This is a genomic window from Pseudomonas sp., from assembly GCF_049301935.1.
Lineage (GTDB): Bacteria > Pseudomonadota > Gammaproteobacteria > Pseudomonadales > Pseudomonadaceae > Aquipseudomonas.
In genome coordinates this window covers 1-44,627 of the sequence record NZ_JBAQLP010000014.1, presented here as the reverse complement: position 1 = coordinate 44,627, position 44,627 = coordinate 1, and the positions used below count along the sequence as shown (strand labels likewise).

The following is a 44,627-nucleotide window of genomic DNA, read 5'->3' as shown; positions in this document are numbered from 1 at the left end:
TCGGTGATCGGCTTGGCCATAAAGGTGGCGGCCACGTCGTGCTTGAGCGCCGCTTCGCGCATGGTGCGCTTGAACACGGTGATCTGGTCGGCCAGGTGCAGGGCCTCGCCATGCCGGAAGTTGATTTCCATCTGCGCCGGGCCGTCTTCGTGGATCAGCGTGTCGAGGTCCAGACCCTGGATTTCGCACCAGTCATAGACGTCTTCGAATAGCGGGTCGAATTCGTTGGCGGCATCGATGGAGAACGACTGACGGCCCACTTCCGGACGCCCGGAGCGGCCCATCGGCGCGACCAGGGGGAAATCCGGGTCACTGTTGCGCTTGGTCAGGTAGAACTCCATTTCCGGCGCGACTATCGGCTTCCAGCCCTTGTCGGCGTACAGCTTGAGTACATTCTTGAGGATGTTGCGCGGTGACAGCTCGATCGGGTTGCCCTGCTTGTCGAAGGTGTCGTGGATCACCATGGCGGTCGGCTCGATGGCCCAGGGCACCATAAAGGCGGCGTTTTCATCCGGGCGGCAGAACATGTCGATGTCTGCCTCGTCGAGCAGGTCGTAATAAATCTCGTCCTCGACATAGTCGCCGGTCACGGTCTGCAGCAGCACACTCTCGGGGAGGCGCATGCCCTTCTCGTCGAGGAACTTGTTGGTCGGCGAAATCTTGCCACGGGCAATGCCGGTAAGATCGCTGATCAGGCATTCAACTTCGGTGATTTTGCGTTCTTTCAGCCAGCTCGAAAGCTGGTCTAGTTTGGTGCTCATAGAGACCTCAGGGTTGGTGAGAGCCGACCTATATATAGTCGGCTCAGCGTTGCCCCGCCGTCTTCCTGCAAGCCTCACCAAAGGCCTGGAAGATGGCGAGATAATTCGGGTTGGATCGTACCTGCCATTCAGGGTGCCATTGCACCCCCAAGGCAAAGCTTTTCGCACCTTCGACGGAGAAAGCCTCGATCAACCCGTCAGGCGCCAGTGCTTCTACGCGAAGGCCCGGCGCCAGACGCTGCACGCCCTGGCCATGAATCGAATTGATAAGAAACTCGCTCGGCAAGCCGATGCCGGCAAGCAGCCCGCCCGGCTGCACATGCAGCGCGTGACGCAGGCCATATTGCTGCTCCACCGGCAGCCCCTCGGGCTCGCGGTGGTCCATATAGCCGTCGACCTCCTGCACCTTCTGGTGCAGGGTGCCGCCGAAGGCCACGTTCATTTCCTGAAAGCCCCGGCAAATGCCGAGCACCGGGATACCGGCGGCAATTGCTGCTTTAATCAAGGGAAGGGTTGTACGGTCACGCGCCGGGTCATGGGCGGTGCCGGGTTCGCTGGCGTCGCCCGCATAGTGATGCGGTTCAACGTTGGATGGCGAGCCGGTAAACACCAGGCCATCGAGCTGTTGCAGCAGATAAACCTGATCAAGCTGCTCGCCGAGAGCGGGAATGATCACTGGCATACCGCCCACCACCTGAACGATGGCCTGCAAGTATTTATCGCCTGCGGTGTGGTAGATGTTGTGCCCGATCTGCTTGGTACAGGCACTAACGCCGATAATCGGCTGGCGCGACATGAGACACCCGTTTTATTGCTGTTATGGGTTTCGAGCGAGCTTAGCGTTGTTCATTTTTTTTCACAATAGTCATGTAAAAAATTGAACACACCCGACTGAGCACCCCGGCAGGCAAGGCTTTCAGCAGGGCTGAACTGCCCTGCAGTGCCCTAAAACTGGCCATCGAGCCCCTTTTTAGGGCAAAATGCGCCTCTCTTGACAGCATCTGGTGTTTAAGATTGACTCACACCCGTGCAGTTGCATGATTGATATTTTTAACAAAAAAGGTGTTGCATCATGTCGGTACCCCCGCGTGCCGTTCAGCTTAATGAAGCGAACGCGTTCCTTAAGAAACATCCTGAGGTCCTGTTCGTCGACCTTCTGATCGCAGATATGAATGGTGTGGTGCGCGGCAAGCGTATCGAGCGTGCGAGCCTGCATAAGGTTTACGAACGCGGCATTAATCTCCCGGCTTCTCTATTCGCCCTGGATATCAACGGCTCGACGGTGGAAAGCACTGGCCTGGGTCTGGATATCGGTGACGCCGACCGGGTCTGCTTTCCCATCCCCAACACCCTGAGCAATGAGCCATGGCAGAAGCGCCCCACCGCGCAACTGTTAATGACCATGCATGAAATGGAAGGCCAGCCGTTCTTTGCCGACCCACGGGAAGTGTTGCGCCAGGTGGTGGCGAAGTTCGACGAACTGGGCCTTACCATTTGCGCCGCCTTCGAAATCGAGTTTTACCTGATCGACCAGGCCAACGTGAACGGCCGTCCGCAGCCGCCGTTGTCGCCACTGTCGGGCAAGCGCCCACAGTCGACTCAGGTGTACCTGATCGATGACCTCGACGAATACGCCGAGTGTCTGCAGGACATCCTCGAAGGCGCCAAGGAGCAGGGCATCCCGGCCGACGCCATCGTCAAGGAAAGCGCCCCGGCGCAGTTCGAGGTCAACCTGCACCACGTCGCCGACCCGATCAAGGCCTGCGACCATGCGCTGCTGCTTAAGCGCCTGATCAAGAACATCGCCTACGACCATGAGATGGACACCACCTTTATGGCCAAGCCCTACCCCAACCAGGCGGGTAACGGGCTGCACGTGCATATCTCGATTCTCGACAAGCAGGGCAACAACATCTTCGCCTGCGACGACCCGGTACAGAACGATGCCCTGCGCCATGCCATCGGCGGCGTGCTGGAAACCATGTCGGCCTCGATGGCCTTCCTCTGCCCGAACGTCAACTCCTACCGCCGCTTCGGCGCGCAGTACTACGTGCCGAACTCGCCGTGCTGGGGCATCGACAACCGCACCGTAGCGCTGCGCGTGCCGAATGACACGGCCGATGCGGTGCGCATCGAACACCGCGTCGCCGGCGCCGATGCCAACCCCTACCTGCTGATGTCAGCCGTGCTGGCCGGCGTGCACCACGGCCTGACCAACAAGATCGAGCCGAACGCACCGGTGGAAGGCAACTCCTACGAGCAGAACGAGCAAAGCCTGCCGAACAACCTGCGCGATGCCCTGCGCGAGCTGGACGACAGTGAAGTGCTGGCGCGTTATATCGACCCGAAATACATCGATATCTTCGTCGCCTGTAAGGAAAGCGAGTTGGCCGAGTTTGAAAACTCGATCTCCGACCTCGAATACAACTGGTACTTGCACACGGTTTGATGCAACACCCAACGCCGGCCCTTGCGCCGGCGTTGTTTTATCTGCCAGCCAGGGTTTAACCACACCGCTTATTCGCGCGTTATTTGCTGCGACGGGACAAGGCTGTGCCGAATTCAGCAGCGACAGCGCAAAACCAACCAATGCAGGGAGATTGCCCATGCCTCGTTTGCTTGCATCACTGCTGTTCGCCCTGACGCCTTTGCTGGCCAATGCCGAAGAGGTGATTCGGGTCTACAACTGGAACGACTATATCGCCCCGCAGGTGCTCAAGGATTTCGAGGCCGAGACCGGCATTCGCGTCGAGTACCGCACCTTTAGCACCGCCGAAGAGCTGGCTGCGGTGTTGGCCAGCGGTGAGGTCATCGATGTGGCCGTGCCGTCGCACGACGCGCTGCCGGCGATGATCAAGAATGGCACCCTGCAACCGCTGGATTTCAATCGGCTGCCGCACCGCAAGCACCTGGATAAACAGCTGCTCAGCACCCTGGTCGCTCTCGATCAGGGCAACCGCCATGCCGTGCCCTATCCGTGGGGCGCCGTCGGCCTGGCGATCAACGTGCCACAAGCCGAAGCCGCCTTTGGCGGGCCGCTGCCCAATAGCTGGAGCCTGCTGTTCGATGCCGAGCAAAGCGCGCGCCTGGCCACCTGCGGCATCAGCGTGCTGGACGCCCCCGATGAGACCCTGACCCTGCTGCTCAACTACCAGGGCCGCAGCCTGGCACGCAGCGCGCCGAGTCGCATCGAACGCGCCAGCGGGGTGCTGGATGGCTTGCGCCCGAATCTGCGCTATATCGACAGCGAGCGCTATATCGGCGACCTCAACCAGGGCAAGCTGTGCGTGGCCATGGCCTGGGTCGGCGATGCCCTGGCAGCGGCGGATGGCGGCCAGCCGGTGCGTTTTTTAGTGCCGGATGAAGGCTCGATCCTGTTTATCGACAACCTGGTAATCCCCAGCAGCGCCAAGCGCCCCGACCTGGCGCACCGCTTTATCGATTACCTGCTGCAGCCCAAGGTCGCCGCGCTGATCACCGCCGAAACCCTCTACCCCAGCGGCAACGCCGATTCCCGCGAGTTTCTCGACGAAGCCCTGCGCAATCAGCCCGACCTCTACCCGGACCGCGACACCAAACGCCGCCTGCACCCGCTGGAAACCCTGCCGGACAAGCACAGCGCTGCCCGCGATGCCGTATGGACGCGCTTTCGTGATGGCAGTTGAGTGATACGAGAGCAGCCCGGATCTAATCCGGGCTAGGAGCTGTAGGAGCCAGCTGGCTGGCTCCTACAAAAAGTGCACTGCGGCGCTTACTTGACCAGCTGACGCCAGGCCTTTAGCGAACCAATGGCAATCAGCTGCGCCTTGCGCGCATCCAACACCTCGGGATCGATAGCCTGGTGAGCCAGTTCAGCCAGCTTATTCAGCTCGCCATACAGGCGGTCTACCTCAGGCACCTCCAGCACCCCACGCGCCAGGTGCAGCCAGACCAGCAGGCGTTCGATACGCGGCAGCTGCTCGGCCAGATCTTCCGGTTGTTGCACATAGCGGCGCAGCTGCAGGGCGGCGCCTTCTTCGGCAATCAGGGTCGGCAGCCAGTTGCCCAGCGGCGCGGCGCCCTGACGGTTGCCGCGGTTGTTGCGCGCCACCGTCCAGCTGCGGGCCAACAACCAGCGTGACAGGTTCAACGAGAACAGCCCCCAGCGATTGCCCTGCAGTTCGGCAGCGAACAGCGCCGGGGCGTTCTTGCGCAGGCTGTCATCGTCCTGGCCAGCCAGGATGCGCGGGCGCCATTCCAGCAGCAAGGCATCCAGCAGTTCGCGCAGGGCATGGCTGCTGGCCCGCGGCGCGGCCTGGCCGAGGCTGCCGAGCAGCGCCCGCAGGCCGATCAGTTGCTCCAGCCAGTCGACCAGCAAACGCCAGTGGCCATTGAAACGGTACTGCTCGGCCAGGCGCTGGCTGCTGCCCAGCAGGTGCCAGGCCAGTGCCGCAACGCTGTCGTCCAGGCTGGTGTCCGCGCTCAACACTGGGGCAGGCAGGTTGAGGCTGTAGCTGCCGGCGTCGAACAGGCGATAACCGCGCTCGGCCTTGCTGATATCGCAGGGCATCAGCGGCAGATCGGCGGCCAGCTCGGCCGCCAGTTCCAGCAGCGCCTCAGGCTCACCCTGACGCAGTTCCAGTTCCAGCTCGCAGATTTCCTCTTCGCCTTCGCCGGCGATCACCTTACCCAGGTCCAGCGCGGCCTCGATTACCACGCGGGCCTTGCCACGACCCCAGGCGATTTCCGCCTTCTCGCGGATAAAATCGGTGGTGAAGATCGGCACCAGCTGCTGCTTGTCCAGCTCGGCCAGAGCCGCCGGCCAGCAGCTGTCATCGAGTTTTTTCAGGTCCAGCTTGGCCTTGGCCAGGTTCCAGTCCCACTCATTGCGCTCGGACAAACCGGCCACGCTGTGCCCGCGGGTTTTCAGGGTCTGGATAAACTGCTCGCCGTCACGCCGCACGCGCAGGGCCACCTTGGCCGCCGCCAGGTCACGCGCGGGGGTATCGAAGTACTGATTGAACAGTTCGCGCTGCTCCCAACCACTCTTGTTGCGCTTTTTCAGCAGCGGGTGATCACGCAGGGCGGCCAGGGTTGCACGGCTAACCCGCAGTTTGATTTCGGTTTCTTTGTTCATGATGGTGGGGATCAACGCCTACTCTAAAATTATGACAGTCCGATTACCTGCGCTGGCGAGCCTGCGGAGTGACCCGTATACTTGCCGCCTTCTTAACGCCGGGGTTCACCCTATGCCAGTCAATCCATTTGCCAGCCTGTTTGGCCGTTCACCGATTGGGCCGATGCAAAAACACTTTGCCAAAGCCCATGAGTGCGCAGCCAATCTGCTGCCCTTCTTCGAAGCCGTGATGGTCGAGGATTGGGCCAAGGTGGAACAGGTACAACAGGAAATGGCCAGCCTCGAACATGAGGCCGACAAGCTCAAGAAAAGCGTGCGTTTGCACCTGCCCAAGAGCCTGTTCTTGCCCGTACCGCGCTCGGATCTGCTTGAGCTGCTGAGTGTACAGGACAAAGTCGCCAACCGCGCCAAGGACATCGCCGGCCTCATGCTGGGTCGCGAAATGGCCATTCCGCAGGCCTTGCAGCCGCTGATGCGGGCCTTCGTGCAACGTACTGTGGACGCCAGCGCCCAGGCGCTGAAAGCCATGAACGAGCTCGACGAGCTGCTGGAAACCGGCTTTGGTGGCCGCGAAGCGGCGCTGGTCGAATCCATGGTCATGGAGCTGGAACAAATCGAACGCGACACCGACAAGATGCAAATCGAAGTCCGCCGCGCGCTGTTCAAACTGGAAAAGGACCTTCCTCCTGTCGATGTGATGTTCCTCTACAAGATCATCGAATGGATCGGCGACGTAGCCGACCGTGCCGAACGTGTCGGCAACCGACTGGAACAACTGCTGGCGCGCTAAGCGCCAGTGTCCTTTCTGGAATCTACGGATTAATTATTTATGTCTCTGATTGCGGACTACGGCCTCGTATTGCTGTTGCTTGCCTGTCTCTTCGGCTTTTTCATGGCCTGGGGTGTGGGCGCCAATGACGTGGCTAACGCCATGGGCACCTCGGTGGGCTCCAAAGCCCTGACCATCAAACAGGCGATCTGTATCGCCATGGTCTTCGAATTCTGCGGCGCCTACCTGGCCGGCGGCGAAGTCACCGAAACCATCAAGAACGGCATAGTCGACGCTACAGCGATTACTCCGGACCTGATGGTGCTAGGCATGATGTCGGCGCTGCTGGCGGCCGGCACCTGGCTGCTGATCGCCACCAGCCGCGGCTGGCCGGTATCCACCACCCACTCCATCGTTGGCGCGGTAATCGGTTTCGCCGCAGTCGGCGTGTCGATGGAGGCCGTGCAGTGGGCGGCCGTCGGCCCGATCGTCGCCAGCTGGGTGGTGACTCCGGTGCTCTCGGGACTGGTCGCCTTCGGCCTGTTTATGAGCGTGCAGAAGCTGATCATCAATACCGATAACCCCTTCCTCAACGCCAAGCGCTTTGTGCCGCTGTATATGTTTGCCACCGGCTTTATGGTGGCGATCATGACGCTGACCAAGGGCCTCAAGCATATTGGCCTGGAGCTCAACGGCAACCAGAATCTGCTGCTGGCCGCCGGTGTCGGCACACTGGTGATGCTGCTGGGTATCGCCCTGCTCAGCCGGATCAAGATCGATGAGGAGGCCGACAAGGACTTCCACTACGCCAGCGTGGAGAAGGTCTTCGCCGTGCTGATGGTGTTTACCGCCTGCTCCATGGCCTTCGCCCATGGCGCAAACGACGTAGCCAACGCCGTTGGCCCGCTGGCGGCAATTGTCGGGGTGATCCAGTCCGGCGGCGACCTGACCATCGGTGCCAAATCCGCGGTTCCCGGCTGGGTACTGCTGCTCGGCGCCGTGGGTATCGTGATCGGCCTTGCCACCTACGGCTACAAGGTGATCGCCACCATCGGCAAGGAAATCACCGAGCTGACCCCGAGCCGCGGCTTTGCTGCCGAACTGGCTACCGCCACCACCGTGGTCGGGGCCTCGGCCATCGGCCTGCCGGTTTCCACCACCCACACCCTGGTCGGCGCGGTACTGGGTATCGGCATCGCCCGTGGTATTGGCGCGCTGAACCTGGGCGTGATCGGCTCGATCTTTATGTCTTGGATCATCACCCTGCCGGCCGGTGCCGGCCTGTCGATCCTGTTCTTCTTTATCCTGCGCGGCATCTTCCTGTAAAACCCCCGCCACGGTTTTATCTCTGCTAGCGATGGCCCTATGATGGGCCTCGCTTGCGGAGATGCCATATGCCCCTGCCTTCCTTTAAAGAGCAATTCGCCGCCCTGATCGCCGCGCCGTCGGTGAGCTGCACCCAGGCGCATTGGGACCAGTCCAACCGCGCCGTGATTGAGCTGCTGTCGAGCTGGCTCGGCGACCTCGGCTTTGTCTGTGAAACCCAGCAGATCGCGCCGGGCAAATTCAATCTGCTCGCCAGCTATGGCGGCGGTGCTGGCGGCCTGGTGCTGGCCGGGCACAGCGACACCGTGCCGTTCGATGCCGCGCTGTGGCAGAGCGACCCGCTCAAACTCTGCGAAGTCGATGGCCGCTGGGTGGGTCTGGGCAGTTGCGACATGAAGGGTTTCTTCGCCCTGATCATCGAAGCCGTGCAGCCCTTGCTGGCGCAACGCTTTCAGCAGCCGCTGCTGATCCTCGCCACCTGCGACGAGGAAAGCTCAATGTCCGGTGCCCGCGCCCTGGCTCAAGCCGGAAAGCCGCTGGGCCGCGCCGCAGTGATCGGCGAGCCGACCGGCCTCAAGCCCATCCGCCTGCACAAGGGCATCATGATGGAGCGCATCGATATTCTCGGGCAGAGCGGCCACAGCTCCGATCCGGGGCTCGGCCACAGCGCCCTGGAAGCCATGCAGGATGTGATGCTGGAGCTGCGCGGCCTGCGTGCGCAATGGCAACGCGAGTACCACAACCCGCAATTCAGCGTGCCCACGCCGACCCTGAACTTCGGCTGCATTCATGGCGGCGACAACCCCAACCGCATCTGCGGCCAGTGCTCGCTGGAGTTCGACCTGCGCCCGCTACCGGGTATGCAGCCGGAAGCCCTGCGCGCGGCGATTCGGCAGAAGCTGCAGCCGCTGGCCGAACAGCATCAGGTGAAGATCGATTACGCGCCACTGTTCCCCAGCGTGCCGCCCTTCGAGCAACACGCCGACACAGAGCTGGTGCGCCTGGCCGAACGGCTGACCGGGCACAGCGCCGCCGCAGTGGCATTTGCCACCGAAGCGCCTTATCTTCAGCAGCTTGGCTGCGAAACCCTGGTGCTCGGCCCCGGCGATATCGACTGCGCCCACCAGCCCGGCGAATACCTGGAAATGTCACGTTTGCAGCCTACCGTGCGTCTGCTGCAACAGCTGATCGAACATTACTGCCTGAGAACTGCCTGATGCGGAGGAGAGAACGCGTGAAGCTGCCCCAACTGCGACGATAAAACCGCTTCCGGCTGCCTCGTCTGGCGCGCCCGCGCCCATCCATGCGTTCCGTCTTCGATACAGGTTCTTCTGCCCATGCACGACCACGTCAACTGGCTCCGCCACGCTTCGCCCTATATCAATGCCCACCGCGACTGCACCTTTGTGGTGATGCTGCCGGGCGAGGGCGTTGCCCACCCGAATTTCGGCAATATCGTTCACGACCTGGTGCTGCTGCACAGCCTCGGCGTGCGCCTGGTGCTGGTGCACGGTTCGCGCCCGCAGATCGAGGCGCGCCTGGCCAGTAACGGCCTGACCCCACGCTTTCACCGTGGCCTGCGGATCACCGACAGCCCGACCCTGGAATGCGTGATCGACGCCGTCGGCCAGCTGCGTATCGCCATCGAGGCGCGCCTGTCGATGGACATGGCGCGCTCGCCGATGCAGGGCTCGCGCCTGCGCATCACCAGCGGCAACTTTGTCACCGCACGGCCGATTGGCGTGGTCGATGGCGTCGACTATCACCACACCGGCGAAGTGCGGCGCATCGACCGCAAGGGCATCAACCGCCAGCTGGATGAGCGCAGCATCGTGCTGCTGTCGCCGCTGGGTTACTCGCCCACCGGGGAGATCTTCAACCTGGCCTGCGAAGACGTCGCCACCCGCGCGGCCATCGACCTGGACGCCGACAAGCTGCTGCTGTTCGGTGCCGAATGCGGCCTGCTCGACGAGGCCGGCAAGCTGGTGCGCGAACTGCGCCCACAACAGGTGCCGGCCCATCTGCAGCGCCTGGGCAGCAGCTACCAGGGCGAGCTGCTCGACGCCGCCGCCGAAGCCTGCAAGGCCGGGGTACGCCGCAGCCATATCGTCAGCTATGCCGAAGACGGCGCGCTGCTTAGTGAATTGTTCACCCGCACCGGCAACGGCACCCTGGTAGCCCAGGAGCAGTTCGAGTCGCTGCGCGAGGCGACCATCGAGGACGTCGGCGGGCTGATGGAACTGATCACCCCGCTGGAGGATCAGGGCATTCTGGTGCGCCGCTCACGGGAGGTGCTGGAACGGGAGATCGAGCAATTCAGCATCGTCGAGCGCGAAGGCCTGATCATCGCCTGCGCCGCGCTGTACCAGATTGCCGACTCGGATTTCGGCGAGCTGGCGTGCCTGGCGGTCAACCCGGCCTACCGCCATGGCGGGCGTGGTGACGAGCTGCTCGAACGCATTGAGCAGCGCGCCCGCGCCCAGGGCCTGAAAACCCTGTTCGTACTCACCACCCGCACCGCCCACTGGTTCCGCGAGCGCGGCTTTATGCCCAGCAGCGTCGACCGCCTGCCCGCCGCCCGCGCCTCGCTGTACAACTACCAGCGCAACTCGCAGGTGTTTGAAAAAGCGCTCTGAAACCAGTGACTGTAGGAGCGGGCTTGCCCGCGATCAGCGCTTTAAGCCATCGCGGGCAAGCCCGCTCCTACAGGTTGCGTTTCGGCAGATGGGTTGGCAGGTACAAGCCCAGATAAGCATCAAACACGCGCATGCCTTCCTCGGCCATGCGCGGGGTGATTTCGCCGTGCAGCTGCACTGAGCGCGCATACACGCGGTCGCCCAGCTCCATGGCCAGGGCGAACACAGCGACATCCTCCGGCAGTTGCGGCAAGGGGAAGTGACGGTCGAACAGCTGCTGCATCAGCTGACCCAGTTCGATGTCGTGCTGCCGATCCGCCTGGGTCACTTCGGCCAGGCCGTGCTGCGCCAGAATCAGCTGCCGCGCGGCGGCATCGGCGGCGTAGATCGCCAGCATGCGTTGCTCGACCAGCCGTGATAGATCACGCCAATCACGCAATTGCGCATGCTCCACCGGCTGTTGCAGGCAGGCGCGAAACGCCGCGTGGATATCGGCGGTCAAGCCTTCGAGCAGGGCCGGCACGCTGGCGAAGAAGTGATACACCGAGGACGGTGGAATCTGCGCGCGCTCGGCCACGCTGTAAATCGACAGGTTGGCCACGCCCTGCTCGGCGAGCAACTCGCGGGCAGCGGCAAGAATTCCGGCGATGCGGCTCTGGCTGCTGGCGCGGGGTTTGCGGGCGATAGGGGGGCGTGACATGGCGAGACTCAAGGACAAGGGGCGCGCTATTGGACGCCAGGCAACGGCCGACTCGCAAGTTTCTCAGGACAGCGCAGTGCTGCCCTGAGAACCCGGTAGGTCAGACCCGCGCGCCGCGTACACCTTCAGCCAGCTGGCTGCACAGGCTGAGCACGCCATCCACCGCCTGCTCGGCAGTTTTAGCGTTGGCGATCTGGTCGATCAGCGCCGAGCCGACCACCACGCCTTCGGCCAGACGCGCTACCTCGGCAGCGTGATCCGCGGTGCGGATGCCAAAGCCGATGCACAGCGGCAGATCGGTGTGGCGACGCAGACGGGCAACGGCCTGCTCGACATGCTCCAGGGTGGCCGAACCGGCACCGGTTACGCCGGCTACCGAGACGTAGTAAACGAAACCGGAGCTGCCGTTGAGTACCTTGGGCAGGCGTTTGTCGTCGGTGGTCGGGGTGGTCAGGCGGATAAAGTCCAGGCCCGCAACCTGAGCGGGGTCACAGAGGTCGGCGTTATGCTCTGGTGGCAGGTCGACGACGATCAGGCCATCGACGCCGGAGGCCACGGCTTCGGCAATAAAGCGCTCGACCCCGTACTTGTGGATCGGGTTGAAGTAGCCCATCAGCACCAGCGGCGTGGCCTGCTCGCCTTCGCGAAACTCGCGGACCATCTGCAGGGTCATGGCCAGGTCCTGACCGCCTTCCAGCGCGCGGATATTCGCCAGCTGGATCGCCGGGCCATCGGCCATCGGGTCGGTAAAGGGCATGCCCAGTTCGATCACATCGGCACCGGCCGCCGGCAGGCCTTTGAGGATGGCTAGGGAGGCCTCGTAGTTCGGGTCGCCGGCAGTGACGAAGGTCACCAGGGCGGCGCGGTTCTGTTGTTTCAGCTCGGCAAAGCGGCTTTGCAGGCGGCTCATGCGTGCTTCTCCTGTTGTTCCATGTGGTGCACGATGGTTTGCATGTCCTTGTCGCCACGCCCGGAGAGGTTGACCACCATCAGGTGCTCCTTGGGCAGCTTGGGCGCACGCTTGAACACTTCAGCCAGGGCGTGGGCGGTTTCCAGGGCCGGGATGATGCCCTCCTGACGGCAGCAGATATGGAAGGCCTCCAGCGCTTCGTCATCGGTTACCGAGGTGTATTCAACGCGGCCGACTTCATGCAACCAGGCGTGTTCCGGGCCGATGCCGGGGTAGTCCAGGCCTGCCGAGATGGAATGCGCGTCGATAATCTGGCCGTCGTCGTTCTGCAGCAGGAAGGTGCGGTTGCCGTGCAGCACGCCCGGTACGCCGCCATTCAGGCTGGCGGCGTGCTTGCCGGTTTGGATGCCGTAGCCGGCGGCTTCCACGCCGATGATCTGTACATCTTGATCATCGAGGAAGGGGTGGAACAGGCCGATGGCGTTGGAGCCGCCGCCGATGCAGGCCACCAGGCTGTCGGGCAGACGGCCTTCCTGGGCGAGGATCTGCTCGCGGGTTTCCTTGCCGATCACCGCCTGGAAGTCGCGCACCATCGCCGGGTACGGGTGCGGGCCGGCCACGGTGCCGATCATGTAGACGGTGCTGTCGACATTGGTGACCCAGTCGCGCAGGGCTTCGTTCATCGCGTCTTTCAGGGTGCCGGTGCCGGCGACCACCGGGATCACAGTGGCGCCCATCAGTTTCATGCGCAGCACGTTGGCATGCTGACGATGGATGTCGGTGCTGCCCATAAAGATCACGCATTCCATGCCGAAACGCGCTGCGACAGTGGCGGTGGCCACACCGTGCATGCCGGCGCCGGTCTCGGCGATGATGCGTTTCTTGCCCATGCGCTTGGCCAGCAGTACCTGGCCGATGCAGTTATTGATCTTGTGCGCGCCGGTGTGATTGAGCTCTTCACGCTTGAAATAGATCTTCGCGCCGCCGCACATCTCGGTCAGGCGTTCGGCGAAGTACAGTGGGCTGGGTCGGCCGACGAAATCACGCTGGAAGTAGGCCAGCTCCTTCTGGAACTCGGGGTCGAGCTTGGCCTTTTCGTATTCATCGGCCAGGTCGTGGATCAGCGGCATCAGGGTTTCGGCAACATATTGGCCGCCGAACGAGCCGAACAGGCCGTTGGCGTCAGGGCCAGTGCGGAAGGAAGTCATGGCGTTCTCCTTGAAATATGTGAGCCGTGAATTGCGGATTTAATGATCCGCTCCTACGGCAATGCACACAGGATAAAACTGTAGTGCGCGCGACAAAAGCGATAAGATCGCCACGACCTGTCAGGAAAACTCACAAATGAGCCAAGACCTTCCGCCGCTCAATGCCCTGCGCGCCTTCGAAGCCGCCGCGCGGCTAAACAGCATCAGCCAGGCGGCCAATGAGCTGCATGTGACCCATGGCGCGGTCAGCCGGCAGGTGCGCAGCCTGGAAGAGCACCTGGGTGTGGCGCTGTTCAGCAAGGACGGTCGCGGCCTTAAACTCACAGATGCAGGGCTGCGCCTGCGCGATGTCAGCGCCGATCTGTTCAAGCGCCTGCGCAGTACCTGCGCCGAGTTGCAGCAGGGCCAGGCCGATGCGCCGTTTGTCCTGGCCTGTCCCGGCAGCCTGCTGGCGCGCTGGTTTATCCCGCGCCTGGATCGGCTCAATCGCGAGTTGCCGGAACTGCGCCTGCAACTGTCCGCCAGCGAAGGCGATCTGGACCCACGGCGCAGCGGTGTAGATGCCACCCTGTGGTTCGCCGAGCCGCCCTGGCCGGCGGATATGCAGGTATTCGAGCTGGCTGCCGAGCGCATCGGCCCAGTGCTGAGTCCGCGTTATGCGCACTTCGCCATATTGCACCAGGCGCCGCCCGTTGCCCTGCTGAGCGAGCCCTTGCTGCACACCAGTTCCCGCCCGCAGGCCTGGCCCAGCTGGGCCGCACGCAACGCCCTGGACGCTGGCGCGTTAAAACTTGGCCAGGGTTTCGAACACCTGTATTACCTGCTGGAAGCCGCCGCCGCCGGTCTGGGGGTGGCCATCGCGCCGCAGCAGCTGGTGGCCGACGATCTGGCCGCCGGTCGCCTGGTCGCGCCCTGGGGCTTTGTCGACACCTCGGCACGCTTGGCCCTGTGGCTGCCGGCCCGCCGCCTGGATAAACGCGCGCAGCTATTGGCCGAGTGGTTGCGCAATGAACTGCAGCATTGAGCGATTGAGCGGGCAGAACAGCGGCGACTCAACTAGCGTTGAACTATCAGCCAGAGGAGCACGCTCATGTCCGATCATCACACCTACAAGAAAATCGAAATCGTCGGTTCCTCGAAAGTCAGCATCGAGGACGCCATCGAAAATGCCCTGGCCGAGGCGGCCAAATCCATCCGCAACCTGGAGTGGTTCGAAGTGACGGAAACCCGCGGTCATATCGTGGCGGGCAAGGTTGGCCATTATCAGGTCACCCTGAAAATCGGTTTCCGCCTCAGCAGCAGCTGACCGCCGTACAGCCACGACCACTGCCCTGCGCGCAGGCCAGTGGTCGTGTGCCCAGCCAATCGCCCCTTGGAATCCGCAGAATAAACCCCACTATCTCACTCAGGTATTGGCGCGTTGGTGCGCCCAAGCAAGCGGATAACCCACAGGCAGGCCCGATGAGCGCACTCGCACAGAGCAAATTCTCCACCCTTGACCTCGCCCCGATACGTGACGACGGCAACGCCGCCCAGGCGCTGCATAATTCCCTGGCGCTGGCGCAGTATGTCGAGCGCCTGGGCTTCGAGCGCTTCTGGGTGGCCGAACACCATAATATGGATGGCATCGCCAGCTCGGCTACGTCCGTGTTGATCGGCTACCTGGCCGCCGGCACCTCACGTATTCGCCTGGGCTCGGGCGGGGTGATGTTGCCCAACCACGCACCGCTGGTGATTGCCGAACAGTTCGGCACCCTGGCCACGCTCTACCCCGGCCGCATCGAACTGGGCCTGGGCCGTGCGCCGGGGGCGGATCATTTCACCGCCCAGGCGCTGCGCCGCGAGCGGACTGGCAGCGCCGATGATTTCCCGGCGGATGTGGCAGAGCTGCAGCGCTACCTTGGCCCGCGCACACCGGATCAGCGGGTGATCGCCATGCCTGGCAGCGGCACCAACGTGCCGATCTGGCTGCTCGGCTCCAGCCTGTTCAGCGCCCAACTGGCGGGCGAAAAGGGCCTGCCTTACGCCTTCGCCTCGCACTTTGCGCCGCGCTATATGCATGAGGCGATTCGCGTCTACCGCAACCACTTTAAGCCCTCGGCGGTGCTCGACAAGCCTTATGTGATGCTCGGTGTGCCGCTGATTGCCGCCGACACGGACGAGCAAGCGCAATACCTGGCCACCTCGGCCTACCAGCGCATCCTCGCCCTGATTCGCGGCCAGAGCCTGGTGCAGAAGCCGCCGGTGGCGAGCATGCAGGGCCTGTGGCTGCCGCATGAGAAGGAGGCGGTCAGCAGCTTCCTCGGCATGGCGATGATCGGCGGCCCGGAGAAAATCCGCGCACGCCTGGAGGTGCTGCTGGAACAGACCGGCGCGGACGAGCTGATCTTCACCTGCGACCTGTACGACTTCGCCGACCGCCTGCATGCCTTCGAACTGGTCGCACAGCTACGTGGCTAGTCAGCCGAGCCCAGGTCAGAACGTGCCGCAACGCAGGACCTTGCCGCGTGCCAGCACAGTGCGCTGCTGGTCGTAGAGCCAGGCCTGGGCTTTCATCTGCAGGGGTCTGGCTTCCAGCCGGTAGCGCTGACCGGCGACGAAGTTGTCATGCCGCACGCGAATCTCGCAGGTCACCTGGCGCGGCTCATAGGCGCCATCCAGGCCGCCGCCGCTGTTCACCTCGAACTGGAAGCGCGCCTGCAGCTCATGGGCGCCGGCCGGCACCTGGAAGTAGCGGCCATCGTTGAGGCGCTGGCCATCGAGTCGATCCGCCATCAGCAGCGTGCCGGCATGGCTGCGCAGCTCAACCCAGGCCTGACTCGGGTCAGCCGATGGTACGGGTGAGGCGCAGGCGCTGAGCACCAGCACACCGCCAAGCAAAGCCAGGTAACGCATGGGACACCTCCACCAATCGCAACAAGCATTAGCCTACGCCGATCCTGCACTGGAGGCAGCAACGCCGATGCGCTAGCGTGGCAGCTTATCTATTAATGAGTGATCGTCATGTTCGATGCTCTGCGCGGGCGCTGGGTTGTGCTGGCCGCCGCGCTGCTGCTCAGCGGTTGCAGCACCCTGGACTACTACAGCCATCTGGCCAGTGGTCACCTGCAGCTGTTGCAGGCGCGCGAGCCGATTGCCAAGCTGCTGCAGAGCCCCGCGGCCGACCCCGGCCTCAAGCAGCGCCTGGCCCTCGCGCAGCAGGCGCGAGAGTTTGCCAGCGCTGAGCTGAGCCTACCCGACAACCACAGCTACCGCCTGTATGCCGATATCCAGCGGCCCTTCGTGGTGTGGAATGTGTTCGCCACCCCGGAATTTTCCCTCGCCCCACAGCTGCATTGCTTCCCGATCGCCGGTTGTGTGGCCTATCGCGGCTTCTACAGCCAGGGTCGCGCGCGCGGCTCGGCAGCACTGCTTAAACAGCAGGGCCTGGATACCTACCTGGGCGGGGTCGAGGCCTATTCCACCCTGGGCTGGTTTGATGACCCGATTCTCAACACCATGCTGCGCTGGAGCGATGAGCGCCTGGTGGCGGTGATCTTCCACGAGCTGGCGCACCAGCAGCTGTATGTGACGGACGACACCGCGTTCAACGAATCCTTCGCCAGCTTTGTCGAGCGTGAAGGCCTGCGCCAATGGCGCGCCCAGCAGGGGCTGCAACCCAGCGACCTGCAGGGCGAACAGCAGCGCGAGCAGTTTGTCGCCCTGGTGCTGGCCAGCCGAGCGCGGCTCGAACAGCTGTATGACAGCGGCCTGTCAGCGGCGCAGATGCGCAGCGGCAAACAGGCCGAGTTTGAGCGCTTGCGCGCCGAATACCAGGCGCTGCGCGAGCGTGAATGGGGCGGCAGCGGCCGTTACGATGGCTGGATCAACGCACCGCTCAACAACGCCAAGCTGTTACCGTTTGGCCTCTATGATCGATGGGTGCCGGCCTTTGCCGCGCTGTTCGAGCAGGCCGGCCGCGACTGGCCGCGCTTCTATCGGCGTGTCGCGGCACTGGGCAAACTGCCTGAGGCGGAACGGCATGCGCGACTGGGCGGATTATCGCCAGGCTCTTGAGAACCCACGCAGCCGGATGCCGGTCAAACACTCGGAGTGCCTGTTTAGGCAAAAGGAGCGATGCAATGAACAGATTGAGTCTGGCCGTGCTGCTTGGCCTATTCAGTACCGGCGGGCTGGCGGCGTCCAAGCCCTGCGAAGAGCTGCGCGCGGAAATTGAAGTGAAAATCCAGGCCGCCGGCGTGGCCAGCTACACCCTGGAAATCGTGCCCACTGAAGAAGCCACTGACCCCAATATGGTGGTCGGCAGCTGCGACGGCGGCAGCAAGAAGATCATCTACCAGAAAAACGGCTAAACGTAGGATGGGTTGGACGCGTAGCGGCGTAACCCATCGCATGGGCAGCATGGGTATCGCTGCGCTCAACCCATCCTACGGTTTACCCCACAAATGCCTGGTGCAGCTCGGCCAGGCTGTGAAAGTGATAGGTCGGTGCCTCGGCCTGCAACTCGGCCGCGCTGCCGAAGCCATAAGCCACCGCCGCGGCATCCAGGCCATTGCGCCTGGCGCCGATCAGGTCGTGCTTGCGATCGCCGATCATCAGCGTCGTCTCTGGCACAAGCTGTTCCTTTTCCAGCAAATGGGCGATCAGCTCCACCTTGTCGGTGCGCGTGCCATCCAGCTCGCTGCCGTAAATCACCTTGAAGTGCTGGGCAAAACCGAAGTGCCGGGCAATCTGCTCGGCAAATACGCTCGGCTTGCTGGTAGCGATATACAGCGTGCGGCCCTGCTCGCCGAGCAACTGCAACAGCGCGGGCACGCCATCGAACAGGCGGTTCTCATACAACCCCACCTCGGCAAAGCGCTCGCGATAGTGCTGCACCGCCTGCCAGGCGGTGGCCTGGTCGAAGCCATAGCTGTGCATAAAGCACTGCAACAAGGGCGGGCCGATAAAGTGCTCCAGCGCCTGCAGATCCGGCTCATGGATACCGAGCCGGGCCAGCGCATGCTGCACCGAGCGGGTAATGCCCTCGCGTGGGTCGGTGAGGGTGCCATCGAGGTCAAACAGGATGTTGCGGTAATCCAGTCTTGGCCGCATCAGCCGGCGTAGCCTTCCATCAGGTGCTGATCCTTCAGGTGCACGTAGTTATCGGCGCTGTAGCGGAAATAGCTGCGCTCCTTCTCGCTCAGCTCGCGGGCCTGTTTGGCCGGGCTGCCGACGTACAGGTAGCCGCTTTGTAGATGGCTGCCAGGCGGCACCAGGCTGCCGGCACCGAGCATCACTTCATCCTCGATCACCACCCCGTCCATGACGATGCTGCCCATGCCGATCAGCACCCGGTTGCCGATGTTACAGCCGTGCAGGGTGACGTTATGGCCGATGGTCACATCGTCGCCGATATTCAGCGGATAGCCGCGCGGGTTGAAGGGCCCGGCGTGGGTGATGTGCAACACACTGCCATCCTGGACGCTGGTGCGCTCGCCGATGCGGATGCTGTGCATGTCGCCGCGGATCACCACCAGCGGCCAGATCGAGCTGTCCGCACCGATTTCCACATCGCCGAGCACCACGGCCGAGGCATCGACAAAGGCCCGTGAGCCGAGCAGGGGGGTGAATTGTTGGTAAGTACGAATCGCCACGATAGAAACCTCTTGGGCTGCGTCTTAGCTTGATTGTAATTAAGATGACCCCCATGTTCAGGTCATCAGGCATTTTTCTTTGCCCCGGCCTTTTTCAGCCTGCGCCGCAGTGCTGCAACCTTATCGAGTGACAGGTGACTTGTCGTGACTGCCCACAACCCACTGCTGCAAGCCTTCGATCTGCCGTCCTATGCCGCCATTCGTCCGGAACATGTCGAGCCGGCGGTGGATAGCATTCTTGCCGACAACCGCGCGGCCATAAGCCGTTTGCTTGCACAACAGTCTGGCACACCGAGCTGGGATGGCCTGGTGCTGGCGCTGGACGAACTGGGCGCACGCCTGGGCCAGGCCTGGAGCCCGGTCAGCCACCTGAATGCGGTGTGCAACAGCGCCGAGCTGCGCGCCGCCTACGAGGCTTGCCTGCCCAAGCTGTCCGAGTACTGGACCGAAATCGGTCAGAACCAGGCGCTGTTCCAGGCCTATCAGGCGTTGGCCGAAAGCCCTGCGGCCGCGGGTTTCGACGTGGCACAGAAGACCATCCTCGAACACACCCTGCGCGACTTCCGCCTGTCCGGTATCGACCTGCCGGCCGAGCAGCAGAAGCGCTACGGCGAGATTCAGATGAAGCTCTCCGAGCTGGCCAGCACCTTCTCCAACCAGCTGCTGGATGCCACCCAGGCCTGGACCAAGCACGTCACCGACGAGGCCGCGCTGGATGGCCTGACCGATTCGGCCAAGGCGCAGATGCAGCAGGCTGCCGAGGCCAAGGGCCTGGACGGCTGGCTGGTCAGCCTGGAATTCCCCAGCTACTTCGCGGTAATGACTTACGCCAACGACCGCGCGCTGCGCGAAGAGCTGTATGCCGCCTACTGCACCCGCGCCTCCGATCAGGGGCCGAATGCCGGGCAGCACGACAACGGCCCGGTGATGCTGGAAATCCTCGCCCTGCGTCAGGAGCTGGCCAAGCTGCTGGGCTTCGGCAACTACGCCGAGCTGAGCCTGGCCAGCAAGATGGCCGACACCACCGAGCAGGTGCTGCACTTCCTGCGTGACCTCGGCGTGCGCGGCAAGCCGTTTGCCGAGCAGGATCTGCGCGAGCTGCAAGCCTTTGCCGCCGAACAAGGCTGCAGCGATCTGCAAAGCTGGGACGTCGGCTACTACAGCGAGAAACTGCGCGAGCAGCGCTACAGCATTTCCCAGGAAATCCTCCGCGCCTACTTCCCCATCGACAAGGTGCTCAGCGGCCTGTTCGCCATAGTCGAGAAGCTTTATGGCATCCAGATTAAGGAACTGTCCGGCTTCGACAGCTGGCACCCGGATGTGCGCCTGTTCGAGATCAGCGAGAACGGCGCCCACGTCGGGCGCTTCTTCTTCGACCTCTACGCTCGCGCCAACAAGCGCGGCGGTGCCTGGATGGACGGCGCGCGCGACAAGCGTCGCACTGCCGATGGCACGCTGATCAGCCCGGTGGCCAACCTGGTGTGCAACTTCACCCCGGCCGTCGGCGGTAAGCCGGCGCTGCTGACCCACGATGAAGTCACCACCCTGTTCCACGAATTCGGCCACGGCCTGCATCACCTGCTGACCCGTGTCGAGCACGCCGGCGCCTCCGGCATCAACGGCGTGGCCTGGGATGCGGTGGAGCTGCCGAGCCAGTTTATGGAGAACTGGTGCTGGGAGCCGGAAGGCCTGGCGCTGATCTCCGGCCATTACGAGAGCGGCCAGCCGCTGCCCCAGGACCTACTGGACAAGATGCTGGCGGCGAAGAACTTCCAGTCCGGACTGATGATGGTGCGGCAAATCGAGTTCAGCCTGTTCGACTTCGAACTGCACGCCAGCCAGGGCGACGGCCGCAGTGTGCTGGAGGTGCTCGAAGGCATCCGCCAGGAAGTCTCGGTGCTGCGTCCGCCGGCCTACAACCGCTTCCCCAACAGCTTCGCGCATATCTTCGCCGGCGGTTACGCGGCCGGTTACTACAGCTACAAGTGGGCCGAAGTGCTGAGCGCCGATGCCTTCGCCAAGTTTGAAGAAGAAGGGGTGTTTAACCGCGCCACCGGTCGCGCCTTCCGCGAGGCGATTCTGGCCCGTGGCGGCTCCCAGGAACCGATGCTGCTGTTTGTTGACTTCCGTGGCCGCGAGCCGTCGATCGACGCCCTGCTGCGCCACCTCGGTCTGAGCCAGGAGGCCGCATGACAGATACACCTGTGAATGTCAGCGCAAAACGCTTTATCGCCGGCGCGGTGTGCCCGGCGTGCAGCGAAATGGACAAGATCCAGATGTGGAACGTCGATGGCGTGCCCCATCGCGAATGTGTCGGCTGCGGCTACGCCGATACCCTGGACGAACGCGGCAACTCGGTGCCGCGCGAACTGCCGACGCGGGTCAATATCAGCGCGCTAAAACCCAAGGCCGCCAATCCCAAGGTGCAAGTCGTGCAGTTCTTCCCCAATCCCAAGCTAAAAAAATGACCGGGGGGCATTTTTAATCTCGCGCCGCGATGGCCCGCAGGGTGGCCGCCGGAGATGGCCGGCCATAAAAAATGGCCGGGAGTCATTTTTAACGTCGCTCCGCGACGGCCCGTAGGGTGGCCGCCAGGGATGGCCGGCCATAAAAACCAACCGAGACACCTTCACCAATCAGCCCTACAACCGCTGCGCCAGCTCAGGGCGTAGCGCTCTGGTCCTGCTGCAGATGACGCTCAAGTAGGCGCTGGTACTCGCCGCTGGTGCGCAATTGCGCCAACCCTTGATTGAACTGGGCGATGATCACCGCCGCCTGCGGATGGCTGCGTGGCACGATCAGGTGCAAGGTGCTGCTGCTGATCGCGTTTTCGGAGCGGCGAAACCGCTCGAGCGGCACGCCGCTCAAGCGCAATGCGGCTTCACCCAGGCGCCGGTCGGAGATAAAGAAATCATCGCGGCGCAGCAGCAGCAGGCGTGCACACTCATTTAGCCCCGCCGGAGAATGCCGGCTTATTTGCCCAGCATCGAGCAACTGCTGAATGATCGGTGGCGGCTGCCAGCCCAGCGGGTAACACAGCCGGCGACCCTGCATGCTGGGCACATCGCCGACCTCGATCACCTCACCGGCGCGGCTGAAAATATGCTGCTCGGCAGTGAAAAGCGCAGCCGAATAGAGGAATAGCGCTTCGCGCTGCGGGGTGCGGATATAAGGGAAAGTCGCGTCATAGTCGCCGCGCAGAGTCTTTAAGTAACCACGCTTCCACGGGTTCCAGTCCAGGCTGTTGGCGATATTGCCCTGCTGCAACGCCGCGCGCACCACCTGGGTCAGCATGCCGCCCGCAGGCAGCGCCTTGCCGGTGAAGGGCGCGTAGTCATCGCCGGTGACCAGACGCAACGGCGCGGCCTGGGCGTTAGTGCATAGCAGCAGGCTTAAGAACAGACCGGTAAGTGTTCGTGCAGGCATCAACCTGACCTTAGCGCGGGAGGCGCAACGCAGAGCAGCAGTGACTCTGAGTCCCAGTGTAGGCGGCACTATGCGCATAACTAGTCAAACAGCCCTAACTGGCCATTGGTCGCGCGGGGCACATCCAGATACCCAGTAGCAGGGGCATTGGCCAGCCGCTCGGCCAAGCCCGCCGCGCGGTCGGCGCGGGTGGCCACTGCTTCACCCAGGCGTGGTGGCAGGGCCCAGATTTCTACCTTGTGCTTGGCGCGGGTGATGCCGGTGTAGAACAGGCTGCGGGTCAGCAGTGGGCTGGGTTGTTCGGGCAGGGCCAGCAGCACTTCGCTGAATTCCGAGCCCTGGCTTTTGTGTACGGTCATGGCAAAGGCGCTGTCGTGGCTGGGCAGGCGTGCCGGGGCGAAGGGGCGGTAGCCGTCTTCGCCTTCGAAAAACACCCGCAGGCCGTATTCGCTGTGCAGGCAGATGCCGATATCGCCGTTAAACAAACCGAGGGCGTAGTCGTTCTGTCGCACCATGATTGGCCGGCCGACGTACCAGCGTTCGCGGCTAGCGACCTGGCTGCGGCGTTTGATCCGTGCTTCCAGCGCTTCGTTGATGCCGGCCACACCCCAAGCCCCTTCGCGCTGGGCGGTCAGCGCGCGAAAGGTGTTGAATGCGGCGAAGGTCGCGGCCGGATCGCCGGTTTGCGACGCTGCCAGGTAGGGTGCGTAACCGCGATCCAGGCGATCCAGCAGGTCGGTCGGGGTCGGCGCGGCATTCCAGGCCAGATCCTTGCGCGCGTCCTTGAGTAGACTGAGGGTGCCGGCGACATCGCCGCCGTTGATCCGCCGCGCCAGTTCGCCGATACCACTGTCGCCGGCAAAGCGGTGGCTATGGGTCAGCAGCACCACGGCATCGCCGAGCTGCGAAGTCGGATCATTCACCGGCACCTGCTGGCCGGTGATACGTTGCAGTTCGCTCGCCGCCTGGGTATCGAAGCCACGACCCTCGCAGAGCTCGGCGAACACCGCGCCGGCTTCCACGGCGCAGAGTTGATCCTTGTCGCCGAGCAGAATCAGCCGCGCGCTGGCCGGCAGGGCGTCGAGCAGCTTGGCCATCAGCGCCAGGTCGACCATCGAGGCTTCATCCACCACCAACACGTCCAGCGCCAGCGGATTGGCCGCGTGATGGCGTACCTGCGGGCTGTCGCCCCGGCTGCCGAGCAGGCGATGCAGGGTGCGCGCCTCATCGGGCAGCGCCGCCTTGATCGCCTCGCTGACCGGCAGTTCGGTCTTGGCAGTGCGAATCGCCTCGGCCATCCGCGCCGCCGCCTTGCCGGTGGGCGCGGCCAGGCCGATGGCCAGCTGTTCGCAGCCCGGTTGTTCCAGTAATGCCGCCAGCAGACGCACCACGGTGGTGGTCTTGCCGGTGCCGGGGCCGCCGGAGATCACTGCCAGCTTGCGCCGCACCGCTTGCGCGGCGGCCAGGCGCTGCCAGTCGGGTTGCTGCTGGTTGAAGGCAAACAGCCGGCTCAGGCTTTCGCTCAGTTGCGTCTCGTCGACCACCGGCAGATTGGCCGCACGCACCAACAGCTGCTCGGCCAACTGGCGTTCGTAAGCCTGGTAGCGCGCCAGATAGAGGCGGCCGTGGTCGAGAATCAGCGGGGTGAAATCGCCATCGCCGCCGACCAGGGCGGATGCTTGCAGCTGCGCCTGCCATTCGCTCAGCGCCGGCAGGCTGAAGGGGTGATCGGGCCAGGGTCGCCGCCCGGCCAAGCGCGCCAGGGGCAGACAGACATCGCCCTGATCCAGGGCCGTACAGAGCAGCGCCGCAGAGGCCAGCACCAGGGGCGAAGCCTGCGGGTCGAGGCGTTGCAGGCTGGCGACCAGGGCGCGCTCCAGCGGGCCGAGAGGCAGATCGGCGAGGTTCATATGCCGCTCCCGTAGGTTGGGTCGAGCGCAGCGATACCCAACAGAGCTTCAGCCTGCAGATTGATGGGTATCGCAGGCTCAACCCATCCTACATAAACGGTCATTTGCCCTCCGCAAACAGCTTATCCAACGCATCCAACAGGTCATCGCTGGGCCGTGAGAAGTACACCCCGGCGCTCGGCATGCCGCGCAGAAACAGGTAGTAGGCACCGCCCAGCTGGTCACTCTGGAAGTCGGCCAGGCGCTGACGCAGGAAGCGCCGCAGCGCCACCAGGTAGATCAGGTATTGCAGGTAATAGTGCTCGGCGGCCAGGGCTTGCAGCAGGCGCTCACCGCCGTAGTAGCTGGCGTCCGGGCCGAGCCAGTTGGATTTGTAGTCGGCGATATACCAGCGCCCGTCGTGCTCGAAGCACAGGTCGATAAAACCCTTGAGGAAGCCCTTGAGGCTGTCGAATTCCAGCCGCGCCGCCGCTTCACGCATCGGCGCGGCCAGGCCATGGGCCGGGTCGCAGAGAATCGCGCGCAGGCGCTGCACATCCAGCCCGGCGAGGGGAAAGGTAAAGCCCAGTTCGGCCAAGCGCCGCGCCGGATTAAGGCCGGCCAGAGTCAGACCCTGGCCATCCAGATCGGCGTCGATCACCTGTTGCAGCTGCTCAAGCGCCACCGCGTGCCAGTCGCTGCTGATGCCATGCCCAGTCAGGCCCGGCTCAATCAGGTCCGCCAGCGCGGCCTTGCCGCGCGCCCAGTCTTCAAGAATGGCGTGCAAACAGGTGCCGGCGCGCGCGCCACGGGGGAAGGCGAAAAAGCCACTGCCCGGCTCGCTGGCATCGGGCATGACCAGGCCGTCGCGATCCGGCGCTTCCATATGCATACCGGCGGCTAATCCTGAAAAGCTGCCGACGCGCCAGGCGCTGTGCAGGCTGCGCTGTAGGCTGGCCAGTTGCTGCGGCGCCGGGGCGCGTTGCTCGCCAGCGGCGCTGGCTTCTATCGCACGCAGCGGCTGCAGGGTCATCTGGCTCTGGCTACCGGCGACCAACTGCTCGATCTCGCCGCGCAAACCCTGCGGGGTAAGGCTCTGAAAGTGGCTGGCGAGTTCAAGCAGGGCATCCTCACCCGCCAATGCACGACCGTGCAGCAGCCAGGCCAGGGCGCTGCTGTGCAGGCCACTGTCGCCGAGGCTGCCGTCCTTTTTCGGTTTGCAGTCCACCGGCCCCCAGTGCAGCCACAAGCGGTCCCGCGCGCGGGTCAGGGCCACGTAGGTCAGGCGCAGGCGCTCGGCGAAACGCTCATGCCGGGCGCGCTCGCGGTGCGTGTCGAACTGCTCGCCACCCAGATCGAGCAGCGGCGTACCGTCCTCGGCATGGCAGCTGATGTCCTCACTCTGGCGCAACAGCGCGCCGTCCCACAGGTAGGGGCAGAACACCAAGGGGTATTCCAGGCCTTTGGAGGTGTGGATGGTGACGATCTGCACCCGCTCGGCATCGCTTTCCAGGCGCAGCAGGGCCTCTTCGCCGTGGGCCTCGGCGCTGCGCTGGGCGTTAAACCAGGCGAGCAATTGCTCCAGGCCGGGGCGTTGCAGGCTCTCGGTTTGCAGCAGCTCGGCCAGGTGCAGCAGGTTGGTCAGCCGCCGTTCGCCGTCCACCAGCGCCAGCAGGCGCGGCGCCACCTGCTGCTCGTCCAGCCAGGCGCGGAAGGCGCGCATAAAGCCCTGCTGCTGCCACAGCTGGTGGTAGCGTTCGGCAGCTTCGCGCTCGGCGTCCCAGGCCTGGGCATTGTCCTGGCAGGTCGCCAGATCCAGAGCGCTGCGTCCCAGCAAGCGGCTGGCCAGGGCGTAGCGCAGCGCGCCTTCGCGGCCCGGTTCGGCGTAGGCGGCCAGTACTGCGGCCAGCTCCTCGGCCTCCTCGCTGTGCCAGACGTTCTCCTTGCCACGCCGCACACTGGGCACGCCACGGGCGGCCAGCTCGGCAGCCACTTCACTGGCCTGACGATGGCTGGCGACCAGCACGGCGATATCGCCGCCTTTAAGCGGGGTGCGTGTGCCGCCCTCGTCGAAATAGGCCCGGCCCTGGCTGCTGGCACTAAGTACCGCCGCGATACGCCGCGCCGTATCCCGCGCCACCAGGCTGCCGGCTTCGCCCTTGCCCAGGTGTTCGTCAGCCAGCCAGACCAGCGCCAGCGGTGCGTCCTGTTCATCCTCGATCACGGGCAACACCAGCTGCGCACGCGCCTTGTCACTGGCCCCGACCTGTGGGTAGTCCAGGCCCTTTTCGGCAAAGGGCATGGGCCGCTTGAACAGCAGGTTGAGCGCGGCGATCAGCTCGGGCGTGGAGCGATGGTTGGTGGCCAGGCTGTATTGCCGCGCGGCTTCGTCGCGGGCCTTGAGGTAGGTGGCCAGGTCCGCGCCCCTAAAGGCATAGATGGCCTGCTTGGGGTCGCCTACAAAACATAAGTCCCCATCGCTCTCATAGATACGATGGAATACCCGGTACTGCACCGGGTCGGTGTCCTGAAACTCATCGATCAGCGCCACCGGGTATTGTGTGCGTAGGGTGCTCGCCAGGTGCTCACCGCCCTCGCCGTAGAGCGCCTGGCGTAGCTTGTTGAGCAGGTCATCGAAGGCCAGCAAGCGTTGCGCCGCCTTGCGTGCCGGCAGTTGCTCGTTGAGCTGGCCGATCAGCCGTACCTGCAGGTCGATCAGGCGCTGCTCGGCCTCGGGTTGCGCCGCATCGAGGGCGTCGCAGAGCGCCTGCAATGCAGCGGCCAGGGGGTTGGCCGGCGCCTCGCAGCCCTTCTTGCTGGCCTTGTTCAGCCCCTCGCGGGATAGGCGGCGGTGCGCCTCGGTCTTGCTGAACAGCGCGGCGGCGTCGCTGAAATAGCCATCCAGCTCGGCCTGCCAGAGGCCCAGCTTGGCCGGGTTGCACATAGCGCTCTTGAAGCCATCGAAGGCCTTAAGTTGCGCCAGCCAGGCGGCGCTTTCACTCAGCCAGCAGCGCTGCGCCTGCTGCCAGGCGGCGCGCAGGGCGCTCATCTCGCTGCGCGCGCCCGGTTGCGGCTCGATGCGCAGATAGGGCTTGCCCAGGTGATTGCGCAAACGCTGGCGTAGAACCTGCGGGGTGATCTTCTGCTGCACTAGAAACGCCGCCCATTCCGGCTCGGCGGCGGCCAGCTCGTGGCGCCAGAGGTCGGCGAGTAGGGCATCGAGAATCTCGCGGTCGTCATGGGTCAGTTCGTTGTCGAAGTCGCCACCGGCCTCAAACGCCGCGTCCTGCAAAGCGCGCTGGCAGAAGCCGTGGATGGTGAAGATCGCCGCCTCGTCAAAACCATGCACGGCCAGCAGCAGACGGCGATGGCTGGCCGGGTCCGGGTACTGGGCGTGCAGCGCGTTGAGCAGCGTGTCGTCGCCCGGCCCTTGTTCGTAGACCGCCAGCAGCTCGGCCAGACGTTTGCGGATACGCTCGCGCAGCTCGGCAGTGGCGGCGGTGGTAAAGGTCACCACCAGAATCTGGCTGACGCTGAGCTGCTTCTCCAGCAACAGGCGGGCGTACAGCGCGGTCAGGGTCCAGGTCTTGCCGGTGCCGGCGCTGGCCTCAATCAGCGAGCGGCCGGTGAAGCTGTCCTTGAGTAGATCCAGGCTGGCGGCGCTCATGTGTCGTCCTCGTCACTGCCTTGCAGGGCGTCCAGCGCTGGGCCGTAGAGCTGTTCGGCCAGGGCCTCGAAGCGTTCGTCCAACGGCTCGCGGTCGCGGAAGGCCAGTCGGTTCCAGGGGTCCTGGCCTTCGCCGGTCATATAGTCGTTGCCGTGCCACATCACCCGCGCTTCGCTGCGTGCTGCATCGATGGGCTCTTTCTTGCCGGGCTTGCGCCATTTCTTGGCAAAGCCATAGCTGCATTTGGCGAGTACCGGCAGCGGCTCGCATAGCGCGCTCTTGTAGGCGTGCAGCCAGGGTTCAAGCAACACCAGGGGGCTTGCCAGCGGCCCTAGGCGCCATTCACTTTTTGGTGAGAGCAGGCGGCTGTCGCGGCTGATGCCGGGCGGGGCGGCGCAGTTGAGCAGCAGATGCCGCAGCCAGAACGGCGCCAGCTCCCAGGCGCCCAGGTCGCGCAGGCGGTAGTCGAACAGGCCGGCGCTGGTCACGCCATCGAGCCAGCCGTGGATGCGCACACCGGCCAGGTCGATATCCACCAACAGCGGCTGCGGTGGATCTTCCGGGCGCTCGTCGAACAGGGTCGGGGCGAAGGCGCGGATCGGCCCGCGAATCTGCCCCCAGTGCGCCTGGCCCAGCTCGCCCACCGGCAGCCAGCCGGAGGCGGCTGCCACAGCGCGCTCCTGGCGTTCGCTCCAGCCCTGCTCGATGGCCTGCAGCGCCAGCTGACGCAGACCGTGCTGGCTGGTCCATTCGACGCTGAAAGGCTCGTCGCCGGCCAGGGCTTCTTCGCCCTCGGCCAGGCGCAGGCCGAGGCGCTGCTCCAGCAGGTAGCGCGCCGGGTGCTTGAAGCAGTGGATCAACTGACTCGGTTCGATGTTTAGCCAGTCCGCATCCGGCTCTTCAAGGCGGCTGGCAAAGGGCTGCGGCGCCTCCACCGCCTGGCTTAGGCGCTGCGCGGCGCGGAACCAGGGCGCGGCAAAACCGGCCTGCTGACCACCGGCGAAGTTGCCGGGGGCAAAGGGTTGCAGCGGATGCTGCTGGGTAATATGTGCGCTGGCTTTCTGCTCTGCGGTTGAAGCTGCCGTCAGGTCGATCACATCCAGCAGCTCGCTGACCAGTACCGAGGGCGGCAGTTCGGCGTTGCTGCGCGGGTCGCGGCCGACGTAGCTGAGGTACAGGCCGCCGCGCGCCGAGAGCAGGGTTTCCAGCAGCAGATAGCGATCATCCAGGCGCCGTGCGCGGTCGCCACGCCGCGGTTTCTGGCTGATCAGGTCGAAGCCGGCAGCTGGCGTGCGGCGTGGCAACGCGCCGTCATCCAGGCCGAGCAGGCAGACCAGGCGAAACGGCAGGCTGCGCATCGGCACCATGGTGCAGAAGGTTACCGCGCCGGTCAGAAAGCCGGAGGCGGCGCTGCCTTGCTCCAGTGCCGCGGTCAGCTGCTGGCGAATCAGCGCCAGCTCGATGGGCCGCTCGACCCCCGAGGCGTCGCCCTGCTCCTTGAGCGCCGCACAGGCCTTGGACAGCAGCAACAGGGTATCGCCTGCCTCGCGCTCATCGAACAGCTGCTCGATCAGCCCTTGCAGCGACTCGGCCCAGTCGCCCAGCGGCCGTGGCCGTTGCAGGCTCTGCGCCAGGGCAGTCAGACGCTCGACAAAGCCGACCAGGCGACCGAGCAGCTGCGCCCGGCCGCCTTCCAGGGCATCCAGCGGCCAGCTATCGCCCAGCAGCGGCGCGGCCAGACCGGCAAGTTGTGGCGGCGCAGCAAAGCCCAGCAGCAGGCGATCCAGCCCTTGCCGCCAGGTAAAGGCGGCATCGGCGGGCAGACCCAGTTGCTCGCGGTGCGTTTCATCGCGGCCCCAGCGCACCCCGGCCTCACGCAGCCAGTCGCGCAGCAATGGCAGGTCTTCGGCTTCGATAGCGACACGGCGGGCGATGGCCGGCTGCTCCAGCCAGGCGAGAATCTCTTCGGCGGCAAAGCGGCTGTCCGGCAGCGCCAGCAGGTTGAGGAAAGCTTCGATCAGCGGGATTTCCGCGCGCAGGCTGCGGTCGGCCAGGCTAAAGGGAATCCGCGGTACACCTTCACGCGGGGCGAACACTGCTTCGATATAGGGCGCGTAACGCTCGATATCCGGGGTCAGCACCACCACCTGATCCGGGGTCAGGCCCGGCTCGGCGGCAAAGCGGGCGAGCAGCTGGTCATGCAGGATTTCCACCTCGCGCAGCGGCGAGTGGGCGACGTGCAGCTCTAGCGAGCGGTCGTCCTCGCGCAGCAGCAGGCGCGCATCGGAGGTGCGGGTGCGCAGGCGCAGGATGTCGTTCTGCAACGCCTGCAGCAGGCTGGCGTCGTGCAGGTCAGCGTCCTCGGAATACAGGCCGATCTCCTGACTGCCTTCGCTGGACGCCAGGCTGAACAGGCTGTCGAAAAAATCCCGGCCCTGCTTGCCCAAACTAGCGAGAAGCGGGTGACCAACATCCAGGTACCAGTCTTCTAGAGCGGCTTCGGGTTGCCGCGCCAGCTCACGCATATCGCGAATCTCGCCCCAGGCTTCGCGGCAGGGATTCAGCGCAAAGATGACCACCTCGGTGTGCCGCGCCAGGCCTTCGAGTACACGCATATGGTGCGGCGGTAGTGAGCTGATGCCGAACACCAGCACGCGCTCGGGTAAACCAGAGATGGATTCGGGGTTGTACAGGCGGGCGAGCAGCTCTTCCAGCAGGCGCGCACGGTGCGGGTGGCCGTCCTTGGTCAGCTCACGCCAGAGCAGCGCTTGCCAGGCCTCGTCCGGGCCGAGGTCCTGCAGCTCGCTACGCTCCCAGGCGGCCAGCCAGTCGTCGCGATACAGTAGGTATTGGTCGAATACGTCGGCGATCTTGATGGCAAGTGACAAGCGCCGCCGCTCATCGCCGCCTTCCAGGTAATGCGCCAGACGCGGCGCTTCGGCCAGATGGGCCGGCTCGCACAGCCAGTCATACAGCCGCCAGCTCAGGCTGCTGGGACTGAACGCCGACTGCTCCGGCAGTTGCCCCAGGCACAGGCGCGACAGGTCCCAGACAAACTTGGCCGGCAGTTGCACCTCCAGCTGCATGGCAATGCCCTGCTTGCGCGCCAGCTCCAGGGTCAGCCAACGCCCCATGCCCTGGCTCGGCACCACCACCAACGCCGGCGCAAAAGGCTCGCGCATCGGCGTGGCGAGCAGCGTGGTGGCCAGCTCGCCAAGGGTTTCCAGATCGGGGGCATGGTAGAGGGTGAGCATGGGCAAAGATCGCATCCGTTCAGTAGCGGGCAAGGTTATCAGCTCACGCAGCTTGGCGGGATTGCGCGACAGTCTGTGTTGCGCGCTGGCGTAGAGCGCCAACCCCAGCTAAAGCTAAACATAGGGCCTTCGCTTTTATAACAAGTAAAAACCACGCGTCACGCTGCAACCGGGCTGACGCGCCAGGGAGCAGCCGCATGCTCACCCTGCTTAATCTTCTCTCCGCTGTCGCCCTGCTGATCTGGGGCACCCATATCGTGCGTACCGGCATTCTGCGGGTGTACGGCTCGCACCTGCGCAAGGTGCTTAGCCATAACGTCAGCAAGCGGCCGCTGGCGTTTGCCGCCGGCATCGGCGTGACCGCGCTGGTGCAGAGCAGCAACGCCACCGCGCTGCTGGTCACCTCGTTCGTCGCCCAGGGCCTGATGGCGTTGACCCCGGCGCTGGCGATCATGCTCGGTGCGGATGTCGGCACGGCGCTGATGGCGCGGGTGCTGACCTTCGACCTGAGCTGGCTGAGCCCGCTGCTGATCTTTCTCGGGGTGATCTTCTTTCTCTCGCGCAAGCAGACCCGCGCCGGCCAGCTCGGCCGCGTGGCCATCGGCCTGGGCCTGATGCTGCTGGCCCTGGAGCTGATCGTCGCCGCCGCCACGCCGATCACCCAGGAGCAGGGCATCCGCGTGCTGTTTGCCTCGCTGACCGGCGACCTGCTGCTGGATGCCCTGGTCGGCGCGCTGTTTGCGCTGATTTCCTACTCCAGCCTGGCCGCCGTGCTGCTCACCGCGACCCTGACCGGTGCCGGACTGATCAGCCTGCCGGTGGCCATCGGCCTGGTCATTGGCGCAAATATCGGCAGCGGCGTGCTGGCCTTTCTCAACAGCAGCCTGCAAACCCCGGCCGGCCGCCGGGTGGCCCTGGGTAGCCTGCTGTACAAGCTGATCGGCCTGCTGCTGGTAATGCCGCTGCTCGACCCGTTGGCCAACTGGCTGGACAGCCTGAACTGGCGTCCCGAGGAGCTGGTGATCGCCTTCCACCTGATTTACAACAGCCTGCGCTGCCTGCTGCTGCTGCCCACGGTCGGGCTGATGGCGCGCTTCTGCAACTGGCTGCTGCCGGATCGCCCGGATGAAAATGGCGTGGCCCGCCCGCGCCACCTCGACCCCACTGCGCTGTCCACACCCAGCCTGGCGCTGGCCAATGCGGTGCGCGAAACCCTGCGCATCGGCGACCTGATCGAGACCATGCTCAGCCATTTGCTGGAAGTCCTGAGTGGCGGACAAACCGCCCTGGGCAAGGAGCTGCGCCGCCTGGACGACGATGTCGATGCGCTCTACAGCGCGGTCAAACTCTACCTGGCGCAAGTGCCACGCGAGGTGCTGAGCGAACACGACAGCCGGCGCTGGGCGGAGATCATCGAGCTGGCGGTGAATCTGGAGCAGGCCGGCGACATCATCGAACGCATGCTCGGCAAAGTGCAGGATCAGAAGACCGCGCAGCGCCATTCGTTCTCCGACAGTGGCCTGGAGGAGCTCACCGCGCTGCACGCCCAACTGCTGGCCAATCTGCGCCTGGGCCTTTCGGTATTTCTCTCCGGCGACAAGGAAAGTGCCCGCCAGCTGCTGCGCGAGAAACGCCGTTTCCGCGCCCAGGAACGCCGCCTGGCCCATGCCCATGTCAGCCGCCTGCATCACCAAGTGGTGCAGAGCATCGAAACCAGCGCCCTGCATCTGGAGTTGATCGCGGATATGAAGCGTCTCAATTCACTGTTCTGCGCCAGCGCCTATGTGGTGCTGGAGGCGGGCGAGAGCGGTGCGCTGCATGCCGAAGAAACCGGGGGCGATTAAGCCTCTGGCGCATACCTAACCAGCCGCACCATGCCTCGGTGACTTCGGGTAATGGCCACTGGCTGGGAAGGCAGGGCCGATAGCCTTTACTTCAGCGCAGGCCTGAGCCATATCGCCGCAGCGGCCACTCGTATGCGCTACCTCAACCCCTGCCTATGGCCAACGCAGGGCAACCTGGCGTACCTGGTCGAGCGGCTGCGCCAGCACGCAAGCAGGTGCCTGTCAGGCCAGGGTCGACAAGGTTTAAATGTCGCAAGCCGTGGGCGCCGCCATGCGTGCAAATCGCCGGCATGGCCGGTGTGTACAAGCCGATGGCTAACGGCGCATGGGGCTTCAGGACAAGTGGTTAGTGCCGCGGCACTAGGGTTACGTGCCCAGCGGGCCACAGACCGCAGCCACAGCGGGATAAAGTGCTTTGCTCCGATCGATCAGCAGCGTGCTTTGCTAAGGTAAACCTGAAAAACAGGTCAGTAATGAGGCAAGTGCAATTTATAACTGTACCTATGCTAAATCACTACTATTAAGCTGTTTAAGTAGTTATTTCATCTGTCTATATTGATTATTTAGGCTAAAGCACTTATGGCCAGTACAGTTATCTGTCAAAAAGACAAAACAGTTACAAAGCAAACTATCTATTTATGCTGCAATTTCATCCAGCTGTGGCTACAGCGAAGTAGGGGCAACGGCAATAATTCTCCCATCGCAACACACCACTGACCCGCCACAAGCGGAAGGATGATCATCATGGAACGTACCCTAAGTTCCGACCTGTTTTTTGACCACAGCCAATCCGCTGGCTCCAGCGCTTTGCCACTGCGCTTGCTGGCTTCTGTTCTGCAATGGCAGCGCCGCGTTATTAGCCGCCGCCAGCTGGCTCGCCTGGACTCCCGTCTGCTTGCAGATGCTGGTATCAGCGAAGCACAGCGTCAGGCCGAACTGAGCAAGCCTTTCTGGCGTTAACGGACATGCCGCGAGAGGCCCCCGAAGCATCCAAGCCTCTCGCGGCACAGCCGTTCCCCTCATCCGGCGCTTCGCGCCGCCTTCTCCCGGAGGGAGAAGGGTATAAGGAGGGCGTCGCTGCGCGACTTTCACGTTAACTGCTCCAGGCACCGATTTCTGCTCCTCCCTTTAATGGGATTTTTGAAAGCTCCAGCGCTCCGCGTGCTGGGGCTTTCTTTTTATGGGCCGGCAACAACTGCGCCAGCAACCCTGTGCCGTAACAGTCAGCGGCGCTGTTAGGCAGTACAGTTCTTATAAAAGCCAAGCTGCACCATAACAATTTAGGGGCGCTGTCTCTGCAGCCATTTCCCTCGCCCGTGCACCATAGGTTGCCACCCTCTCGTCTCTGACAAGGAATGCGCCATGGAACACACGCTCAAGCGTCAGCCCTCGGATGCTGTCCACAGGAAACCCCCGTTCTGGTTGCGAGCCTATGCCGTGCTGCATGGCTGGCAGCGCAACCTGCGCACGCGCGGCCAGTTGGCGCGCCTCGATAGTCGGCAGCTAGCGGACACAGGTATCAGTGAAGCGCAGCGTCAGACCGAGCTGGCAAAGCCGTTCTGGCGTTGAGTAGCCTGGAAACCAACCCGCACAGTCAGGGTCTACACTGAACTTGGCCTGTGTGTCGGGCCTTATCGAGGAGCCTGTAAATGAATGCGATAAAGACCTTTAGCCTCGCGGCATTGCTGGCGCTGGCCGGCACAGCCAGTGCCACCAGCTTTGTGGTCACCACCGATGCGGTGGTTGGAGCGATCGGTGCGACGTCGGAAGCGACGTCCGATGTGTCGTCTTCTTTTGGCGATGACAAGATCGTACTGGCTGCCCGTGATGATGCAGCGGCTTTTGTCGCCAGCCAGGGTGACATCCGTGGGGTGCGCCTGGAGGCCGCTCTGCAGCATATCCGTCAGCAGGCACCGACGCTGCAGGGCGACGATATGCAGTTGGCGACGGCGATCCTCAGTCTTTGAGTTCGCCCACTGCCAGCGCTTAGCCAGAAGCGCTGGCGGAACTGTGTGGAAGAATGCCCGTCTAACCCAGTTACAACCGATGTGATGGCTGATTTTTGGAGATGAATATGCGCCCTATCTTGCTCAGTGCTGTAGTTGCAGTTGTTTTGTTCAGTGCCACTGCCCAGGCGCAAACCCTGGTTGCCAGTAGCAACATCGTTATCAACGCGGTAGCCCGCTCCTTCGACTTCACCTCGGATACCACCACCTCGGTGCGCGATTCGAAAGTCGTGCTTGCGGCCCGTGACGATGCGGCCAGCTTTGTCGCCAGCCAAGGGCAGATCCGTGGCGCGCAGCTGGAAGCCGCTCTCGGCACCATCCGCAGCCAAGTACCTGAGGCGCAGGGCGCTTCCGATCTGGTATTGGCCGAAGCCATTCTGGCACTGTGAGGTGGCCGCGTACCTGGCTGCTGGGGCTGGCGTTACTGGCCAGCACCTGCAGCCAGGCCGAGTTGCGTCTGCAGCTAGCGGACGCAACGCTCAGCCCTGCTGAGCGCCAGGCCAGTCAGCAGCTGTTGCAGGAAGCCCTGGCTGCCTTGCCACCACAGCTCAAACAGCAACTCGATCGCCGTATCAGCGTGCGCTGGCGCACTCTGCCGGCGCAGGTCTATGGCCGCGCCGGGCGTTTCAGCGGTATTGAATTAAATGCCGGATTGTTGCCAGGCTTGAGCGACGGCAGCAGCGCCACCACCCAGACCTCTCGCCCCCATGGCACTGTGCGCCGCGAACTGCTGGCGACTGTGCTGCATGAAATCAGCCATCTGTATGACCGCGCCCAGCTCTGGCCGCAGGCCGATCGGCAGGTGCAGCGCCAGTGTCGCCAGCGTCAGCAGAGCTTGGGCGTCGTCGGCTTGCCGGACCACTGCCGTGGGCAGACGGCGCGGCGCTTTACCCTGAGCGATGATCCGCGACTACTCGACCTGGCCGGCTGGCCGCAGCAGGTCGGTCGCCGTGGCGCGCGCGATGAAGAGAACCACCAGGTTGCGCGCAGCCCGGACAGCTACGAGCTGAGCAACCCGCGCGAGTTTCTCGCGGTCAACATGGAGTACTTCCTGCTCGACCCCAGCTACGCCTGTCGCCGGCCTTCGTTGGCGCGTTACCTGAGCGCGCATTTCGCCTGGACGCCGGCGAATCAGCAGCCCTGCGCCGAAGGGTTGGCCTATTTGAATGCCGGGCGTGACTTCGCGCGCCAGCCGCTGGGCAGCATCGATCCGCAGCGCGTCTATCAGGTGGATTACCTGCTGGCCGAGGCCAACGACGCGCTGGCCAGCCGCTGGGGCCACAGCATGCTGCGCCTGGTGATCTGCGCGCCGGGTCGGCCGCGTGGCCCGGATTGCCGGCTGGATCTGCAGGAGCATCTGGTGCTGTCCTACCGCGCCTTTGTCGGCGATGTGCAGCTGTCCAGCTGGGATGGCCTGACCGGGGTTTATCCGTCGCGGCTGTTCGTTTTACCGCTGGCCCAGGTGATCGATGAATACACCAAGGTTGAGCTGCGCAGCCTGGCCTCGGTGCCGCTCAAGCTGGACCGCCCGCAGCTGGAGCAACTGGTTATCCGCGCCGCCGAGCAGCACTGGAGCTACGACGGCGACTACTGGTTTATCTCCAACAACTGCGCCGTGGAAACCCTCAAGCTGCTGCGCAGCGGTAGCCAGCACCCGCGCCTGCATGCGCTCGACAGCATCATGCCCAATGGCCTGCTCGATACCCTGGTGGCCCGCGACTTGGCGGATCGCAGCGTGCTGGCCGACGCCGCCGAGGCGCTGCGTCTGGGCTATCGCTTCGATTCATTCCGTGACCGCTACCAGGCCATGTTCAGTGTGCTGCAAGCGCAGCTGCCGATTGAGCAGACGCAGGTCGAGGACTGGCTGACCCAGCCCGCCGCGCAGCGCCAGCCCTGGTTCGCCCGCGCCGATCTGCGCACCAGCGCGGCCCTGCTGCTGCTCGAACAGGCGGCGCTGCGCCGGCAATTGCTACTGGCTCAGGATGAGCTCAAGCGCCGCTACCTGAGCGGCCGGGAGGGCGTTGACCCCACGCTGAACAAGGCCGGTGGCGCGCTGCAGCAGATTCTCGCCAACAGCGGTTTCCTCAGTCGCCCGGCCGAACTGCTTGAGGGCGGCTATGGCCTGCCGCAGCGCGCCGAATGGCAGCGGCTGGAAACCGAGAGCCAGGCGCGCCAGCAGCAACTGCGCCAGCTCAGCGATAACCTCGACCAGGAAGTGCGCACCCTGCTGGAGCCTGCTCGTTTGGCCGAGCTGCAAGCCACTGAAACCAACCTGACGCAATTGGGTAGGCATCTGCGCACGCTGCACAAGGCTGGCGGCGGTCTGCAGCTGCCCTGACCCGGTTACTCCATGACTTCCTGATCTTCCTCGGGCAGCTGCGGGTCGAGGTGCAGCCAGGGCAGACGGCTTTGCACCCAGATATGCCGATCCGCCGGGGCCAGTTCAGGCTGGTCGAGGGTGGCAATGGTGATATCCAGGCTGTGCGGGCTGAGTGTGGTGAACAGCGTCAGGTGCGCGCCGCAGGTTGGGCAGAAGCTGCGCGTGCAACTGGCCGACGAGGCGTATTCGCGGGCGGTGCCGGCCAGCCAGCGAAAGCTCGTCAGCGGCACGCTGATCCAGGTGGTGACGAGGCCGCCGGTAGTGCGCCGGCAGATGCTGCAATGGCAGTGTGCGATGTCCCGCAGCGGCGCCGCGAACTGATAGCGCAAGGCTCCGCACTGGCAACCGCCTTGGTGAATAGCGGGCATAAGGCGTTCTCGTCATAACGGTCAGGTAAAACAGCCTAGCAGGCCGTTAAAAAACGTAGGCGAGGCAGCTGAGACAAGGCGAAAACAGGCGAGGAAGCGGAGTTTACTGGCTGTAAATGAGCATTACTCGTTTCACTCGCCCTTCGGGTCGCGCTAAAGCGCGTTAGCCGCAAGCGGCTTTCCGAGCCTGTTTTCAACGCAGTATCAGCAACGTAGGTAGTTTTTCAACGGCCTGCTAATACCGACATCGACCTTGCGTCACCCCATGTGGCTGCTCAAGATGGCGGCGTACCTGTGGCTGGAGGTTGCCGTGCTGGAGTTGTTGTTGGCCTTGTGGCCGCTGTTTGCCTTGATCGTCGCCGGCTATTACCTGCGTCGCTGGGCGTTTCCCAATGAAGCCTTCTGGCCGGGTGCCGAGCGGCTGAACTACTTCATTTTGTTCCCCGCGTTGTTGTTCAGCAGCCTGGCCACGGCGCCGCTGGATAACCCGGCGTTACCGCGTCTGGGGTTGGCCGTGTTGCTGGCGCTGGGCATCGCCTGGCTGGCGCTGTTGCTGGTGCGGCGCGGGCGTGGCTGGCCGGCGGGGCGTTTCGGCGCATTCAGCCAAGGCATTCTGCGTTTCAACACCTATCTTGGCCTGGCGGCGGTGGGCAGCCTGTTTGGCCAGGAAGGCCTGACCCTGGCGGCCATCATGCTCGCCCTGATGGTGCCGACGGTGAATGTGCTGTCGGTCTGGTCGCTGACCGCCGAGCGCGGCGTCAGTGCGCGCAGCCTGTTGCTGCCAATCCTGAAGAACCCGCTGATTCTCGCCTGCCTGGGCGGCGCGCTGGTCAACCTCAGCGGGCTTGGCTTGCCAGGCGGAACTGATCGTCTGCTTGGCCTGTTGGCCGCCGCCAGCCTGCCGCTGGGCCTGCTTTGCGTTGGCGCGGCGCTAAAGCCTGAACAGTTGGGCGGTGAGATTCCGGCCCTGGCCAGCAATAGCCTGCTGCGCCTGTTGGCCATGCCGATGCTGGCCTGGGCGGTGGCCTATGGCCTGCAGTTACCGGCGATGGAAAGCACGGTGCTGGTGCTGTTCTTTGCCCTGCCAACCGCGCCGACGGCCTATGTATTGACGCGTCAGCTGGGCGGCGACAGCCAGTTGATGGCCGGCATCATCACCCTGCAAACCCTGCTGGCGGCGGCCAGTTTGCCGCTGTTGTTGCTGCTGGTGGGCTGATTCAGCTACCGCATAAGGGGTCTGCTGACGGTCGGCACTTGGTGGTGCAGATAAATTACTGTATTTATATACAGTAATTTATGGAGCCAGCCCATGTCCGTTTCCCTGCCGCCACGCGGTCGCGGTACCGCCAGTAACCCGCACAACCGCTTTGCCCCGCAGCGCATTATCGCCAGCGATGACGGCTGGTTGCAGGAAGTGCAGCCCAGCCGGGCGACCGAGGTGCGCAGCGAAACCGCGAAAAGCATCATCACCCGCAACCAGTCGCCAGACTTGCCGTTTGACCGCTCGCTCAATCCCTATCGGGGTTGTGAGCACGGCTGCATCTATTGTTACGCCAGGCCCAGCCACGCTTATTGGGACCTGTCGCCGGGGCTAGACTTCGAAACCAAGCTGATCGCCAAGACCAACGCCGTGGCGCTGCTCGAACAGCAGCTGAGCAAGCCCGGCTATGTGTGTGCGCCGATCAACCTGGGTTCCAACACCGATCCCTATCAACCGATCGAACGCCAGCACCTGCTGACGCGCAACAGCCTCAAGGTACTGCTGGACTACCGCCATCCGGTGACCATCGTCACCAAGGGTTCGCTGATCCTGCGTGACCTCGACTTGCTCACTGAGCTGGCGCAGCAGCGCCTGGTGGCGGTGATGATCAGCCTGACTACCCTGGATGATCAACTCAAACGCATCATGGAGCCGCGCGCTGCGGCGCCCGCGGCGCGCTTGCGGGCGATTCGCGTGCTGCGCGACAACCACATTCCGGTCGGGGTGCTGTGTTCGCCGATGATTCCGATGATCAACGACATGCAGCTGGAGCACTTGCTGGCAGCGGCCAAGGATGCTGGCGCGCAGAGTGCCAATTACATGCTGCTGCGCCTGCCGCGCGAAGTTGCGCCGCTGTTCGAGGACTGGTTGCAGGCGCATTACCCGCAGCGCGCCGAGCATGTGCTCAGTCTGATCCGCCAGAGCCGTGGCGGCGCGCTGTATGACAGCCGCTTCGGTCAGCGTTTTCGCGGTGAAGGGGCGTTTGCCGAATTGCTCGCGCAACGTTTTGCCCTGGCCAGCAAGCGCCTGGGGCTGAATCGACGGGATGGTTTCGGCCTCGACTGCACGCGCTTCTGCCCACCGGGTGGCCAGCTGGCGCTGCTCTAAGAGGCCGCAATTTGTTGTTTCAGCAAGATGTTTGGCAAGACTGACGGTTGCCGTCCGAGTCATCCAAGGTAACACTTGGTATGTGACTCGCTAGCGGCCTTGGCTGTCGTTTTAGCAGCGTTTAATCAGGTTTACAGAGGTCGCAAACATGCCATACAAGCATCAGTTGATTCCGCTGCAGGGACGCACAGGCACTGAGAGTGCCGAGGAAGCGCTGCAGAGCATCGTCGATGGCTTCAAACGCTTTCGCAGCGAGATCTTCCCGCAGCAGGAAGAGCTGTTCAAGAAGCTGGCCACCGCACAGAACCCGCTCGCCATGTTTATCACCTGCGCCGACTCGCGCGTGGTGCCCGAGCTGATCACCCAGAGCTCGCCGGGCGATTTGTTCGTTAACCGCAACGTCGGCAACGTGGTGCCTCCCTACGGGCAGATGATGGGCGGGGTTTCCACCGCCATCGAGTACGCGGTGGTGGCGCTGGGTGTGCAGCACATCATCATCTGCGGACATTCCGACTGCGGCGCAATGAAGGCGGTGCTCAACCCGGCAGGCCTGGAGCGCATGCCCACGGTAAAAGCCTGGCTACGGCATGCCGAAGTGGCCAAGACGGTGGTGGCGGAAAACTGCGGCTGCACCGATCACAACACCCTCGGCATCCTCACCGAGGAAAACGTTGTGGCGCAACTCGATCACCTGCGCACCCATCCTTCGGTGGCATCGCGCTTGGCCTGCGGCCAGCTGTTTATCCACGGCTGGGTGTATGACATCGAAACCAGCGATATCAAGGCTTACGACGCGGAGAAGGGCGAGTTCCGCCTGATCGGCGACGGCCCGCTGCCGATGGCCACACCACGCGCGCGCTATCTGCCAAGCAGCTAGCAGGCTGTTGAAAAGCTACCTGCGTTGGCAATACTTCGTTAAAAACGGCCTCGCCTACATTTTTCAACGGCACTGCTAGTCGGTAAATGCGTGCGAGGTATAAGGTCTGCTAGCCCGCCGCGCGGGTTTCATCCAGTTGCAGCTCAAGCCCGAGCTGCTGCGACAGGCATGGCCAGCGCTGCCAGGCCGCATCGGTCTGTGGGTTGTGCAGGCGCTCGCGGTAGGCCTGCACCGAGTCCTGGGCAAAGCTGGTGTCGTCAAGCATGCCGCCGACGGCATGGTGCACCGCTTCATCCAACTGGTTGGCGAAGGGCTCGCCGATCAGCTGGTGGGCAATCAGGTTCGCCACCGTGGTATCCAGCGGAATCAGCGGCGCGCCCAGGTGGGCGATGTAGCGATCATTCACTTCCTCGACCAGGCGATGGGCCAGATAGGCTTCATCGAGTAATCCTTCCAGCCCTTCATGGCCGGCCATCAGCGCGGGCGGCTGGAGGAAGAACTGCTCGGCCACCTTGAGCACCGGTTTGATCTGCGCCTCGATTCCCGCTTCCAGCGACACCTCATAAGCCGCCTGCAACAGCTCCGGTACCTGCTCGATATAGGCGCTGACAAAACGCTGTAGCACGCCTTGAGTGTCTTCGCCGGGCAGGCGGATGGACGGGTGCAAGTGGCCCAGATGTGCCTGCATCTGGCTGGCGAGAAGGCCCGTAGCGGCCTCATGCTGATGCGCCCGTTGGATCAACTCGTTTAAAGCGGCGATATTCATGACAGCTCCTGAAATAAGGACATGGGCGAGAACCTTAGCTGGCTGAGCGCCCCGACTAAGACCCGATTGTCATAATTATTAAACAGTTATGCGAGTCGGCTATATGTCGTCGTCACCACCCCGGCCTATCCCGCGCCAGCCGCGGTCTCTAGCGCGTGGCTTGCAGTGCGTTGCTCATTTCGGCTTTGACATTGCCAGGTGCAAGTCCGTGTCTATACTCGAATTCGAAAGGCAGTACCTGATAGCTCCGAATCAGCTGTGGTATGCACAGTCCTCGCAGGCATTTTCACCGTGAAGATGTGCGCTGGCTGAGCCACTGACCGATTCGGCGGGATAACAAGAAAAATTAAGGGGAACCCGCAATGATGCGACATCCACGAGTCTGGATGGGCCTCCTGTTGTGGTTGGTATTCAGCTCGGCACACGCCAGCTGGGGCATCAATATGACGCCCGGTGCCACCGAGGTCAGCCGCTCAGTATTTGATTTGCACATGACCATCTTCTGGATCTGCGTCGTGATCGGCGTGATCGTGTTCGGCGCGATGTTCTGGTCGATGCTCGTTCACCGTCGCTCCACCGGCCAGGAGCCGGCGCACTTCCACGAAAGCACTACGGTCGAGATCCTCTGGACGGTCGTGCCCTTGGTGATCCTGGTGCTGATGGCGATACCGGCGACCAAAACCCTGATCGAGATCTACGATTCCAGCGAGTCGGAGCTGGATATCCAGGTCACCGGTTACCAGTGGAAATGGCACTACAAGTACCTCGGTGAGGACGTCGAGTTCTTCAGCAACCTGACCACCCCGCAAGACCAGATCAACAACAAGGCCAGCAAAGGCGAGCACTACCTGCTCGAAGTCGACGAGCCGCTGGTGGTGCCTGTTGGCACCAAAGTGCGCTTTCTGATCACCGCCGCCGACGTGATCCACTCCTGGTGGGTGCCGGCCCTGGCGGTGAAGAAGGATGCCATCCCCGGCTTTATCAACGAATCCTGGACGCGCATCGACGAGCCCGGCATCTACCGTGGCCAGTGCACCGAGCTGTGCGGCAAGGACCACGGGTTTATGCCCGTGGTGGTCGAAGCCAAGTCGAAAGAGGACTACGCCGCCTGGCTGGCCGAGCGCAAGGTGGCCGCGGCCGCCGAGAAGGAGCTGACCACTAAAGAGTGGACCATGGATGAGCTGATGGCGCGTGGCGAGAAGTCCTACCAGACCAACTGCGCATCCTGTCACCAGCCAACGGGCGAAGGGCTGCCGCCGATGTTCCCGGCGCTGAAAGGCTCGGCGATTGCCATGGGACCTGCGGCCGGCCATATCGGCATCGTGGTCAACGGCAAACCGGGTACCTCCATGGCTGCCTTCGGCAAGCAACTCTCGGAAGTCGACATCGCCGCGATCATCACCTACGAACGCAATGCCTGGGGCAATGCGGTAGGCGACATGGTCACGCCGAAAGACATCCTCGCGTTCAAACAGGCTCAGGAGTAAGGACATGAGTGCAGTGATCGACCACGGTCATGCCGGGCATGACCATCACCACGGCCCGGCCAAAGGCCTGATGCGCTGGGTGTTGACCACCAACCATAAAGACATCGGCACCATGTACCTGTGGTTCAGCTTCGCCATGTTCCTGCTGGGCGGCTCCATGGCCATGGTGATTCGCGCCGAGCTGTTCCAGCCGGGCCTGCAGATCGTGCAGCCGGAGTTCTTCAACCAGATGACCACCATGCACGGCCTGATTATGGTCTTCGGCGCGGTGATGCCAGCCTTCGTCGGCCTGGCCAACTGGATGATCCCGCTGATGGTCGGCGCGCCGGATATGGCCCTGCCGCGGATGAACAACTTCAGTTTCTGGCTGCTGCCTGCGGCGTTCAGCATGCTGGTCAGCACGCTGTTTATGGAAGGCGGCGGGCCCAACTTCGGTTGGACTTTCTATGCGCCGCTATCGACCACCTATGCGCCGGAATCGGTGACCTTCTTTATCTTCGCCGTGCACCTGATGGGTATCAGTTCGATCATGGGGGCGATCAACGTGGTCGCCACCATCCTCAACCTGCGCGCCCCCGGCATGACCCTGATGAAGATGCCACTGTTCGTCTGGACCTGGCTGATCACCGCCTTCCTGCTGATCGCGGTCATGCCGGTACTGGCGGGCTGCGTAACCATGATGCTGATGGACATTCACTTCGGCACCAGCTTCTTCAGTGCCGCCGGTGGCGGTGACCCGGTGCTGTTCCAGCATGTGTTCTGGTTCTTCGGTCACCCCGAGGTGTACATCATGATCCTGCCGGCATTCGGCGCGGTCAGTGCGATCATCCCGGCCTTTGCGCGTAAGCCGCTGTTCGGTTACACCTCGATGGTTTATGCGACGGCATCCATCGCCTTCTTGTCGTTTATCGTCTGGGCGCACCATATGTTCACCGTCGGCATCCCGCTGACCGGCGAACTGTTCTTTATGTACGCCACCATGCTGATCGCCGTACCGACCGGGGTGAAGGTGTTCAACTGGGCCAGCACCATGTGGCGCGGTTCGATGACCTTCGAGACGCCGATGCTGTTCTCGGTGGCCTTCGTCATCCTGTTCACCATCGGCGGTTTCTCCGGGCTGATGCTGGCCATCGCCCCGGCGGACTTCCAGTACCACGACACCTACTTCGTGGTGGCGCACTTCCACTACGTGCTGGTGCCGGGGGCGATCTTCGGCATCTTCGCCTCGGCCTA

38 protein-coding genes and 1 pseudogene are annotated in these 44,627 nt (G+C 63.5%); 24 read left to right on the top strand and 15 right to left on the bottom strand.

The features are described 5' to 3' along the window. Both WA145_RS01960 and WA145_RS01955 read right to left on the bottom strand, forming a co-directional pair. Positions 1-761: pseudogene (locus WA145_RS01960) on the bottom strand (glutamine synthetase); the annotation flags it as partial. Positions 762-804: 43 nt separating this feature from the next. Next, complete coding sequence (locus WA145_RS01955) at positions 805-1,557, bottom strand: gamma-glutamyl-gamma-aminobutyrate hydrolase family protein (protein ID WP_422579949.1); 753 nt, start codon at positions 1,555-1,557, stop codon at positions 805-807. 276 nt (positions 1,558-1,833) lie between these two features. Between WA145_RS01955 and WA145_RS01950 the strand changes: the two genes are divergently transcribed. Together WA145_RS01950 and WA145_RS01945 are read left to right on the top strand one after the other, a co-directional pair. Further along, entirely contained in the window at positions 1,834-3,210 is a 1,377-nt protein-coding gene (locus WA145_RS01950) for a glutamine synthetase family protein (RefSeq protein ID WP_422579948.1), read from the top strand. A gap of 157 nt (positions 3,211-3,367) precedes the next feature. Further along, on the top strand, positions 3,368-4,426 hold the full coding sequence (locus WA145_RS01945; protein WP_422579947.1) for a polyamine ABC transporter substrate-binding protein: 1,059 nt from the start codon (positions 3,368-3,370) through the stop codon (positions 4,424-4,426). Between the two features lie 86 nt (positions 4,427-4,512). Here WA145_RS01945 and WA145_RS01940 read toward each other — a convergent pair whose 3' ends face one another. After that, on the bottom strand, positions 4,513-5,877 hold the full coding sequence (locus tag WA145_RS01940; RefSeq protein ID WP_422579946.1) for an inorganic triphosphatase: 1,365 nt from the start codon (positions 5,875-5,877) through the stop codon (positions 4,513-4,515). Between the two features lie 112 nt (positions 5,878-5,989). Between WA145_RS01940 and WA145_RS01935 the strand changes: the two genes are divergently transcribed. The 4 genes from WA145_RS01935 (at position 5,990) to argA (ending at position 10,608) form a co-directional block, all read left to right on the top strand. After that, positions 5,990-6,667, top strand: a complete 678-nt coding sequence (locus tag WA145_RS01935) for a TIGR00153 family protein (protein ID WP_422579945.1) — start codon at positions 5,990-5,992, stop codon at positions 6,665-6,667. Between the two features lie 39 nt (positions 6,668-6,706). Next, on the top strand, positions 6,707-7,972 hold the full coding sequence (locus WA145_RS01930) for an inorganic phosphate transporter (protein ID WP_422579944.1): 1,266 nt from the start codon (positions 6,707-6,709) through the stop codon (positions 7,970-7,972). Between the two features lie 68 nt (positions 7,973-8,040). Next, entirely contained in the window at positions 8,041-9,189 is a 1,149-nt protein-coding gene (gene argE / locus WA145_RS01925) for an acetylornithine deacetylase (protein WP_422579943.1), read from the top strand. 120 nt (positions 9,190-9,309) lie between these two features. Continuing rightward, entirely contained in the window at positions 9,310-10,608 is a 1,299-nt protein-coding gene (gene argA, locus WA145_RS01920; RefSeq protein ID WP_422579942.1) for an amino-acid N-acetyltransferase, read from the top strand. Positions 10,609-10,675: 67 nt separating this feature from the next. On the opposite strand, the gene WA145_RS01915 is transcribed toward argA, so the two are convergent. The 3 genes from WA145_RS01915 to trpB form a co-directional block, all read right to left on the bottom strand. Further along, positions 10,676-11,308: a TetR/AcrR family transcriptional regulator gene (locus WA145_RS01915; protein ID WP_422579941.1), complete on the bottom strand. Its 633-nt coding sequence runs from the start codon at positions 11,306-11,308 to the stop codon at positions 10,676-10,678. Between the two features lie 100 nt (positions 11,309-11,408). Beyond that, a complete protein-coding gene (gene trpA / locus WA145_RS01910; protein ID WP_422579940.1) occupies positions 11,409-12,218 on the bottom strand; it encodes a tryptophan synthase subunit alpha in 810 nt (269 codons plus the stop codon). Beyond that, a complete protein-coding gene (gene trpB / locus WA145_RS01905; RefSeq protein ID WP_422579939.1) occupies positions 12,215-13,426 on the bottom strand; it encodes a tryptophan synthase subunit beta in 1,212 nt (403 codons plus the stop codon). The genes trpA and trpB overlap by 4 nt, the downstream gene beginning before the upstream one ends. A 136-nt stretch (positions 13,427-13,562) precedes the next feature. Here trpB and WA145_RS01900 point away from each other — a divergent pair, with 136 nt between their 5' ends. From WA145_RS01900 to WA145_RS01890, 3 genes are all read left to right on the top strand, one after another. Beyond that, positions 13,563-14,450, top strand: a complete 888-nt coding sequence (locus tag WA145_RS01900; RefSeq protein ID WP_422579938.1) for a LysR family transcriptional regulator — start codon at positions 13,563-13,565, stop codon at positions 14,448-14,450. A gap of 66 nt (positions 14,451-14,516) precedes the next feature. Next, entirely contained in the window at positions 14,517-14,732 is a 216-nt protein-coding gene (locus tag WA145_RS01895) for a dodecin (protein ID WP_422579937.1), read from the top strand. A 155-nt stretch (positions 14,733-14,887) separates the two neighbouring features. Further along, complete coding sequence (locus WA145_RS01890) at positions 14,888-15,886, top strand: LLM class flavin-dependent oxidoreductase (protein ID WP_422579936.1); 999 nt, start codon at positions 14,888-14,890, stop codon at positions 15,884-15,886. A 15-nt stretch (positions 15,887-15,901) separates the two neighbouring features. Here the strand turns inward: WA145_RS01890 and WA145_RS01885 are convergent, their stop codons facing one another. After that, positions 15,902-16,321, bottom strand: coding sequence for a hypothetical protein (locus WA145_RS01885; protein WP_422579935.1), 420 nt, complete (start codon positions 16,319-16,321; stop codon positions 15,902-15,904). 108 nt (positions 16,322-16,429) lie between these two features. Here WA145_RS01885 and WA145_RS01880 point away from each other — a divergent pair, with 108 nt between their 5' ends. Both WA145_RS01880 and WA145_RS01875 read left to right on the top strand, forming a co-directional pair. Then, on the top strand, positions 16,430-17,482 hold the full coding sequence (locus WA145_RS01880) for an aminopeptidase (RefSeq protein ID WP_422579934.1): 1,053 nt from the start codon (positions 16,430-16,432) through the stop codon (positions 17,480-17,482). Between the two features lie 65 nt (positions 17,483-17,547). Next, positions 17,548-17,778: a DUF1161 domain-containing protein gene (locus WA145_RS01875; protein ID WP_422579933.1), complete on the top strand. Its 231-nt coding sequence runs from the start codon at positions 17,548-17,550 to the stop codon at positions 17,776-17,778. A gap of 82 nt (positions 17,779-17,860) precedes the next feature. Here WA145_RS01875 and WA145_RS01870 read toward each other — a convergent pair whose 3' ends face one another. Together WA145_RS01870 and WA145_RS01865 are read right to left on the bottom strand one after the other, a co-directional pair. Further along, positions 17,861-18,520, bottom strand: coding sequence for an HAD family hydrolase (locus tag WA145_RS01870; protein WP_422579932.1), 660 nt, complete (start codon positions 18,518-18,520; stop codon positions 17,861-17,863). Further along, positions 18,520-19,062 carry a gamma carbonic anhydrase family protein gene (locus WA145_RS01865; RefSeq protein WP_422579931.1) on the bottom strand — a complete coding sequence of 181 codons (543 nt, stop codon included), beginning with the start codon at positions 19,060-19,062 and terminating at the stop codon, positions 18,520-18,522. The genes WA145_RS01870 and WA145_RS01865 overlap by 1 nt, the downstream gene beginning before the upstream one ends. 144 nt (positions 19,063-19,206) lie before the next feature. Here WA145_RS01865 and prlC point away from each other — a divergent pair, with 144 nt between their 5' ends. Both prlC and WA145_RS01855 read left to right on the top strand, forming a co-directional pair. Beyond that, entirely contained in the window at positions 19,207-21,255 is a 2,049-nt protein-coding gene (gene prlC, locus WA145_RS01860; protein ID WP_422579930.1) for an oligopeptidase A, read from the top strand. Next, positions 21,252-21,530 (top strand): YheV family putative zinc ribbon protein, encoded by a 279-nt coding sequence (locus tag WA145_RS01855; RefSeq protein ID WP_422579929.1) that lies wholly within the window; start codon positions 21,252-21,254, stop codon positions 21,528-21,530. The genes prlC and WA145_RS01855 overlap by 4 nt, the downstream gene beginning before the upstream one ends. 193 nt (positions 21,531-21,723) lie before the next feature. Here WA145_RS01855 and WA145_RS01850 read toward each other — a convergent pair whose 3' ends face one another. The 4 genes from WA145_RS01850 to recC form a co-directional block, all read right to left on the bottom strand. Then, a complete protein-coding gene (locus WA145_RS01850; protein WP_422579928.1) occupies positions 21,724-22,488 on the bottom strand; it encodes a substrate-binding periplasmic protein in 765 nt (254 codons plus the stop codon). A gap of 80 nt (positions 22,489-22,568) precedes the next feature. Continuing rightward, the gene (recD, locus tag WA145_RS01845) at positions 22,569-24,398 is read right to left on the bottom strand and encodes an exodeoxyribonuclease V subunit alpha (RefSeq protein WP_422579927.1); all 1,830 of its coding nucleotides are present in this window, start codon (positions 24,396-24,398) and stop codon (positions 22,569-22,571) included. 100 nt (positions 24,399-24,498) lie between these two features. Continuing rightward, positions 24,499-28,044, bottom strand: coding sequence for an exodeoxyribonuclease V subunit beta (gene recB / locus WA145_RS01840; protein WP_422579926.1), 3,546 nt, complete (start codon positions 28,042-28,044; stop codon positions 24,499-24,501). Beyond that, positions 28,041-31,298, bottom strand: coding sequence for an exodeoxyribonuclease V subunit gamma (gene recC / locus WA145_RS01835; RefSeq protein ID WP_422579925.1), 3,258 nt, complete (start codon positions 31,296-31,298; stop codon positions 28,041-28,043). Before recC ends, recB begins: the two co-directional genes overlap by 4 nt. Positions 31,299-31,495: 197 nt before the next feature. On the opposite strand from recC, the gene WA145_RS01830 reads away from it, so the two are divergent. The 6 genes from WA145_RS01830 to WA145_RS01805 all read left to right on the top strand — a co-directional run bounded on the left by WA145_RS01830 (position 31,496) and on the right by WA145_RS01805 (position 37,486). Further along, positions 31,496-33,142, top strand: coding sequence for a Na/Pi cotransporter family protein (locus tag WA145_RS01830; RefSeq protein WP_422579924.1), 1,647 nt, complete (start codon positions 31,496-31,498; stop codon positions 33,140-33,142). A gap of 744 nt (positions 33,143-33,886) precedes the next feature. Then, a complete protein-coding gene (locus WA145_RS01825) occupies positions 33,887-34,102 on the top strand; it encodes a DUF1127 domain-containing protein (protein WP_422579923.1) in 216 nt (71 codons plus the stop codon). Positions 34,103-34,504: 402 nt separating this feature from the next. Continuing rightward, entirely contained in the window at positions 34,505-34,711 is a 207-nt protein-coding gene (locus WA145_RS01820) for a DUF1127 domain-containing protein (RefSeq protein WP_422579922.1), read from the top strand. Positions 34,712-34,791: 80 nt separating this feature from the next. Beyond that, positions 34,792-35,109, top strand: a complete 318-nt coding sequence (locus WA145_RS01815) for a DUF2388 domain-containing protein (protein ID WP_422579921.1) — start codon at positions 34,792-34,794, stop codon at positions 35,107-35,109. A 107-nt stretch (positions 35,110-35,216) separates the two neighbouring features. After that, positions 35,217-35,537, top strand: coding sequence for a DUF2388 domain-containing protein (locus WA145_RS01810; RefSeq protein ID WP_422579920.1), 321 nt, complete (start codon positions 35,217-35,219; stop codon positions 35,535-35,537). Then, the gene (locus WA145_RS01805) at positions 35,534-37,486 is read left to right on the top strand and encodes a DUF4105 domain-containing protein (RefSeq protein WP_422579919.1); all 1,953 of its coding nucleotides are present in this window, start codon (positions 35,534-35,536) and stop codon (positions 37,484-37,486) included. The genes WA145_RS01810 and WA145_RS01805 overlap by 4 nt, the downstream gene beginning before the upstream one ends. Before the next feature lie 5 nt (positions 37,487-37,491). On the opposite strand, the gene WA145_RS01800 is transcribed toward WA145_RS01805, so the two are convergent. Next, the gene (locus tag WA145_RS01800) at positions 37,492-37,896 is read right to left on the bottom strand and encodes a GFA family protein (protein ID WP_422579918.1); all 405 of its coding nucleotides are present in this window, start codon (positions 37,894-37,896) and stop codon (positions 37,492-37,494) included. Positions 37,897-38,176: 280 nt separating this feature from the next. On the opposite strand from WA145_RS01800, the gene WA145_RS01795 reads away from it, so the two are divergent. From WA145_RS01795 to WA145_RS01785, 3 genes are all read left to right on the top strand, one after another. After that, the gene (locus WA145_RS01795; RefSeq protein WP_422579950.1) at positions 38,177-39,112 is read left to right on the top strand and encodes an AEC family transporter; all 936 of its coding nucleotides are present in this window, start codon (positions 38,177-38,179) and stop codon (positions 39,110-39,112) included. 93 nt (positions 39,113-39,205) lie between these two features. Continuing rightward, positions 39,206-40,264 carry a PA0069 family radical SAM protein gene (locus tag WA145_RS01790; RefSeq protein WP_422579917.1) on the top strand — a complete coding sequence of 353 codons (1,059 nt, stop codon included), beginning with the start codon at positions 39,206-39,208 and terminating at the stop codon, positions 40,262-40,264. 148 nt (positions 40,265-40,412) lie between these two features. After that, complete coding sequence (locus WA145_RS01785) at positions 40,413-41,141, top strand: carbonic anhydrase (RefSeq protein ID WP_422579916.1); 729 nt, start codon at positions 40,413-40,415, stop codon at positions 41,139-41,141. Positions 41,142-41,250: 109 nt separating this feature from the next. Here WA145_RS01785 and WA145_RS01780 read toward each other — a convergent pair whose 3' ends face one another. Then, positions 41,251-41,907, bottom strand: a complete 657-nt coding sequence (locus WA145_RS01780; protein WP_422579915.1) for a hypothetical protein — start codon at positions 41,905-41,907, stop codon at positions 41,251-41,253. A 362-nt stretch (positions 41,908-42,269) separates the two neighbouring features. Between WA145_RS01780 and coxB the strand changes: the two genes are divergently transcribed. Both coxB and WA145_RS01770 read left to right on the top strand, forming a co-directional pair. After that, positions 42,270-43,394 (top strand): cytochrome c oxidase subunit II, encoded by a 1,125-nt coding sequence (gene coxB / locus WA145_RS01775; RefSeq protein ID WP_422579914.1) that lies wholly within the window; start codon positions 42,270-42,272, stop codon positions 43,392-43,394. Between the two features lie 4 nt (positions 43,395-43,398). Further along, positions 43,399-44,627, top strand: a 1,229-nt coding sequence (locus WA145_RS01770; RefSeq protein ID WP_422579913.1) for a cbb3-type cytochrome c oxidase subunit I, incomplete at its 3' end; no start/stop codon positions are given.

Excerpts from the sequence above, each read along its gene's own strand:
- WA145_RS01875 (WP_422579933.1), top strand. The coding sequence starts at position 17,548 with ATGAACAGATTGAGTCTGGCCGTGCTGCTTGGCCTATTCAGTACCGGC.
- argA (WP_422579942.1), top strand. The coding sequence starts at position 9,310 with ATGCACGACCACGTCAACTGGCTCCGCCACGCTTCGCCCTATATCAAT.
- WA145_RS01935 (WP_422579945.1), top strand. The coding sequence starts at position 5,990 with ATGCCAGTCAATCCATTTGCCAGCCTGTTTGGCCGTTCACCGATTGGG.
- WA145_RS01785 (WP_422579916.1), top strand. The coding sequence starts at position 40,413 with ATGCCATACAAGCATCAGTTGATTCCGCTGCAGGGACGCACAGGCACT.
- trpA (WP_422579940.1), bottom strand. The coding sequence starts at position 12,218 with ATGAGCCGCCTGCAAAGCCGCTTTGCCGAGCTGAAACAACAGAACCGC.
- recC (WP_422579925.1), bottom strand. The coding sequence starts at position 31,298 with ATGCTCACCCTCTACCATGCCCCCGATCTGGAAACCCTTGGCGAGCTG.
- WA145_RS01810 (WP_422579920.1), top strand. The coding sequence starts at position 35,217 with ATGCGCCCTATCTTGCTCAGTGCTGTAGTTGCAGTTGTTTTGTTCAGT.
- recB (WP_422579926.1), bottom strand. The coding sequence starts at position 28,044 with ATGAGCGCCGCCAGCCTGGATCTACTCAAGGACAGCTTCACCGGCCGC.
- WA145_RS01830 (WP_422579924.1), top strand. The coding sequence starts at position 31,496 with ATGCTCACCCTGCTTAATCTTCTCTCCGCTGTCGCCCTGCTGATCTGG.
- WA145_RS01780 (WP_422579915.1), bottom strand. The coding sequence starts at position 41,907 with ATGAATATCGCCGCTTTAAACGAGTTGATCCAACGGGCGCATCAGCAT.
- WA145_RS01795 (WP_422579950.1), top strand. The coding sequence starts at position 38,177 with ATGGCGGCGTACCTGTGGCTGGAGGTTGCCGTGCTGGAGTTGTTGTTG.
- WA145_RS01890 (WP_422579936.1), top strand. The coding sequence starts at position 14,888 with ATGAGCGCACTCGCACAGAGCAAATTCTCCACCCTTGACCTCGCCCCG.
- WA145_RS01955 (WP_422579949.1), bottom strand. The coding sequence starts at position 1,557 with ATGTCGCGCCAGCCGATTATCGGCGTTAGTGCCTGTACCAAGCAGATC.
- WA145_RS01900 (WP_422579938.1), top strand. The coding sequence starts at position 13,563 with ATGAGCCAAGACCTTCCGCCGCTCAATGCCCTGCGCGCCTTCGAAGCC.
- WA145_RS01895 (WP_422579937.1), top strand. The coding sequence starts at position 14,517 with ATGTCCGATCATCACACCTACAAGAAAATCGAAATCGTCGGTTCCTCG.
- WA145_RS01870 (WP_422579932.1), bottom strand. The coding sequence starts at position 18,520 with ATGCGGCCAAGACTGGATTACCGCAACATCCTGTTTGACCTCGATGGC.
- WA145_RS01850 (WP_422579928.1), bottom strand. The coding sequence starts at position 22,488 with ATGCCTGCACGAACACTTACCGGTCTGTTCTTAAGCCTGCTGCTATGC.
- WA145_RS01945 (WP_422579947.1), top strand. The coding sequence starts at position 3,368 with ATGCCTCGTTTGCTTGCATCACTGCTGTTCGCCCTGACGCCTTTGCTG.
- argE (WP_422579943.1), top strand. The coding sequence starts at position 8,041 with ATGCCCCTGCCTTCCTTTAAAGAGCAATTCGCCGCCCTGATCGCCGCG.
- WA145_RS01915 (WP_422579941.1), bottom strand. The coding sequence starts at position 11,308 with ATGTCACGCCCCCCTATCGCCCGCAAACCCCGCGCCAGCAGCCAGAGC.
- WA145_RS01940 (WP_422579946.1), bottom strand. The coding sequence starts at position 5,877 with ATGAACAAAGAAACCGAAATCAAACTGCGGGTTAGCCGTGCAACCCTG.
- WA145_RS01885 (WP_422579935.1), bottom strand. The coding sequence starts at position 16,321 with ATGCGTTACCTGGCTTTGCTTGGCGGTGTGCTGGTGCTCAGCGCCTGC.
- WA145_RS01815 (WP_422579921.1), top strand. The coding sequence starts at position 34,792 with ATGAATGCGATAAAGACCTTTAGCCTCGCGGCATTGCTGGCGCTGGCC.
- WA145_RS01930 (WP_422579944.1), top strand. The coding sequence starts at position 6,707 with ATGTCTCTGATTGCGGACTACGGCCTCGTATTGCTGTTGCTTGCCTGT.
- WA145_RS01950 (WP_422579948.1), top strand. The coding sequence starts at position 1,834 with ATGTCGGTACCCCCGCGTGCCGTTCAGCTTAATGAAGCGAACGCGTTC.
- WA145_RS01820 (WP_422579922.1), top strand. The coding sequence starts at position 34,505 with ATGGAACACACGCTCAAGCGTCAGCCCTCGGATGCTGTCCACAGGAAA.
- recD (WP_422579927.1), bottom strand. The coding sequence starts at position 24,398 with ATGAACCTCGCCGATCTGCCTCTCGGCCCGCTGGAGCGCGCCCTGGTC.
- WA145_RS01855 (WP_422579929.1), top strand. The coding sequence starts at position 21,252 with ATGACAGATACACCTGTGAATGTCAGCGCAAAACGCTTTATCGCCGGC.
- coxB (WP_422579914.1), top strand. The coding sequence starts at position 42,270 with ATGATGCGACATCCACGAGTCTGGATGGGCCTCCTGTTGTGGTTGGTA.
- WA145_RS01800 (WP_422579918.1), bottom strand. The coding sequence starts at position 37,896 with ATGCCCGCTATTCACCAAGGCGGTTGCCAGTGCGGAGCCTTGCGCTAT.
- WA145_RS01790 (WP_422579917.1), top strand. The coding sequence starts at position 39,206 with ATGTCCGTTTCCCTGCCGCCACGCGGTCGCGGTACCGCCAGTAACCCG.
- trpB (WP_422579939.1), bottom strand. The coding sequence starts at position 13,426 with ATGACTTCCTTCCGCACTGGCCCTGACGCCAACGGCCTGTTCGGCTCG.
- WA145_RS01825 (WP_422579923.1), top strand. The coding sequence starts at position 33,887 with ATGGAACGTACCCTAAGTTCCGACCTGTTTTTTGACCACAGCCAATCC.
- WA145_RS01880 (WP_422579934.1), top strand. The coding sequence starts at position 16,430 with ATGTTCGATGCTCTGCGCGGGCGCTGGGTTGTGCTGGCCGCCGCGCTG.